Here is a 56,450-nt window from a genome sequence, read left to right on the forward strand (position 1 = left end):
CTCTACCTATATCGGCAACGATATGATCCAGCCCGGTATGCTGGCCGTTGTGGAACAGTACAACGCGGGAATTGAGTGGGTGCCGACCTCCATGACCGCCTATCTGGCCGGCGGCATGTTTTTACAGTGGCTGTTAGGCCCGCTGTCGGATCGTATTGGCCGCCGTCCGGTGATGCTGACGGGCGTGGTGTGGTTTATCGTCACCTGTCTCGCCACGCTGCTGGCGCAAAATATTGAACAATTTACCCTGCTGCGTTTCCTGCAGGGGGTGAGCCTGTGCTTTATCGGCGCCGTGGGGTATGCCGCCATTCAGGAGTCGTTTGAAGAGGCGGTGTGTATCAAAATTACCGCGCTAATGGCGAACGTGGCGCTGATCGCCCCGTTGCTCGGCCCGCTGGTGGGGGCCGCGTGGGTGCACGTTGCGCCATGGGAAGGGATGTTTGCGCTCTTTGCGGTTCTCGCCGCCATTTCATTCTTTGGCCTGCACCGTGCGATGCCGGAAACCGCCACCCGCATCGGCGAGAAACTTTCGCTCAAAGAGCTGGGCCGGGATTACAAAGAAGTCCTGAAGAATGGACGATTTGTCGCGGGGGCGCTGGCGACGGGGTTCGTCAGTCTACCGCTGCTGGCGTGGATTGCGCAGTCTCCGGTCATTATCATCAGCGGTGAAAAGCTCAGCAGCTACGAGTATGGCCTGCTGCAGGTGCCGATTTTCGGCGCGTTGATAATAGGTAACCTGGTGCTGGCACGTCTGACGTCACGCCGCACCGTGCGTTCGCTGATTATTATGGGCGGCTGGCCGATTGCTGCGGGGCTGATTATCGCTGCGGTCGCCACCGTGGTGTCATCACATGCGTATCTGTGGATGACCGCAGGGTTAAGCATTTATGCGTTCGGGATTGGTGTGGCCAATGCCGGGCTGGTACGCCTGACGCTGTTTGCCAGCGAGATGAGTAAAGGTACGGTGTCCGCGGCGATGGGGATGTTGCAGATGCTGATTTTTACCGTCGGTATCGAGGTGAGCAAGCATGCTTACGCGATGGGCGGCAACGGACTGTTCAGCCTGTTTAACCTCGCCAACGGTGTGCTATGGGTTGGACTGATGGTGGTGTTCCTGAAAGACAAACGCGTCGGAAACGCCCTGCAACCTTAACCTGTTTATTCCCTCTCCCCGTGGGAGAGGGTTAGGGTGAGGGCACCAGACCGCACGCGGTCAATTAAACGGTGCCTCCCCGTTCAACACCTTCTCAATCACGTTTAAAACCCCTTCCTCGTTATTATGCGGCGCTTCAAAACGCGCCACCGCTTTAATATGCTGTCGGGCATTCGCCATCGCAAAGCTGAACCCGGACTGGCGCAACATCTCCACGTCGTTGCCGCTGTCGCCGAAGGCCACCACTTCGCTATCGTCTATGCCCCAGCGTTTTTGCAGTATCCGCAGGCCGTTGGCTTTATGTACGCCTGGGATGATCAGGTCTATGCTGCCGTGCCCGGTCGTGACGGGCACCATGATGTCACACAGTTTTTCATGCAGCAGCGCCTGAATACGCGGGATTTCATTGTCAGACACGTTAAGCCCAAATTTGAAGAAAATATCGTTCAGGTTGTCGAAATCACTCACCATTTCGAGACGGTGATAGTACTTCGCTGCGATCTCCTTAAAGCCCTCGTCATAGCATTTCAGCGTATACGCGCTGCTTTTCCCGCAGGCAATAATCTCAATGCCCGGAACGTCGTTTAAGACACTCGCGACGGTCTCAAAATGGGTTTTCGACAGTTCACCGTTAAAGATATCTTCACCTTCGCTTACGACCCAGCCGCCATTTTCGGCGACAAATGCAATTTCATGCGCGATCTCCGGGAAAAAGGAGATCAGCTGGTAGTACTGGTTGCCGCTGGCGACGGCGAAGCGAATGCCTTGCGCCTTCATGCGCGCATACTGGGCCAGAAAACGCGGGCGATTATAGGTCTTGGCATCGCTCAGAAAAGTACCATCCATGTCGACGGCGATCAGTTTAACGCTCATATCCCTTCTCCAGTGTCGTTTGATTCGTTTCCGGCTTTGCCACCGCGCGCGCCACCAGCGCTGCGATGATGACCAGTCCTAACACCACCAGCATGGCGCTGCGCAGCCCGTAGTGCTCGCCGAGGAAACCGAGCAGCGGCGGCCCAACCAGGAAAGCGAGGTAGCCCGTGGTCGCCACCACGCTGACGCGCGTTGGGGCATCCGGGCCGGTATCGCTGGCGGCCGAAATGGTCAGCGGGAAGCCGAGTGATGCACCCAGCCCCCAGAGGATAACCGACACGCCGGCAATCCAGTCCACATCCACAAAGATGATCATAGCAATTCCCAGCCCTCCGAGCAGAGCACTGGCGCGAACCACCGCCACGCGGCTGTAGCGATCGATAAACCAGCCGCCGGTAAAGCGCCCTACGGTCATCCCCAGCGTAAACCCGGCGTAGATCAGCGAGCCGGAGGTCGGGCTAAAGCCGTGGCCGTCCACCATCAGCAGCGGCAGCCAGTCGTTGGCGGAACCTTCTGCGAAAGCCATTGCCAGCACCACCACGCCGATCAGCATCAGCTGAATATCGCGGTAGAAAGGTAGCCCTTTTTCCGCCGAATGTTGTTCATCCGAGGAGTTCTTACCTGTGCCGTCAGGGATTGCCCGGATGCCGGTCAAAATCGGAATGATACAAACCAGTGCTGCCAGCAGGATATGCAGATTCGCAGTGACGCCAAAGGCCGTCAGCGCCATCCCCACGCCCGCCCCGGCCAGCGTGCCAAGGCTGTAAAAGCCATGCATCATTGGCAGCACGGTTTTGTTCATCTCGCGCTCGACCGCCGCCCCTTCAACGTTTATCGCCACTTCCGCCGAGCCGAAGCTGCCGCCAAATATTGTCAGCCCCAGGGCAAACAGAACCGGTGAGGCAAACCATAGCGCAACGCTCAGTACCCCCATCCCGAACACGGCAAAGCACATGGTGGTGCGGATCACCGCTCGTGTACCAAAGCGCTTCACCAGCCACGCCGAGCAAAGAATGCCGCTCATAGAGCCTATCGACAGACCGAACAGCACAATACCCATCTCGGCAGTAGAAACGGACAAAATATCGCGAATGGCGGGAGTACGCGTGGCCCAGGAGGCCATCAGCAGGCCGGGAATGAAGAAGAACATAAACAGCGCCCACAGGCGTAGCTGCAGGGCTTTACGGGGAGAGGTCAGCGTCATTGGGGTAGCACCAGAAGTACAACAATAGCGACAACACTAGCAAGTTTGTGTACATTTGTACACAAACCACGTGAGGAATTTATGAGCAGACCACCGAACGATCCGCATCGACGGGAGAAGATCCTGAAGGCAACGCTCGATACTATTGCCGAGCACGGGATTCACGCCGTCACGCACCGTAAAATCGCCACCTGTGCGGGCGTGCCGCTGGGGTCGATGACCTACTATTTCGACGGTATGGAGCCGCTGCTGGAGGAAGCTTTCACGTGGTTTACCCGGCAGATGTCGCAACAGTACCGGGATTTCTTCGCGGGTGTCACCGGGCCCGAAATGGCGTGTGAATCCATTACCACGCTGATCCACAGCTCGCAGGTGACGACGCCGCACAACATGGCGCTGATGTATCAGCTCTACGCCTTTATGCACCGCAGCGCAGCGCTCAAAACGGTGATGCAGGACTGGATGAAGATGAGCCAGACCACGCTGGAGCAGTGGTTTGACCCGGTTACCACCCGTGCGCTGGATGCGTTTATTGAAGGGATGACGCTGCACTATGTCACCGACCGGACACCATTAACCCGGGAGGAGATCCGGGTTATGGTGGGCAGAATTGCGGGCGAGGGCGGCTGCTAGGTTGCGCCCGCGGTCATATTGACGGTAGTTCCCGTGATGGCGCTTGCCGCATCTGAGGCCAGAAACGTAATCGTGTCTGCTACCTGTGCCAGCGTGGGCAGGTGATGTGTCAGGGTACTTTGCGCGGCACCACCGAGAAACTGCTCGACCGTAATTCCCATCTCCTGCGCCTTAGCGGCGAAAATGGCACCGACATACGAACCTGCCTGCACCGCGTCGGCAATCGCGTGCGAACGCACGCACACGACGCGAATATTTTTAACGCCCAGTTCTGCGGCAAGCGCCCGGGTAAACGCTTCTGTTCCCGCGCAGCCAACGATATGCCCCAGGTGCCCGGAGATCGCCATATTCGCGGCGGGCGCGACGACGGTAATCAGGGTTCCGCCATGTTCGCCGCCCATGCGGGGTGAAACAGCTTTGGCGATGTTAAAGTACGCGGCCAGGAAGGGATCAAAACCCTGCCTGAATTCGCTAAGGGCTAATGCGTCAAGGCGTTTTCCCTGATCGTGCATAAAGCCCGTGGCGTTGACGACAATATCAATGTGGGCAAGCTCAGGAAGCCGCGCGGACTCATCCAGCGCATCGAAAATAAATGTGCTGGCAGACCCGCCTGCGGCACGAATGCTGTTGGCAACGTGTTCCAGCCTGGTAGAGGTGCGTGCAGCGAGGTGCACTTCAGCCCCCTCACGCGCCAGAGCATGTGCCACAGCGCTGCCGATGGCGCCACTGCCGCCGAAGATGACCGCGATTTTGTTTTTAAAGCCCATATCCGCATACCCTCACCAGACTTAACCCTCAAAAGTATGTGCCGGGTTTCGGCTGATGCAACTCAGCCGGTAGGTGGGGTATGCCGCATGCAAGCCTTACTGCGCCATTATCAATGGGTTACTTTTGTGAGATTTTTTTCCCGCTGGCATCAACGACGGCTTCGCCATCCTCTTTCGTAAATGCCCCTTTTTGCGCGTCAGGCAGGATGTCGAGGACGACTTCAGAAGGGCGACACAGGCGAGTGCCCAGCGGCGTCACGACGATCGGACGGTTAATCAGGATCGGGTATTGCAGCATGAAGTCGAGCAGCTGTTCGTCGGTGAATTTATCTTCGGCCAGGCCGAGCTGTTCATAGGGCTCCACGTTTTTACGCAGCAGATCCCGTACAGAAATCCCCATATCGGCAATCAGAGTGGTCAACTTCTCGCGGGACGGTGGGGTTTCCAGATAGAGGATAATCTCTGGCTCCGTGCCGCTGTTGCGGATCATCTCCAGCGTGTTGCGCGAGGTACCGCAGGTGGGGTTGTGGTAAATGGTGATGTGGGTCATATCAGTGGCTCATTACAGTGTGAAGGAGAGACGTAGCGCCAGCGCGGCGAGCGTCACAAACAGGACCGGCAGCGTCATAATGATGCCCGTCCGGAAATAGTAGCCCCAGGTAATCGTCATGTTTTTCTGCGCCAGTACATGAAGCCAGAGCAGTGTCGCCAGGCTGCCGATAGGTGTGATTTTCGGCCCCAGATCGCAACCAATCACGTTTGCGTAAATCATCGCGTCCTTAATCAATCCTGTTGCCGTACTGCCATCAATGGAGAGCGCGCCAATCAGCACCGTGGGCATATTGTTCATTATGGATGACAGGAACGCAGTGATGAACCCGGTTCCCAGCGTGGTGGCCCACAGCCCGTGACCGGCCAGGCTATTCAGTACGCCTGTGAGATAGTCCGTCAGCCCGGCATTGCGCAGGCCGTACACCACCAGATACATCCCCAGGGAGAAGATAACGATCTGCCACGGTGCGCCACGTAGCACTTTTCCGGTATTAATCGCATGTCCGCGTTTGGCGACGGCAAATAAAATCAGCGCGCCAACTGCGGCGATAGCACTGACCGGAATGCCGAGAGGTTCGAGCACAAAGAAGCCGACCAGAAGAAGGAGCAGGACGATCCAGCCCGTTCTGAACGTCGGGAGATCGGTAATAGCGCGTGCCGGCTCACGAAGCTTCGACAGGTCATATTTCGGCGGAATTTCCTTGCGAAAGAACAGATGCAGCATCACCAGCGTGGCGGCAATCGCGGCGATATCAACCGGGATCATCACCGAGGCATATTCGCTGAACCCCAGCGTGAAGAAATCGGCTGACACAATGTTGACCAGGTTAGAGACAATCAGCGGCAGGCTGGCGGTATCGGCGATAAACCCTGCCGCCATCACAAACGCCAGCGTCGCCTGCTTGCTGAACCCCAGCGCCAGCAGCATAGCAATCACGATAGGTGTCAGGATCAGCGCCGCACCGTCATTGGCAAACAGCGCCGCAACCGCCGCGCCCAGCAGCACGATATACGTAAAAAGTAATCTCCCCCGGCCATTCCCCCAGCGGGCGACGTGCAGCGCAGCCCATTCGAAAAAGCCAGACTCATCCAGCAGCAGGCTGATGATAATGACGGCGATAAACGTGGCCGTCGCATTCCAGACAATATTCCAGACCACCGGAATATCGCTGACGTGGATCACACCGCTGAGCAGCGCCAGCACGGCACCAATGGTCGCGCTCCAGCCGATACTCAGTCCCCTTGGCTGCCAGATAACCAGTACCAGCGTAAACAGAAAAATTGCCCCTGCCAGAAACATTGCTTACTCCATCATATCTGTTTTTGTGAATGTGTATTGATTAGCACGAACCTGGAAGTCTGTTTTTCAGCTTCTCACGCGTCTCTTCCCGAAGGCAGTTCCAGCTGTTGTCGATAATGGTTGCCGCCCATGCAGGCATGTGGGGAGATAAACGGTAATGGATCCATTTCCCTTCCCGGCGATCGATAACCAGCCCGGACTCGCGGAGCAGCGCCATATGGCGGGAGACTTTCGGCTGCGACTCGGTGGTCGCGGAGCAGAGATCGCAGACGCACAGCTCGCCCGCTTCGCGGAGCAGCATGATGATGGAGAGCCGTGTTTCATCGGAGAGGGTTTTGAAGAGTTGGAGAGGGTGGAGCATTCGGTCATCCTGAATGTCTTTTGTTATATTCATTAAATCATATATGTCTGTAGCTGGAGAGAGAAGAGGGAAAAGCAGAAAGGATAGAAAAAAATCCGGGGGGCTTGTAGAAGATCAAAATAGTCTTTATGGCTTGTCCGACCACCCCTAATAGTCATGGGAAAGAAACCGTTCCCTGGAACGGTTCCTTTTTATCTGCTCACTTTCCTCTTCTGTGCTCAGGCGCAACAGCGATCGTTCCAGGTGTCACGGTAGATTTTATGGTCCTCAATGCCATATCCAGTAAGCCAGCCCCAGTGTGACCAGGTAAAACAGGAGGATGAATCCCTGGCTAACCTCAGGGAAATAAACGTCAAGGGCATAGCCAAAAATGAACGTGAGGATGATGGGTATATAGGTCCAGAAGAAAAACTGGGCCTGAGATTTGAACCAGCGTCTTAGAAAGCCCATTAGTGCCTGCCCATGAGCTTCAGGATCGTGTCAGCAGCATCATAAGGGCTTTGACTGTCAGTCCATTGCTGGGTTAGTACGCCCGCTCGCATAAACGCAGGTTCCACCAGGAAATACATCATTTCCAGTTCTCGCAGGTACAACGCTTGATAGTAGGTGGGATGCATCACTTGCAAGCGGTGAGCACTGTCAGCTGTCTTTTGCACAATCCCATATATCCCCAACCCGCCAATAGCTGCGCCCGTTAATCCTGAAACGACATTTAACCCTGAAGGTGGTAGGGTCACATAGAGGCAAATAGTCGATGCGACGCCTGCAGAGAATGAATACGAGGTTAGCGTGCTAGTGGATATGTGAACGTTAGCGCGCATTAGAGCATGCTTTATCGCTGATAATTCTTTCGGTGAATAATTCTTAACCAGCTCCTCAACGTACGTGTTGATTAGGTCAAAGACGATGTTCCAGCGAGAAACGAGGTGGAATATGCCCTTTCGAAAGCGAGCGTCCTCCAAGTTTTGTCTGGTGCATACATCGTAATATTCATCAGTAAAGCAGGAAGTGTAGTACAGCAGGCGTTGGGCACCGGCCCCGATATTACTCAGGTGGCTCTTTACCTCTTCACCTACCGCGCGTACCGCCTGGTCCAGCTTCATGGCCAGTATTTTTTGGCTCTGAAGCTGGCGGATGATCTCTTCAGAATGGTACATGCCTACTGGCCTCGCGCTTAAGCTCAATTGAGCGATCTTTTGCTGCATTCCCTAAGACCGGCATTGCCGTTAATGGGCTTGAAAATCGCATCCCTATCCCCTCCATAGTAGGTTTCTTTCCGCTCCAGATTATTCTCGTAGCTTGTATGGAAGTTCTAAAAAGATCATGTTTATGAAAAACAAGGGATTTTTAGGATAATGACTTGATATTTTTTAACCTAAATATGATTTATCGGGAGTTTAAAGTGAGAATAGATGAGTTCAATTTAGAGTGACGCATTCCAAAACCCGGCCATTCGTCGCTGCGAACTGATGGTACGTATGCGTGGGTTTGAAGATATCGCCAATGAACAGGGCTGGCAGGCGAATTTTACACAATCACTGCGCCTTCACGTTATAACGCTGTACACAGTAAGGGCGGCTTTGTGTCTCAGTGGAACGGATTCAGCCCACGGGACACGCAGCGTTATTTATGCAACGTCTGGGCAAAAGTACGCGCAGCGATCTCCCGTGCCGGTTTTCATGTTTTTGGTTTTCGCGTGGTGGAGTCACACCATGACGGGACACCGCACTGGCACATGCTGCGGTTTATACGGCCGCATGACGTTGAGGCGGTGCGCGATATCCTTTGCTATCACGCCAGGATTGCCGATTCAGAAGAACTTCAAACCCCCAACGCGCCTATGGCGCGTTTTCATGTTGAGCCTATCGATCCCGCTAAAGGGTCATCCACGTTGATGGCCGGAGCCATTCAGCAGGTATGCACGGGTGATTACAGCCAGGCAGTCAATAACCGCGTGGCGGCCGTTCAGCAGCAGATAATCGCCCCGGTGGTGTGGATTGGTTCTGGCACCATCAACGTGGCACAGCTGACGCTGGACACGCTGGACACGCTGGACGTGGTGAAAGAGCTGGCAGAGCAAACGGCAAGCCACACGCACAGCAATACAGGAGCATCAAACAACGCGGGAGCCATCGGGAATACCGGAACGAAAGCGGAAACGCTTAACGGAAAATACCCCCCAGTTATTGGCCAGTAAAGCTACCCAGAACATAACGTAAGCGTTACATAGTGACCGTCTTGACATTGCAAGATTAGAAAATCTGTCAGGCCCTGGTTGCCAATCGGTACGAATAAAGCTTAACAGGCGCTTTTTTTTCGCCATTGACTCGACTGCCTGAGGCATACCATTGGCTTACCGGCAAACTGGAAGGAACAGGTTCATGAAACTAGCCTTAATTGGAAACTGTCAGTTAGAAGTTTTAGGTGATTTGATAAAAAATCATGCCGCTCTTCATGAAAATAAGTTTACTTACGTATACAATACTCCTATCTACAAGCTTGATGAAAAGAGAGACTTGGTAAATTTTTATCATGAAATTGAGCAGTGTGATGCGATTTTTATGCAGTACCATTCTGAAAGATGGAGAGGGTTTTCCACGGAAACGCTCCGTAAATATTTTGATCTGACTGTCTTGCCTACTCTGGAGTCCAGAGTTTCATGCTCCCAGCTAGGGTATTATGATTTACCTTTGCCCGACATGATGGTTTATGTAGATTACCGTTTTCTGCATCTTTATCTGAGCGGTAACGATGTCACCCATGCTGTCAAACGCTACCATCAGGCAGAGTTCTCTGAAAAGAAGCAACTGTCTATGCTTGAAAACGATGCCAAAAAATATAAAAATCTTTTCAAGCAGGGAAAAGTGTATTTTGATTATTCTAGTGATTATTTTCGCAGCCTGAGTGAAAATACGGGAAGTTATTCAACTATAAGTCATCCTAATAACGAAAATCTTGCGGTACTGCTCAGTGCCATATATCGTAAAACCTATAATATTACTGAAAAATTTTCTCTGCAGGGTAACGACATGTTACTCAACTACATCGCACCGACTCTGGGTTCAGGAGATACATCTTATTTTATGATGCGTCAAAGTGGCCTTACTCTTGCTGCTAAAATTAATTATGTTTTTTTTGAAAGCCAAGAAAAGAACGATCTCACACGTAATTTATTGAAATCAGCGTATTATCAATCCCTCAAAGATGGCTTCACTAATATATGACTCCATTCTCATTTATATCCTTAAGCTTCATATACAGACCGTATAGATGATTATGCAGATGCGAGGTCGGCTTTCCAGGGCAGCAGGTCGCTGACCTGGTTCACCGGCCAGTCCTGGATATGACGTATGACGTAACGCAGCCACGCCTCGGGTTCAACGCCCCAGCCAGATGTGCGAGCCAGCCGGAAAGTTAATCATGCCTCACCCTCCCTGAGTTGGCTGACCAGTACGTGCAGCAGCTCCGGCGTCAGTGGTCCCGTCAGGCTGAGGCTGCCGCCCGGCAGTATTAGCTTACAACTGATGACCGGTGGTTGGTCTGATGAAGCGGCCCCGTTGTGTCTGGATGGCGGCGGAAGCGGCTCCACAGTGACCGGAATAAGAGTGGCTCTGCTGGCAGGGTCCAGTAGTCCCTGGCGATGCAGGTTCCGCCAGTTAAACACCAGGTTATCGTTAACGCCATTTTCCCGCGCCAGCTCTGCCACGCAGGCCCCTGGCTGCAGACTCAGCTCCGCCATGCGGATTTTGAACTCCAGCGGCCAGTCCGGACGGCGTTTTTTGACTTCAGGTTGAAGGCGTAAAGCTCCTCTTCGAGGCGCTCAGGCGTGTAATCCTCCGGCAATGGCCAGTTGATACCCGTGCGGCGAAAACGTTTGAACATTTTATGCGTGGCGGAAGTGCTGATGTTCAGTTGCTCAGCGATTTCCCGGTAAGTCAGGGCGTCGTTAAACCGCAGGCTGAGTGCAGTAGTGATCCAGGGTCTACTGGTGTAAGGCGTGTTTCTGTCCACGGTAGTGTCCATGTTCGCGAAAGTGTCCGTGGTAGGAAACACGGCCAGAAATGGAAGACGGTGTGAACGAGACGCTTACGAACATAACCAGCGAAATGCGGTTTTTTTTTGCCCTCTGTACCATGCCGGGTTTCATGCCCGACTAATAAATTTTTCGTGGCTGCACCATACGCCACCAGTGGCATTCTGCCGCCTCCATCCTCTTAGGAGTCTCTACGCATCAACCGAAATAGATCGTGCCTACTGCGCGGCGCGGAGAGCGTCACAGCATGGCAAAAAAATTCTTTCGCAGACAAAAATCGCACTACACCGCACCCGCCTGCGGTTTTTGGATCATAAAAATTTTTCAGTTTTATTTTTCTACAAACCACCGCGCCGGGCAGTGCCAGCACTAGCGACTTTGCGGAAACCACAAACTGAAAAGATTGAAAGGAATTTCAGTGTTTTTCAATTTTATGGATCAAAAACGATCTAAGTGCTTTTTATAATTAATTGATAATATTGAGTAAATTTATTTTTATGTCAATGGACAGTTCCTAAGTCCAGTAATGTGGCTGTGACCTGCTCCCCGTTGATTAATACACCCCGATGTTAGTAATGTCTTCATAAGCCACATGAGGACATCCCCATGAAGAAGCGTTTTTCCGACGAACAGATCATCAGTATTCTTCGCGAAGCGGAAGCCGGAGTTTCTGCCCGTGAGCTCTGCCGTAAGCACGCCATTTCCGATGCCACTTTCTACACCTGGCGCAAGAAGTTTGGTGGCATGGAAGTTCCTGAGGTGAAGCGGCTTAAATCTCTTGAAGAGGAGAACGCCCGCCTCAAGAAGCTACTTGCCGAAGCCATGCTGGATAAGGAGGCACTTCAGGTGGCTCTGGGGCGAAAGTACTGACGACAGACCAGAAGCGGGAAGCCGTTGAGTTTATGTGTGATGCGACCGGTCTGTCGCAACGTCGTGCCTGCAGGCTTACAGGTTTGTCCCTGTCGACCTGCCGCTACGAGGCTCAGCGTCCGGCAGCTGATGCGCATTTATCAGGGCGCATCACTGAGCTGGCACTGGAGCGCAGGCGTTTTGGCTACCGCCGCATCTGGCAGCTGCTGCGTCGGGAGGGCCTTCACGTCAATCACAAGCGGGTATACCGTATTTACCACCTTAATGGACTGAGCGTAAAACGCAGACGACGCCGTAAAGGGCTGGCAACCGAACGGTTTCCGCTTCTGCGCCCGGATGCGCCGAACCTGACATGGTCGATGGATTTCGTTATGGACGCACTGGCCAACGGTCGGAGGATCAAGTGCCTGACCTGTGTGGATGATTTCACGAAGGAGTGTCTGACAATCACCGCTGCTTTCGGTATTTCAGGCGTTCAGGTCACGCGTATTCTGGACAGCATCGCGCTGTTTAGGGGCTATCCGGCGACAATAAGAACCGATCAGGGCCCGGAATTTGCCTGCCGCGCGCTCGATCAATGGGCCTTTGAGCATGGTGTGGAACTACGGCTTATCCAGCCAGGTAAGCCAGCCAACGCAGAACGGATTTATTGAGAGTTTTAACGGACGCTTTCGCGATGAGTGTCTGAATGAACACTGGTTCAGCGATATTCTTCATGCCCGGAAAACGATTAATGACTGGCGGCAGGATTATAACGAGTGCCGTCCCCATTCATCGCTGGATTACCAGACACCAGCTGAATTCGCAACGGACTGGCGAAACAGGAAATATGAAGAAAAACCAACCGACATTACTAACTGAAGGTTGTATCTAATCCTGGGGGCAGGTCAGCTGGAAAAGAAAAACCCGCAAAGCCAATGACAGAGCGGGTCAGAACCAGATGTAACTGGTCTTTTGTTTGGTGTAAACGAAGGGGCAATTCTTGGTCTTGAAGGCAACTCGGAAAATAGTGCTTACAACGACGTTTTTCCACCAGGGGAGAAAATAGAGCACGATATCTTTCCAACAATCTGGCAACCACCTGTAGTAACAAAGAGAATTGCAGCGCAATCTGCACAGTTTCTATATAGCGTCGTTAGTCATGATCGAATGGGAAGCTTAGCTCTAAGCAAGGAGAGTGGTGCGTTCATAGCATTTGGGATAACACCAAGAAAAAAAGACAATTTTTGAAAATGCTTGAGAAAACCTTTGATATTCGCTTACTAACACTTTTTCCAGATTTTGATGGCTTCAGTATGGCCAATAGTGCGAATTTTTCCCGATACAACAATGCTCGATACTAAATCAGGGATATACACTTGCGTTCTTTGCCGCCATTTTGTCGCCACTGACATCTAAGTATCACTCTAACCACCTGATTTCAAAGGTATCTTATTTTAGGCAACAAAAAACCCATCAACCTTGAACCAAAACGGCGGGGTTGATGGGCTCCACAAATTGGGGACATCAAAGAAAAGCAGTGGCACTAGTTATGACTGCCCCCTGATCAAAAAGTTCTGCGCATAACGAAAATTTTTTCTTTATGCGCAAACTTAGGAGTTATCCGAGTCCAGGCCAGATGATAATGATCAGCGTACCTGCCAGCGTCAGCAGTACGTTAGCGATAGCGTAAGTGCCCGCATAGCCCAGCGCCGGGATGTTGCTGCGCGCGGTGTCACTGATAATTTCCATGGCTGGCGCACAGGTACGGGCACCCATCATGGCTCCGAAGAGCAGGGCACGGTTCATGCGCAGCACGTAGGCACCGAACAGGAAACAGATGACAACCGGCACCAGGCTGACGATCAGCCCGGAAACCAACATTTGCCAGCCGACGGCACCCAGACTGTGGCCAATGCCGCTACCCGCGCTTAAGCCGACACCCGCCATAAAGACCATCAGGCCGAACTCTTTCACCATATTCAGCGCGCCCTGCGGAATGTAGCCGAAGGTCGGATGGTTCGCTCGCAGGAAGCCCAGCATGATCCCGGCGAACAGCAAACCGGCGGCGTTACCGATGCCGAAGCTAAAGTTGCTGAACTGGAAGGTGATCATCCCGATCATCAGGCCAACGATAAAGAAGGCGCAAAAGGCCAGCAGGTCGGTGACCTGGCTGTGAATGGAGATAAAGCCGATGCGGTCAGCAACGGTTTTCACGCGGCGGGCGTCGCCGCTGACCTGCAGAACATCACCTTTATTGAGTACGACGTTGTCGTCGATAGGCATCTCAATCTGGCTGCGGATCACGCGGTTGAGGAAGCAACCGTGGTCGGTCAGCTTCAGCTGCGCCAGACGACGGCCGACGGCGTTATGGTTTTTCACCACGATCTCTTCGGTGACGATACGCATGTCGAGCAGATCGCGGTCGAATACCTCTTTGCCGTTACGGAAGCTTGGGTCAAGACGGGCGTGAGCATCCGGGTAACCCACCAGCGCGATATCGTCGCCCATCTGCAGCACCGCATCGCCGTCCGGGTTCGCCAGAATGCCGTTACGTCGAATGCGTTCGATATAGCAACCGGTCTGGCGGTAAATGCCCAGCTCGCGCAGGTTTTTCCCGTCTGCCCATGCCACAAGTTCTGGCCCGACGCGGTAGGCACGGATCACCGGGAGATAGACTTTACGTTTGGAATCGGTATCCAGGCCGCGCTCGCGGGCGATTTGCTGGGCGCTGGTCTGTAGATCCTGGTGTTGCAGTTTCGGCAGGTAGCGCGCGCCCACAATCAGGCTCACAAGACCGATCAGATAAGTCAGGGCATAGCCCAGGCTCAGGTGGTCGAGGGCGGTAGAGAGTTGTGCTCCAGCCATGCCGGAATGGCGCAGGGTATCACCTGCACCGACAAGCACTGGCGTAGAGGTCATCGAACCTGCCAGCATACCGGCCGTTAACCCGATATCCCAGCCAAACAGTTTACCCAGCCCTAACGCGATCAGCAGTGCACTGCCGACCATGACCAGCGCCAGCATCAGATAATTTTTGCCGTCGCGGAAGAAAATTGAAAAAAAGTTGGGACCCGCTTCCACACCAACACAAAAAATAAACAGCATAAAACCTAAGTTGAGCGCGTCCGTGTTAATGCTGAAATGCTGCTGACCTAATATTAATGATACGACTAAAACGCCAATGGAATTACCAAGTTGAACCGACCCCAGGCGCAATTTACCCAGGCAAAGGCCCAGCGCGAGTACAACAAATAATAACAGGATGTAATTCCCATTTAACAAGTCTGCGACGTTTATATTCACGGAGGCTAACTTCTTGTTTACCAGTAAGTTGTTGAATGAAAGGGCTTTTTGGGCTACTGTTTTCTGGGTCAGGGAAAGGCGTTAACGCTCCCTGTTTCCTGCTTTATTCCCTAAAACATTAGCTGGCGTGTAGTTTAATCGTATTAGCTACTGACAGCTACTGATTATCGCATCACCCTGTGCGTGCTTTGGCAAGGATTGCCGCATTGCTTTATCTGACTGGGCGTCTACCCGACGAATGTGTATTTGATAGAGATAAGTCAGGAGGATTGTTTGAACATTAAACGAAACTGGGCGGGGGTGATCAGCTGCTTTTTGCTGTTCACGGTCGTGTGCATGTCGCTTGCTTTTAATGTGAAAGGGGCATTCAGGGCGTCGGGTCATCCGGAGCTGGGTTTACTCTTTTTCACTCTGCCGGGCGCGGCCGCCAGCTTTCTCTCCCGTAAAGGGGAGGTGGTGAAACCGCTATTGGGTGCAATGCTTGCAGCACCGCTGTGTCTGCTGCTGATGCGCTTGCTGTTTGTTCCCGTGAGAAGTTTCTGGCAGGAGCTGGCGTGGTTGCTGAGCGGTGTGTTCTGGTGCGCCCTTGGCGCGTTGTGCTATCTGTTTGTGCGCAGTCTGATACACCGGCGGCACACCAAATAAAAACGCCCTCAAGGTGAGGGCGTTCAGGTATTACTGCTCAGCAAACAGGCCAAGATGCTCTTTGGCATAAGCTTCAAAATCTGTGCAACCGCCGATGTGTTTCTGATCGAGGAAGATCTGCGGGACGGTTTCAACCGGCTTACCGACGGTTTTTTCCAGATCGGCTTTCGTGATGCCTTCCGCGTGAATATCAACGTAGCGGAAGTTGAAATCATCGCGCTCTGCGGTCAGTTTCTCAGCCAGCTCTTTCGCGCGCACACAGTAAGGGCACCCTGGACGACCAAAAATTACTGCAAACATTTCTCTCTCCTCAAAAAACAAGCCTGACGGCGAATGACACATATAGTGCCCGATAACCTGCCGCCATTAAAGAAGGTTTCGCCTGTCGCTTTGATACAGTCAGGCTATGTTTCGCCAATTACACTGTGACAATCATTGCCTATACTGGCTGCCATGCGAATTAAGCAAGACAAAGAGAGACAACATGACGCCAACCATAGACCTGCTCACATCCCACCGTTCCATTCGCCATTTTACCGATGAGCCGATTACCGAGGCGCAGCGCGAAGCCATTATTAACAGCGCAAGGGCGACCTCCAGCTCCAGCTTCCTGCAGTGCAGCTCTATTATCCGCATTACCGATCCGGCCATGCGGGAACAACTGGTCACGCTTACGGGCGGACAGAAGCATGTGGCCCAGGCGGCGGAGTTCTGGGTGTTCTGCGCCGACTTTAACCGTCACCTGCAGATCTGCCCTGAGGCCGAGCTGGGGCTGGCAGAACAGCTGCTGCTGGGCGTGGTGGATACCGCGCTGATGGCGCAAAACGCCTTTACGGCGGCGGAATCGCTGGGGTTAGGCGGTGTCTACATCGGCGGCCTGCGTAATAACATCGAAAGCGTCACCGAACTGCTGAAGCTGCCAAAATACGTTCTGCCGCTGTTTGGCCTGTGCCTCGGATGGCCAGCGGATAACCCGGATCTGAAGCCGCGTATTCCTGCCGCCATGCTGGTGCATGAAAATCACTATCAACCTGTCGATCAGGATGTCCTGGCGCAATACGATGAAGAACTGGCGAACTACTATATGACGCGCGGCAGCAATAACCGCCGCGATACCTGGAGTGACCATATTCGTCGCACCATCATTAAAGAAAACCGCCCGTTTATTCTCGATTATCTGCATAAACAGGGCTGGGCGACGCGATAGTCCATTCCTCCTGCGCCTGCCTGCGTATATGATATGCAGGCTTTTTCCATGTCTTTAGAGAGGTGCAGGGTGAAAATTGCCATTTTGTCCCGGGATGGAACGCTCTATTCATGTAAACGTCTGCGAGAAGCGGCGGCGAAACGCGGACATCAGGTTGAGATCCTCGACCCAATGTCCTGCTATATGAACATTGATCCGGCCGCCTCGTCGATTCACTACAAAGGCCGCAAGCTGCCGCATTTTGATGCGGTGATCCCCCGCATCGGCTCCCAGATAACCTATTACGGCACCGCCGCGCTGCGCCAGTTTGAAATGCTGGGCAGCTATCCGCTCAATGAATCCGTCGCCATTTCCCGCGCCCGCGATAAGCTGCGCTCGTTACAGCTGCTCGCCCGGCAGGGGATCGATCTCCCCGTTACGGGGATTGCCCACTCACCGGACGACACCAGCGATCTCATCGATATGGTGGGCGGCGCACCTTTGGTGATCAAGCTGGTGGAAGGCACGCAGGGCATTGGTGTGGTGCTGGCGGAAACACGCCAGGCGGCAGAAAGCGTCATTGATGCTTTCCGGGGGCTGAATGCCCACATCCTGGTGCAGGAGTACATCGAAGAGGCCAAAGGGCGCGACATTCGTTGCTTCGTGGTGGGGAACGAGGTGGTGGCGGCCATAGAGCGCCAGGCAAAAGAGGGCGACTTCCGCTCCAACCTGCACCGTGGCGGCGTTGCGCGGGTGGCGGCTATCAGCGAGCGCGAGCGGGAAATTGCGGTGAAAGCCGCGCAAACGCTGGGGCTGGACGTGGCAGGCGTAGACCTTCTGCGGGCAACGCGTGGGCCGCTGGTCATGGAGGTGAATGCCTCGCCGGGGCTGGAAGGCGTGGAAAAAACCACAGGGGTCGATATTGCGGGTAAAATGATCGCATGGATCGAGCGTCATGCGACGCCCGGCTACTGTCTGAAAACGGGCGGTTAAATGGAATTGAACCCACTTTTTGCGTAATCTATGCGAAGTTTTTATTAAAGAGGCTGCACAGCGATGGATTTACAGGTCGTTCCAACACTGGATACGTTACGTCAATGGCTTGATGATGCCGGAATTACGTTCTTCGAATGCGATTCCTGCCAGGCGCTGCATCTGCCTCATATGCAGAATTTCGATGGTATTTTTGATGCCAAAATCGATCTCATTAACGACGTGATTCTTTTCTCTGCGCTGGGTGAAGTGAAGCCGTCTGCGCTGCTGGCGCTGGCCTCCGACCTGTCGGCCATCAATGCCAGTTCTTTGACCGTGAAGGCATTTCTCGATATACAGGATGATAATCTGCCAAAACTGGTCGTTTGCCAGTCTTTATTCTCCGGTGCCGGGCTGTCGTTCAAACAGTTCTCATGGTTTATGCGCTTGAGTGAAGAGCAAATTTCCATGGTAATGATGGAAGCCAATGCACATCATCTGCTGTATAGCGCGGAAGATGATGCAGAGAATAATGATGCATCTCCCAATTTTCTTCACTAAGCCTGTCTGACTTTTGCGCAGTCGCTGCCATAGCGGCTGCAGAAGACCATTTTTTCTGCTGCTTTTAACCTTTCTTTAAAGAATTATTCACCTCCCGGAAGGCTGTTTCGGCTTATCACGTAGACATAACCTGCATAAAAAATTGATAAAAGGCGTTTTTTCGTCTGGGCTATAGCCGGGGACACGGGCTACAGTTATTCTTGCGATGCTTAAAAAAGCGAGCGGATACTGCCGGGTAAAGAGGTTTCTTTTTATTTCGCGCAGAGCGACAAACTATGCATGATTATTGCATATCTTCAGATTGCACAGTTTTAGTTCGTTTGTTAACGAGCTTTCAGAAGGAATAAAGATATGATCGCCTTGAATAAAAAATGGTTATCGGGTCTGGTTGCGGGTGCTCTGATGGCCGTCTCTGCCGGCACGCTCGCTGCGGAACAAAAAACGCTGCACGTTTACAACTGGTCTGATTATATTGCGCCGGACACGGTCGCCAATTTTGAAAAAGAGACCGGCATTAAAGTGGTCTACGACGTTTTCGATTCCAACGAAGTGCTGGAAGGAAAATTGATGGCGGGCAGTACCGGGTTTGATCTCGTGGTGCCTTCCGCAAGCTTCCTGGAGCGACAACTTACCGCAGGCGTTTTCCAGCCGCTGGATAAGAGCAAGTTACCAAACTGGAAAAACCTTGACCCGGACGTGCTTAAGCTGGTTGCGAAGCACGACCCTGATAATAAATACGCCATGCCTTATCTGTGGGCGACTACCGGTATCGGCTACAACGTCGATAAAGTCAAAGCGGTGCTGGGGCCGGACGTCAAGCTGGACAGCTGGGACGTGGTGCTGAAGCCGGAAAACCTTGAGAAGCTGAAAAGCTGCGGCGTCTCCTTCCTCGATGCGCCGGAAGAGATTTTCGCCACCGTGCTGAACTATCTGGGCAAAGATCCGAACAGCAACAAGGCTGACGACTACACCGGCCCGGCGACCGATCTGCTGCTGAAGCTGCGTCCAAACATTCGCTACTTCCACTCGTCCCAGTACATCAACGACCTGGCAAACGGCGACATCTGCGTCGCGATTGGCTGGGCGGGCGATGTGTGGCAGGCGGCGAACCGCGCGAAAGAAGCGAAAAACGGCGTGAACGTTTCCTATTTCATTCCGAAAGAAGGGGCGCTGGCGTTCTTTGACGTCTTCGCGATGCCTGCCGATGCGAAAAACAAAGATGAAGCCTATCAGTTCCTCAATTACCTGATGCGTCCTGACGTCATCGCCCATATCAGTGACCACGTCTACTACGCGAACGGTAACAAGGCTTCCGTGCCGCTGGTCAGTGAAGAGATCCGCAATAACCCGGCTATCTATCCGCCTGCGGATGTGTTCGCCAAGCTGTTCACCCTGAAAGTTCAGGATCCAAAAATTGACCGCGTACGTACCCGTGCGTGGACCAAGGTGAAAAGCGGTAAGTAATTACCCGTGAGTTGTAGGCCGGGCAAGCGCAGCGCCCCCGGCAACAGGCGCACCGTTATGGTGCGCCTGCACCATGATTTGATTTCTGCCGGAGAGCACCCCGTGAATGACGCGATCCCCCGCCCGCAGGCGAAAGTCCGTAAAGCGCTGACCCCGCTTCTTGAAATTCGTAACCTCACCAAATCTTTCGATGGCCAGCATGCCGTGGACGACGTCAATTTGACGATCTACAAAGGTGAAATTTTTGCCCTCCTGGGAGCATCAGGCTGCGGTAAGTCGACCCTGCTGCGTATGCTGGCCGGTTTTGAACAGCCCACTGCCGGGCAGATTGTGCTGGATGGCGTGGATCTCTCCAGCGTGCCGCCGTATCAGCGCCCGATTAACATGATGTTCCAGTCCTACGCGCTGTTTCCGCACATGACGGTGGAGCAGAACATCGCCTTTGGTCTGAAGCAGGACAAACTGCCGAAAGCCGAAATTACCGCGCGTGTGGCCGAGATGCTGAGCCTGGTTCACATGCAGGAGTTCGCGAAGCGTAAACCGCACCAGCTCTCTGGCGGTCAGCGTCAGCGTGTCGCCCTGGCCCGCAGTCTGGCAAAACGTCCAAAACTGTTGCTGCTCGACGAGCCGATGGGGGCGCTGGATAAAAAACTGCGCGACCGTATGCAGCTCGAAGTGGTGGATATCCTCGAACGTGTGGGGGTGACCTGCGTGATGGTGACTCACGACCAGGAAGAGGCAATGACCATGGCCGGGCGTATCGCCATCATGAACCGTGGGAAGTTCGTGCAGATTGGCGAACCGGAAGAGATTTATGAGCATCCGACCACCCGCTACAGCGCGGAGTTCATTGGCTCGGTCAACGTCTTCGAAGGGCTGCTGAAAGACCGCCAGGAAGATGGCCTTGTCATTGAATCACCGGGGCTGCAACATCCGCTTAAGGTCGATCCGGATAACTCGGTGGTGGATAACGTGCCGGTCTACGTCGCGCTGCGCCCGGAGAAAATCATGCTCTGTGAGGATCCCCCTGCCGATGGCTATAACTTTGCCGTCGGTGAAGTGGTGCATATTGCCTACCTGGGCGATCTTTCCATCTACCATGTGCGTCTGAAAAGCGGACAGATGCTCAGCGCTCAGTTGCAGAACGAACATCGCTATCGCAAGGGGCAGCCGACCTGGGGTGACGAAGTGCGCCTGTGCTGGGATGCTGACAGTTGCGTTGTGCTGACGGTATAAGGAGCGGCTCATGAGTACACTAGAACCTCCAGCCCGCGCAGAAAAAACGGGTGGTTTTGCGAACTGGCTGGCGCGCATGCAGATGAACCACGGCCGCAAGCTGGTGATCGCCATGCCATACGTGTGGCTGATCCTGCTGTTCCTGCTGCCGTTCCTGATTGTTTTCAAGATAAGCCTCGCAGAAATGGCGCGGGCGATCCCGCCTTATACCAACCTGCTGGACTGGGCCGACGGACAGCTCACGCTGACGCTTAATCTCGGCAACTTCCTGCAGCTGACGGACGATCCGCTCTATTTCGAAGCGTATTTACAGTCGTTACAGGTGGCGGCGATTTCGACGATCTGCTGTCTGGTGATGGGCTACCCGCTGGCCTGGGCCGTGGCGCACAGTAAGCCGTCGACGCGTAACATTTTGCTGTTGCTGGTGATCCTGCCGTCGTGGACCTCGTTCCTGATCCGCGTTTACGCCTGGATGGGGATCCTGAAAAACAACGGTGTACTGAATAACTTCCTGATGTGGCTCGGAGTTATCGATCAGCCGCTGACGATCCTGCACACCAACCTCGCGGTCTACATCGGCATTGTTTACGCCTATCTGCCGTTTATGGTGCTGCCGATTTATACGGCGCTGACGCGTATTGATTACTCGCTGGTGGAAGCGTCGCTTGATCTCGGTGCGCGCCCGTTGAAGACCTTCTTCAGTGTGATCGTCCCGCTGACCAAAGGCGGGATTATTGCCGGGTCGATGCTGGTCTTTATTCCGGCGGTGGGGGAGTTTGTGATCCCGGAACTGCTCGGCGGGCCGGACAGCATCATGATTGGTCGCGTGCTGTGGCAAGAGTTCTTTAATAACCGCGACTGGCCAGTGGCGTCCGCGGTGGCAATTGTGATGTTACTCCTGCTGATCGTGCCGATCATGTGGTTCCACAAGCATCAGCAGAAACAGATGGGAGACCACGGATGAACAACTTACCGGTAGTGCGCTCCCCGTGGCGAATTGCGATCCTGGTGATTGGCTTTACCTTCCTGTACGCACCCATGTTGATGCTGGTGATCTACTCGTTCAACAGCTCCAAACTGGTGACGGTCTGGGCTGGCTGGTCGACGCGCTGGTATAGCGAGTTGTTCCACGATGATGCGATGATGAGCGCGGTGGGGCTGAGCCTGACGATTGCTGCGCTGGCCGCAACCATGGCGTCGGTGCTGGGGACCATCGCTGCACTGGTGATGGTCCGCTTCGGGCGTTTTCGCGGTTCGAACGGCTTTGCTTTTATGATCACCGCCCCGCTGGTTATGCCGGACGTGATCACCGGTCTGGCGTTGCTGCTGCTGTTCGTGGCGCTGGCGCATGCCATCGGCTGGCCGGCGGATCGCGGGATGCTCACCATCTGGCTGGCACACGTCACTTTCTGTACCGCATACGTGGCGGTGGTGATCTCCTCGCGTCTGCGCGAGCTGGATCGCTCCATTGAAGAGGCGGCGATGGATCTTGGTGCGACGCCGCTGAAGGTCTTTTTCATCATCACCCTGCCGATGATTATGCCAGCGGTGATCTCGGGCTGGCTGCTGGCGTTTACCCTGTCGCTCGACGATCTGGTTATCGCCAGCTTTGTTTCTGGCCCGGGGGCGACGACGCTGCCGATGCTGGTCTTCTCCAGCGTGCGCATGGGGGTGAACCCGGAAATCAACGCCCTGGCCTCGATTATTCTTGGCGTGGTCGGAATTGTCGGATTTATCGCCTGGTATTTGATGGCGCGCGCGGAAAAACAGCGTGTGCGTGATATCCAGCGTGCAAGACGCGGCTGAAGGATTTAAAATTTCCAGTGATGTGCCGCGTACGACGCGGCACTGTTTTTCAGGGAAGTAAAACATTGGGATTATTAAAGAAATCACGTCTTACGCACGCTCGTCCAAACGTTACTGCGCTGGTTCAGGTGGCGGCGCTCGCCATTATTATGATCCGCTGCCTGGATGTGCTGATGATTCTCAACACCCTGGGCGCGCGCGGCATTGGTGAATTTATTCACCGCAGCGTGCAGACGTGGAATCTGACGCTGGTCTTTCTGAGCAGCCTGGTGCTGGTGTTTATCGAGATCTACTGTGCCTTTTCGCTGGTGAAAGGGCGCAACTGGGCGCGCTGGGTCTATCTTCTGACGCAAATTACCGCCGCCAGCTATCTGTGGGCCGCCTCGCTGGGATATGGCTACCCGGAGCTGTTCAGCATTGCCGGTGAATCCAAACGCGAAATCCTGCGCGCGCTGTTTATGCAAAAACTGCCGGACATACTGGTTCTGTTCCTGCTGTTTGTTCCGGCTTCCAGTCGGCGGTTCTTCCGCCTGCAATAATGTGTATAATCGCAGCCCTCGTGATTTTTAAGGTTTTCATATGCAGTGCGCACTCTATGACACCGGTCGCTGCCGCTCCTGTCAGTGGATAGAACAGCCGGTCTCTCAACAACTCACCGCCAAAATGGCCGACCTGCAACAGCTGCTGGCAGCACACGCGGTGGGCGAGTGGTGCGCACCCATCAGCGGCCCGGAGCAGGGCTTTCGCAACAAAGCCAAAATGGTGGTCAGCGGCAGCGTAGAAAAACCGCTGTTGGGGATGCTGCACCGCGACGGCACGCCGGAAGATTTAACTGACTGCCCGCTTTACCCCGCCTCATTTGAGCCCGTCTTTGCGGCACTCAAACCGTTTATTGCGCGGGCCGGGTTAACGCCTTACAACGTCGCCCGCAAGCGCGGCGAGCTGAAATACCTTCTGCTGACGGAAAGCCAGATTGACGGCGGCATGATGCTGCGTTTCGTGCTGCGTTCCGAAACCAAGCTGGAACAGCTTCGCGCGGCGCTGCCGTGGTTGCAGGAACAGCTTGTGCAGCTTAAGGTCATTACGGCAAATATTCAGCCGGTGCATATGGCGATCATGGAAGGGGAAAAAGAGGTCTTCTTCACCGAACAGCACGCGCTGGCGGAGAATTTCAACGGTGTGCCGCTGTGGATCCGCCCGCAAAGCTTCTTCCAGACCAACCCGACTGTCGCCAGTGCGCTGTACGCCACCGCGCGCGACTGGGTTCGGGCGTTAAACATCCATCATATGTGGGATCTGTTCTGCGGCGTGGGGGGATTTGGCCTGCACTGCGCCACGCCTGAGATGCAGCTTACCGGGATTGAGATCTCTGCTGAGGCGATTGCCTGCGCCAGACAGTCCGCCGCTGAGCTGGGGTTAACGAATCTGCACTTCCAGGCGCTGGACTCTACGCAGTTCGCGACCGGGCAGGGTAATGTGCCAGAGCTGGTACTGGTAAACCCGCCGCGCCGTGGCATCGGACAAGCGCTATGCGACTACCTGAACCAGATGGCACCGGATTACATCGTCTATTCAAGCTGCAACGCGCAGACGATGGCGAAAGATATTGCGCATTTGCCGGGTTACCGCATTGAGCGCGTTCAGCTTTTCGATATGTTCCCGCACACTGCGCACTATGAAGTGTTGACGCTACTCGTTAAACAATAAGCAAAGCAGCCGGAGGGAGGTTGCCTCCGGCTGCGATGAGACTTACTGGCTCATGGCGTCTTTTTTACCCATCTCATCCTTTTTCATGTTGTCCATTTTGCCCATTTTGTCTTTCCCCATGTGATCCTTCTTCATGGCGTCTTTGCACATGTCGCCCTTACACATTTTATCGTGTGGCTGGGACATGTTGTCTTTTGCCATCGTTTCTTTGCTCATGGAGTCTGCCGCCTGCACATTTGCCATAAACAGAGCTGAAAGCACGGTTGCTGCAATGATCATTTTTTTCATGGTATTCCTCGTCGTTTACGTTGTTGTATTAACTGCCACCAAACCAGTTGTAACCCTGGTCTTCCCAGTAACCGCCGGGGAAGCGATTGGTGATTTCAATGACCTGAATATGCTTTGGGTTTTTGTATCCCAGCTTGGTCGGAATTCGGAGTTTCATGGGATAACCGTACTCAGGAGGGAGGATTTGGTTATCCCAGGTCAGGGCGAGCAGCGTTTGCGGGTGCAACGCGGTCGCCATATCAATGCTGGTGTAGTAATCATCCGCACAGCGGAAGCTGATGTATTTGGCGCGGGTGTCGGCACCGATCGCCTGCAGAAAATGGCGGAAGGGGATACCACCCCAGCGGCCAATGGCGCTCCATCCTTCCACGCAAATATGGCGCGTGATCTGGTTTACCTGCTGCATACGATACAACTCAGGCAGGGACCAGCTGCGGGTGTCTCGCACCAGGCCGCGAATGGCGAGTTGATAATCCCGGCCGTCGACCTGCGGAATTTGGTCGCGATCGTAAAAGGCGTTAAACGGGAAAGGCCGGGTGATGTCGCTTTCGGTATATTCAGGTGCCAGATGACGGTCGCTGAACAGGAAACCCTGGACACGATCGTTAAAGCGCGACATTCGTGAAAGTGCAGTTTCAACACTGGCGTTGTCGCTCAGGTCACAGCCTGTAAGCAGCATAATCCCGCCTAACGTCAGCCCCTGTTTAAGAAAGTGACGTCGCTGTGCGTTTACGGATTTTTCGGCGTCCTTGACCAGATATTCCGCGTCGCGGGAAGAGAGAAAGGTTGGTTTTTTCATGAGATACCCTTAGCGACCGCGCAGCATTGCCAGTAATGTTTTAGGAACGAGCAGCACCATAATCAGGTGGATCACGACAAACACGACAATGAAGGACATACAAAAGAAATGGATGTAACGTGCGGTGTCATAGCCTCCCAACAGTTCACGTAAAAGCGGAAACTGAACGGATTTCCAGATAACCAGCCCGGAAAGCACAAGCATTACGCCGGTTAATATGGCCAGCAAGTAGGCCAGTTTTTGCACCATGTTGTAGTGGTTGAGATCGGCATGCTGCAGTTTTCCCCGCAGGGCCAGCGCCATATCCTTGAGTAACCCCTTAACAGACAAAGGGAAAAAGGTGCGAGCAAAGCGCCCGGTGACAATACCTAACGTGCAGTAGATCAGGCCGTTAATACCTAAAACCCACATCATGGCGAAGTGCCACTGCAGCGCGCCGCCCAGCCAGCCTCCCAGCGTGAAAGAGGACGGAAAAGTGAATGGGAACAACGGCGAGGCGTTATAAATTCGCCATCCGCTGAATACCATGCCAGCCATGGCGAGGGCATTAATCCAGTGACACACCCTGACCCAAAGGGGATGAATAACAGCTGTTGGCAGAGACATGGTGACCTCGTTATTCCATTGCGTGGTCAAATCCTAAGATAAATTCGGTCACCACATCCTCACGGAAGTTTAAATAAAATGTGATAACTCCGGCGGGCGTTATTAGGTAAGCTCAACTGTAATGAAACGGCGTGGATGTGGGTCATGAGTAACGCAAAGAAAATATTGCTGGTGGAGGACGATAGCGATATCGCCGCCTTCCTGAGCCTGAACTTAAAAGATGAAGGTTTTGAGATTGTGCACGAAGCCGATGGCGAACGTGCGCTGCTCCAACTGGAAAAACAGCACTGGGATGCCGTGATCCTCGATCTGATGCTGCCTGGCGTGGACGGGCTGGAGATCTGTCGCCGTATCCGCCAGATGACCCGCTATCTGCCCGTCATTATCATCAGCGCTCGCACCAGCGAGACGCACCGGGTACTGGGTCTTGAGATGGGGGCTGACGATTATCTGCCTAAACCGTTCTCCGTTCTGGAGCTGATTGCTCGCGTCAAGGCGCTCTTTCGACGTCAGGAAGCGATGGGGCAAAATCTTCGTCTGGAGGCGGGCATTATTCGCTGTCACGGCATGGAAATTGACCCCCTGGCACGAGAGGTTCGCCTGCGGGGGGAAACCATCGACTTGACCCCGCGTGAGTTTGATTTGCTCTACTGGTTTGCCCGTCATCCGGGCGAGGTGTTCTCCCGTTTATCGTTGCTGGATCATGTCTGGGGCTACCAGCATGAAGGGTACGAGCACACGGTAAATACGCACATTAACCGTCTGCGCGTCAAAATTGAAAAAGATGCTGCAGAGCCAGATATCATCCTGACGGTGTGGGGGAAAGGGTACAAATTTGCCGTCGAAAAAGCGGAGCCCCACGCATGATAAGCCACTTAACCTTGAGCCAGCGCCTGTCACTTCTTTTTAGCGCCACGCTTGTTTTATGCATGTTTGTGGCATGTGGCGTGCAGCTTTATAGCAGTAAGCAGTACGGCGATGCCATGGTGCAACGTCTGTCAGCGGGGTTGGCGCAGCAGATAGTGAACAGTGAACCGCTTCTGGATAACCAGGGTAAAGCAAACACTGAGAATCTCAAATCGCTGTTCGATCGTCTGATGACGCTTAATCCCAGCGTTGAACTCTATGTGGTGTCGCCTCAGGGACATATTGTGGCAGATGCGGCCCCGATCGGGCACATGAAGCGTCAAACGATCGACCTTACCCCGTTAAACAACTATTTATCCGGGGCTGCTTTCCCTGTGTATGGCGATGATCCACGAAGTCTGGATCAACGTAAGGTGTTCAGCGTGGCGCCGATCCTCCTGAACGGCAATCTGCACTCCTACTTGTATATTATTCTCCAGGGCGAAGACCTGAATGCACTGGCGAACACCGCGTGGCACAAGGCCCTGACCGACGCTATCATAGGATCGCTTTTACTGGCATTACTCTTTGGCGCGCTGGCCTGGTGGTTGGTCAAAAAATGGGTTACCCGTCCAGTGGAACAGTTAACCAGCGAGGTAAATGACCTTGAGCAGGACAGCATCAGCGCCATAAAAAGTCTGGCCGCCCGGCCGGTCAATCTGGCTCCTGAAAACGAAGTTGAACTGCTTCGTAACACGTTTATCGAATTATCGCGCAAGATTGCCTCACAATGGGATCAACTGGCTGACGGTGACCGCCAGCGCAGGGAGTTTATCGCCAATATCTCTCACGATCTTCGCACGCCGCTGACTTCGCTGCTGGGGTATCTCGAAACCCTCTCGCTTAAGTCCGCCACGTTGAGTGCCGAGGAGCAGAATCAATACCTGGCTATCGCACTGCGTCAGGGACAGAAAGTGCGCCATCTCTCTCAACAGCTGTTTGAACTGGCGCGCCTTGAGCATGGGGGGATTAAACCGCAGCGCGAACGTTTTGCCATGGCTGAATTGATTTCAGATGTGGCGCAAAAATTCGAGCTGACCACACAGACAAGGCAGTTGCGAATGCATATAGACGTCCCTGGCCCGCTGCCGCTGGTGTATGCCGATGTGTCGATGATTGAGCGGGTGGTCACGAATTTGCTGGATAATGCCGTTCGCCATACCCCGGCAGGAGGCGAGATTTTGCTTAAGGTCTGGCAGGAGAATGGGCTTCTGCAGGTTGAGGTGGCGGACAGTGGCTCAGGTATCGAGCGTGCATTGCGTGACGATCTGTTTCAGCGTCCTTCTGCGTTAAACCCGCAGGCATCGCGGGAGAATCGCGGCGGATTAGGCTTGCTGATTGTGAAGCGAATGCTGGAGCTGCATGGGGGAGGGATCAGGCTGATGGATTCGGTGAGCGGGGCACGTTTCCGGTTCTTTGTGCCGTTGTAAGAAATTGCCGGGTAAGGCGAAACCATCACCCGGCAACAATACTTACTGCGGGAACCACTGATCGCTGATTTTCTGATAGGTGCCGTCCGCTTTAATTGCTTTCAGGGCGCCGTTCAGTTTTTCCAGCAACGCTTTGTTATCCGGACGTACTGCAATGCCCAGACCGGTACCGAAGTACTGTGGATCGGTCACTTTCTCGGTTGCGGTACCCAGCTGCGGGTTAGTTTTCAGCCACTCGTTCACCACGGCAGTGTCACCAAACACGCCATCAATACGGCCATTTTTCAGGTCGATAATCGCGTTCTGGTAGCTGTCGTAGGCCACGGTTTTCACTTCAGGATGTTTGTCCTGCAGGTATTTCTGGTGCGTGGTGCCGTTTTCCATCCCAATGCGTTTGCCTTTCAGCTCGTCAAAGGATTTATAAGCACCTTTCTTCGCAATCACCACCGCCGAGTTGGCGTAGTACGGGTCGGTGAACGCGACCTGCTTGCTGCGTTCAGGCGTGATGTCCATCCCGGAGATCACCGCGTCGTATTTTTTGAACTTCAGCGACGGGATCAGGCTGTCAAAAGCATGGTTAGTAAAGGTGCAGTCGGCCTGCATTTGTTTGCACAGCGCTTTTGCCAGATCGATATCGAAACCGACGATCTGGTTGCTGGCATCCAGCGATTCAAACGGCGGATAGGTGGCGGACACGCCGAAATTGATTTTATCCGCAGCGGATGCGCCAGCGGCGAAGGTTGCGAGTAATGCGGCCAGAACTAACTTTTTCATTGTAATGCTCCCGTCTGTCTTATTTATGCGCCGTGTCTGCGGCCTGGATGTACAATGCCAGTTAATGAATTTGTATGCAATAAAAATGATTAAATATCATTTCTGTTGTAAAAAAAAGCGGATAACCCATCAGGTTACCCGCTCCATGAATACCGTTTTATGCATTCGCGTGGTTAATTTCTGCGCTCAAATGCCAGCGCTTTACGCTCAATCAGACGCATCATCAGCGTCAACAGACCGTTAACCACCAGATACACCACGCCTGCGGCACCAAATACCATCACGTCATAAGTGCGTCCGTACAACAACTGTCCATGACCCATCACTTCCATCAGGGTGATGGTGTAGGCCAGAGAGGTACTCTTGAACACCAGCACCACTTCGTTGGAGTAGGAGGAGAGCGCGCGCTTAAAGGCGTACGGCAGCAAAATCGCCAGCGTGTCTTTCTTGCTCATGCCCAGCGCCCCGCACGACTGCCATTGCCCTTCAGGAATAGCGCGGATAGCCCCGTAGAACAGTTGGGTGGTGTAGGCAGCACTGTTCAGCGAAAGAGCAATCAGGGCACACAGCCACGGCTCAGAGAGCAGGTGCCAGATAACCGGATAGTTCTGCAGCGACGGGAACTGGCCGGGCCCGTAGTAAATCAGGAAGATCTGCACCAGCAGCGGCGTACCGGTAAACAGGGTGATGTAGCCGCGCACAATCCACACCAGCACCGGCGTTTTCAGCGTCAGGATGATGGTGAAGATAAGGGCCAGGATCAGCGCCACGATGATGGACGCCACGGTCAGCGTCAGGCTGGTGTGCAGCCCTTTCATCAACTCGGGAAAATATTCAAGCATCAGCCTGGTCTCCGTTCAAAGCGCGTCGCACGCAGGTCAATACGCTTGAGGATGTACTGACTGAGCAACGTAATCACCAGGTAGATAGCTGCCGCCACAATGTACCAGGTAAACGGCTCCTGAGTACGGGTGGCGATGCTTTTGGTTTGCAACATCAAATCATTTACGCTTATCAGGCTCACCAGAGCGGTATCTTTCAGCAGCACCAGCCACTGGTTACCGAGCCCCGGAAGGGCATGACGCCACATTTGCGGCATCACCAGACGGAAGAAGATGGCTGACTTCGACAAGCCTAACGCCTGACCGGATTCCCATTGCCCCTGCGGTACCGCTTTCAGCGCACCGCGCAGCGTTTGCGACGCGTAGGCGGAGTAGAGCAGAGAGAGGGCAATGACGCCGCACAGGAACGGGCTAACGTCAAAATTCTCAATTTGCATCTGCACCGGGATCTGCGCAACGCCAAGATTAATGGTGAAGCCGTCCGACAGCATTAACAGCAGCTGTGAGGAACCGAAATAGATAAAGAGGACCACCAGGATTTCCGGTAGTCCACGCAGCACGGTGACCAACGCGGAGCCTGCCCAGGCGACGGGGAACCATTTTGCTGATTCCCACACCGCGAAGAACATCGCCAGCACAAGGCCGATAATCAGTGCGCAAACGGCAAGGCCGACGGTCATCCCGGCGGCGCTTGCTAAAGGAAAAATTTCATTCATCAGGAATTACTTCTGGAACCATTTTTTGTAGATGGTTTCGTAGGTGCCGTCTTTCTTCACTTTTTCCAGCGCAGCGTTAAATTTCTGCTGCAGCTCAGTGTTGCCCTGACGAACGGCAATCCCCAGACCGGTGCCGAAGTAATCCTTATCGGTCACTTTGTCGCCCACTGGTGCCAGCTTGTCGTTGGCTTTCAGCCACTCGGTCACGACAGCGGTATCACCGAAGACGCCGTCAATACGGCCATTCTGCAGATCCAGCTTCGCGTTCTGGTAGCTGTCATACGGAACAGTGGTGATTTCCGGATGTTTATCCATGATGAATTTCTGGTGCGTGGTGCCGTTCTGTACACCGACTTTCTTGCCTTTCAGCTGATCAACAGAGGTGAACTTCCCTTTCTGACCAATGAACAGGGCGGAGTTGTCGTAGTAAGGGGTGGTAAACAGCACCTGTTTTTCACGCTCAGGGGTGATGTCCATACCGGCCATGACGGCGTCGATACGGCGGAACTTCAGGCTTGGGATCAGGCTGTCGAACGCCTGGTTGCTGAAGGTACAGGTTGCGTCGATCTCTTTACACAGGGCGTTTGCCAGATCCACATCGAAGCCCACAATCTTGTTGCTGGCATCCATGGACTCAAACGGAGGGTAGGAGGCTTCCGTGGCGAAACGAATGGTCTGGGCTGCGGTAGCGGAAAGGGTAACGCCAGCAAGCAGCACGGCAAGTAATACTTTTTTCATTATATTTCCCCTGACACAATCAATGAGATAAATAGTTTTTGAAGGCATCGGTTTGCGGGTTAGAGAAACAGCTCGCATCACCTTGCTCAACGATATAACCGTTTTCCATGTACACCACGCGGCTGGCGGTTTTGCGCGCCACTTCCACTTCGTGGGTTACGATGACCTGAGTAATATTGGTTTCCGCCAGCTCACGAATGATGCTGACGATCTGGGCGGTGATTTCCGGGTCCAGCGCCGCCGTCGGCTCATCAAACAGCAGTACCGCAGGCTCCATCATCAGCGCACGAGCAATCGCCACACGCTGTTGTTGCCCACCAGAAAGGTGCAGCGGATAGCGGTCGCTGTATGGCTTAAGACGCAGACGCTCCAGCAGTTTTTCGGCACGCGCAATCGCCTGATCTTTGCTTAACCCCAGCACACGGCACGGGGCTTCAATCAGGTTTTGCAGCACGGTCAGATGCGGCCAGAGATTGTATTGCTGGAAGACCATGCCGACGTTTTGACGCAGCTCGCGAATCGCTTTATCTGACGGGGTCTTCGCGAAATCAAAATGGTTACCGGCGATTGCCAGCGTACCTGAACGTGGCATTTCAAGCAGATTAAGGACACGCAGAAGGGAGCTTTTACCTGCACCGCTTGGGCCAAGCAAAACCAGCGTTTCGCCTTCCGGGCAGTTCAGCGTGATGTCAAACAGCGCCTGGTGTGCGCCGTAGAAGCAGTTAATGCCGTTTAGTTTAATACTCATCGGGGCAGTCTTTACTCATCCAGGCAATCTATAGCAATTGAGGCCGCAGATAGTACCGTTGACAGAATAGTTATGCAATATTTCTGCGTTAAAAGTTAAATATAACCCGTATTTCCTCTTAAACATAGCACAAAATAGCGAACGGCAAGGTCGGCGAGTATAAATGTCGGCATTCCGAATGAAATGCCGCACATTTTTCGGGGGTTACAATTTTGTATCGGATGGTTTAACGGTTTTCAATCGACTGACGCAGCGTGCCTGCCGGGGCATGAACGCTGCCGCCGACGTAGCGTACGTCGTCCACCGCCCAGCATTGACCCTCACGGATCATCAGCACTTCATCCTGCCAGGTCTGAGTACCCTGAGTCAGCTTCACGCGCAGCGGAATGTTTCGCGCATCCGTGTTCGGAATAGTTGACGCGCTGGCCACTTCGGCGCTGTCAGGCAGCGTGGCGCGGCTGGAGAACGGATCGGATTTCAACAGCGCGTTGTGCTGCGGATCGCGGGTGGCGTCGTTCAGCAATTTTGCCAGCCCATCGCTCAGATACGGGCGCAGGCCGGTGAGATCGTTGCTGCGGTGCTGAATGCGATAATCATAGAACTGCTGCGCCACGGTGTCCGGGCCGCCATCAATACAGGGGCCGCTGCGGGTACCGATATCCTTAAAGGCTGGCGTGACCGTGGTGGTACAGGCGCTGAGCACCAGCGCGCAGGGCACGAAAAGTGTTAAAGCAGAATAGCGCATGTTGATTTCCTTATTTATTAACTATCCTTTCAATCATAGCGTAACGAACCGATAATGCTGTGCCTAAGGCATTGAACGCTAAAGAAGGAGATAAAATATGCAGTTTTCAACAACGCCAACCCTGGAAGGGCAGACCATTACCGAGTACTGCGGTGTGGTCACCGGTGAAGCGATTCTCGGTGCCAACATCTTCCGTGACTTTTTTGCCGGCATCCGCGATATCGTAGGTGGACGCTCTGGCGCATACGAAAAAGAGCTGCGCAAAGCGCGCGAGATCGCCTTTAAAGAGCTCGGCGAGCAGGCGGAAGCCCTCGGCGCGGATGCGGTCGTGGGGATTGATATCGACTACGAAACGGTCGGGAAAGATGCCAGCATGCTGATGGTGAGCGTAAGCGGTACGGCGGTGAAAACTCTTCGATGACGCGTTCGCTTACGGCGCTCCTGCTGGCGCTGTTGCTGGCAGGGTGCTCCGCTGAAAAAGGGATTATTGATAAAGGTGCCTACGAGCTGGATACCCGGCATCAGGCGCAGGCGGCTTACCCGCGCATCAAGGTGCTGGTGATCCACTACACCGCGGATGATTTTGACAGCTCGCTCGCCACGCTAACGGATAAAAACGTCAGCTCTCACTATTTGATCCCTGCAAAGCCACCGGCACCGGAAGGAAAACCGCGCATCTGGCAACTGGTGCCCGAGAGCGAGCTGGCCTGGCATGCAGGCATTAGCTTCTGGCGGGGTACTAACCGTATCAATGATACATCTGTCGGCATTGAGCTGGAAAACCGTGGCTGGCAAAAGAGGTCTGGCGTTAAGCACTTTACTCCTTTTGAACCTGCGCAGATCGCGGCGCTGGTGCCGCTCGCCAAAGACATTATTGCCCGCTACAACATCAGACCTGAAAATGTCGTGGCCCATTCGGATATCGCGCCGCAGCGTAAAGATGACCCCGGTCCGTTGTTTCCGTGGCGGCAACTGGCTCAGCAAGGCATCGGCGCATGGCCCGATCCCGCACGTGTTGCGTTCTATATGAACGGGCGTCCGCGCTATCAACAGGTGGATACTCCCGCGTTACTCGATCTCCTTGCGCGTTATGGCTATGAAGTACCGGCAGACAGTACGCCGGCGCAGCAAAAACGCATCATCATGGTCTTCCAGATGCATTTCCGACCCGATCTGTGGAACGGAGTCGCGGATATCGAAACGATGGCCATTGCAGAAGCACTTTTAGAGAAATACGGGCAGGGGTAATCCTTCGGATTGCCCCCGAATGCGCCTGTTTATGCTGAATTGCTTGAGATTAATCTTAAGTACAAACTTAATTCATTTTTAGTTAATTGACTTAAAATTATCCGGATTTAAGATAGACACATAGCTTGCTAAGTAATGCAGCAAATAAATATAACGTACTCGCCCTTTATTTTCTCCTTGAGAATATCATCAGGAAAATATTAAAAGGTTAAGGTTTTATACCTTAGTCTTACTTTTTAAATTTCACATCTTAAATCGGGTATAATAATGTTAAGCATCTATGCGAAAAAATTACGTCCGCAGCATGAAATGGACACCATTATTTCTGCTACATCAGGTTTTGAAGAAAGAACCTTAAAGAAATGGCAAAAAATATCGACCTCTGATTCACAGTATATTCATATTATCGTCAGCGGCGAAGTTGAGTTCCGCCGTGAATCCGACGAACTGTGTATGTTCACTGTGACGGGCCAGTGCATTTTTGGTCTCTCTGCCATGTACTACAACGCAACGCACATGTATGGCCTCGTTCGTGCCAATACCGTGGTGCGCTCAATTAAAAAAGAGGTTTTCGCCCAGCTAATGACTGAAAACAACTTATGGCCGGAACTGACTAAAGTCCTCTCCTGGTACATTTGTATGCTGAGCAAACGAGACGATGTGTTGGTTGCCCGCAGTGCCTATTCAGTCGTACGCGAATTCCTGTACGAAATTAATGAACTGATTATTCATCATCAACGTGATATTAATGTCTATGATTATATTCAGGAGTACACCAATCTGGCGCGTAGTACCATCATTAAAATTCTCTCCGACCTGAAAAAAGGTCAGTATATTGTCGTGGAAAAGGGGCGTCTCCTTAATATTGCAACATTGCCCGAGAAATATTAATTATTCCAGCCGTTCGCCTTTCTGACTCAAAGGCGATCGGGTATCTGCTTTATGTAATACACCAGACTGTGAATTCTCCTGCGTTTCGTCAACTGGCGGCGCGGGAATTTTTCCGTGCGAGTAATCCTGTTCTTGTTCTTTTAACGCCTGCTTAAACAACTCGGTTAACGATGAATTATTTGTGTCTGTGCTGGCGGGCGAAACATCGTGAGCTTCAGTTCCGGGTAACGTATCCCGCGACGTATCGTGCGGTTCCGTACCCTGAGGAGCCTGCTGCCAGTCGGCATCATCGCTGTTAATGGGAAGATCCTGCATGGCAGGAATATCATGGTGTACTGGCGCAGGTTTCGGCTCCGGATGCGGGAACGGCTTACTCACATACACATAGTGCATATCTGAAATCTGCGTCTCGGGTTTTACGACGCTGACTTTTTTTGCCAGTTCCGGTGCGGGATGACGCAGGTTCCAGTAGGTATGCGTGTACAGTCCCGCCATCAGCATGGCACACAGACTCACCATCCATACGACGGTGTTGGTGAATATTGTTCTCAGGTGGGGGAAACGATACGAAAACCACACCGCCTCCCCGGTTGTGTAGCTGCGCTGAGCCGCAAGACAGATGGTAGACATCAGGAACGCCCCTCCTGCGTTTGAGTGGTCTGAATCAATACGCTCGGCGTGGTATTGGTTACGCGCATTAACTGCATCAACGTCTCTTCCCCGGGAATACCATCCACATGCAGATGCATTTTTTGCTGGAACTCGCGGGTGCGTTTCATCATTTCCGCCGTCCAGGTTTGAGAGTGGGTTTCCGGTTGGGCAAGGGCCTGGCTCAACTGCTGGTCAAGCCAGGTCATATCTTTACTGTCGCTGGCGGCGCCGATCGCGTCTTTACCTTCCGGTGTCAGGCTGTGCAGTTGGGTGTAGTTTCCGGTCGCGTGTTGCTTAAACCAGTTGCGGCTCACCTGCCAGGTGCGGTTGTTCATCAGCAGGTCGATTGAGGTCTCTCCGACGCGGGCGACCACGGCATAATTGAGGTGGTTACCCGTTTTCAGTTCACTGATCCACGGATAGCCCTCCTGTGCCAGCGCCTCCAGTGAGGCATTTCCCTGTTTACACATCAGGTTCACCTTCGCGGCGTTTTGACACAGAGCATCGTCCGCCGAGGCGTCATAACCCCACATCAGGTAGAGCTGATGCATGGCATCTGACGGGGTGATCATTTCGTTATCGATAACCGGCACGACAGGCGTCTGAACTTTTGGTGTCTGATGCTGCCAGCTCACCGGAACCGGCAGTTGAACCGGAAGGCGTGCCGTCATCGCTGAGCTGAAATACCAGCCGCAGGCAGCGAACAGCACAGACGCGAATAATCCCACGGTAGCCAGGTACTTACCGCATTTTTTCCCTGGCAGGACTTCTCCCGCGGCCAGGCGTAAATGACGTGGGCTGACCTGGCTTGCACGCTCGGTCCAGGCGGCAAGCATCGCGAGGTGCGCCAGTTCATTCAGCTTGCTGATATTCCCTTTGGTCAGGGCATGCATTTTACGCACGCGGGCCGGGGTTAACGGTGAGTTCTCGCATCCCTGTTCGTCACACTGCGCCTGCACGTAGTTGAGATATTCCCGGCAGGTGAGGGAGCGCAACGTGTGATGGGTGTGCGTATATTCCCGCAACACAGATTGCTGCATCAGGACAGCTTCCTGAGCTGCTGCGCCCATCAGCACGATGGAAAGAGCAAACTCCAGCTCCTGGGCGCGCGTGAGCAACAGAGCCAGCACCTCCCGGCAGGTGTCTTTCATGGCTTCGGTGTGGGTGAGCACCAGCACTTTCGACCTGGTTTTACCGCCTTGCCACTGGTGCAACACCGCATCCACCGCCTGAACCCTGTTCTTGTTCTCTTTCGTTCCCGGGTTGAGCTTATACAGCAGGCTACTGGCACTCAGTTTTGGGAACGCGTTGATGGCAAGAACATTAGGGTTAGCAGATTTCAGGGCATCGCTGAACTGGCCCAGCAGCGGGAGATCGTCAGAAAAGAGCCCCGTAATTCCCGCCAGCTGGGTTTTCTCTTTCAGCAGGTTGAAAACGTCCTGATGATAAGGCACCAGAAAATCCCCGGATAAACGAGTGATCTTCCGAAAGGGCGGATTTTTAAAATTAAAGTGGCTCTGATACATAACGACTTACCGTCTCTGATTGAATAGCAACAGGACGAGAAAGTAAAGCAACGCCACCGAGGGGGCAATTTATACACAGGGTAAAAATATCCTGCTGTCGATACCTAACATCTGAAATTTATACGGTCAATATGTTTTTTCATGAAAGTTAGCGGCAAAGCCAGTGGTCGTATTTATCGCGAGGTATTACGCTTTCCACACATATTAGTGCAGCGTGATGCTGCTTATTTTCGCTTTGCTAAAGGCCAGATGAAAAATGAGGTTCTCATATCTGTCTCGGTGGATAACGCCTTGCATTATGTTTGTGCTGTTAATTTTTTGCGGCCAGCAAGGGTATCGGACGTTTAAAGATTATAAAAAAGTGACGAATAAGTTGGTTAATTCTGATGTGCAGCCAGCGAAAAATCCTCGTGAAGAAAAGACATTCACACTTTTCGCCGCTGCTGTACGTCAGGATAACTTACCTGCGGCAGTCAAAGCCCCTCTGGCTGCGGAAATTGAAGGCATCGTACGCAGTGATGATACCTGGCTTTCCTTCGCCGTCATCAAAACACCCGGTGGTCAAAAGAGTTACCGCGAAGGTGAGCCACTGGCCGGATTTAACGATGCCTATATTCAGGAAATTAACAAAGATAATGTGGTGGTTAATTACGAAGGTGCTACGCAGGTACTGGTTTTAAATAAACCTGATTATTTTAAGGGCGGCGTTGACAACGGCCCGGTAACCCAATCGACGAAAGATGCAGGTGCGGACAATGTGCATCTGGATGATTATCTGGTGTTAAAACCAATAATCGAAAAGGGGCAGCTGGAAGGCTATAACATTAATCCAAAGGATGCTTCCACCTTCTACAGCCATTCAGGGTTGAAAAAAGGGGATGTGGCAGTAGAAGTGAACTCAGTCGATATGACCGATCAAGCAAAGGCAAAAAGTATTATTGCCAGTTGGTCGAAAATGAAAGAAGCGGAGGTCGTCGTCAGACGTCACGCTCACCTTGAAAATATTCGGGTTAATGTTCTAAACAATTAACAAGTGTACAGACATGAAGAAATTTCCCTGGGCGTGCGTGGCGCTGACCGCATTGTCGTTATATTCGAGTTCGCTGCTTGCAGCCAACTTTAGCGCGAGCTTTAAAAATACCGATATCCGCGAGTTTATTGATACGGTTGGCCGCAATCTTAATAAAACCATTCTCGTCGACCCGTCCGTTCAGGGCACGGTGTCGGTCAGAACCTACAACGTGCTGACGGAAGATGAGTATTACCAGTTCTTTCTGAGCGTGCTGGATTTGTACGGGCTGTCGGTGATCCCGATGGACAACGGTATGGTCAAAGTGGTGCGCTCAAGCGTAGCCCGCACCGCCGGCGCACCGCTGGCAGACAGCAAAAATCCGGGCAAGGGTGATGAGATCATCACTCGCGTCGTGCGCATGGAAAATGTGCCAGTACGTGAACTGGCTCCGCTGCTGCGTCAGCTCAACGATGCCACCGGCATCGGGAACGTGGTCCATTTCGAGCCCTCCAACGTGCTGCTGTTAACCGGTAAAGCCTCAGTGGTGAACCGTCTGGTGGATCTGGTTCAGCGCGTGGATAAAGACGGGGTTCAGCGTCGTGAGATTGTGCCGCTGCGCTTTGCGTCCGCGAAGGAGCTCTCAGACATGTTGAACAACCTCAACAACGAAGAGCAGAAAGGGCAAAACGCGCCGCAACTGGCTACCAAAGTGGTGGCGGATGACGAAACGAATAGTCTGGTGATCAGCGGTTCTGAAGATGCGCGGATGCGTACCCGTTCCCTCATTTATCAACTGGATCGCGAGCAGAACAACGAGGGCAACACCCGAGTCTTCTATCTCAAGTATGCCAGTGCCACGAAAGTGGTTCCGGTGCTTACCGGTATTGGCGAACAGCTGAAAGATAAAGCGGGCACGCCTAAGGCGAAAACCGCTACTGCGACAAGCGATCTGAATATTACCGCTGATGAAGCAACCAACTCGCTGGTGATCACCGCGCAGCCTAACGTGATGAACTCTCTGGAGAAGGTGATCGACAAGCTCGACATCCGCCGTCCGCAGGTACTGGTAGAAGCGATCATTGCTGAGGTGCAGGACGGTAACGGACTGGACCTCGGCGTGCAGTGGACCAGTAAACACGGTGGTGTGCAGTTCGGCTCTACCGGGCTGCCCATCAGCCAGGTGAAAAATGGCGTGATGAAAGGGGCGAGTTTCACCGGCCTGGCGACAGGATTCTTTAACGGTGATTTCGGGGCCCTGATGACCGCCCTCTCAACCGATGGCAAAAATGACATTCTTTCGACCCCAAGCGTGGTCACGCTGGATAACAAAGAAGCGTCGTTCAACGTGGGTCAGGATGTGCCGGTGCTTTCCGGTTCGCAGACCACCAGTGGTGACAACGTCTTTAACTCTGTTGAGCGTAAGACGGTCGGTACCAAGCTGAAGATTGTGCCGCAAATCAACGACGGGGACATGATCCATCTGAAGATCGAGCAGGAAGTGTCCAGCGTCGACAACAGTGCAACGGAAGACGCCAGCCTCGGCCCAACCTTCAACACCCGTACCATCAACAACGAAGTGATGGTGCACAGTGGGCAGACGGTGGTGCTTGGCGGACTGATGGAAAACGTCACCAAACAGTCGGTTTCCAAAGTGCCGCTGCTCGGCGATATCCCGCTGGTCGGTCAGCTGTTCCGTTACACCTCGCAGGATACGTCCAAACGCAACCTGATGGTATTCATCCATACCACCGTCCTGCGTGACGACGATAACTACAGTGCGGCGTCGAAAGAGAAATATGACCAAATCCGCGCTCGCCAGCAGCAGCGCGTGGAAGAGAAAAAGCTCGGTATCGTTGAGCCAACCGATAATGCGGTGTTGCCTGCATTGCCCTCTGCCTCCCGCAACCCGTTTAAAGAGTAAGGGAGGCATAACGTGGACGAGCTGGGTAAAACTCTGTGTAGCAGCAGCTACGCGAAAGATAATGGCGTTTTATTTTACAACAATGATGTCTATATCCGTGATGACACCCCGGCTTTTGCTCTGCTGGAGGTACACCGGGTGCTGGGGCGCGCGTTCGTTCCGGTAACCCTGACGTCTGACGCCTTCGATGAGATGCTGGCTAAAATCTGGCAGCAGAGCAGCGGCGTGTCTCAGCAACTGGTGGACGATATGGATGCGGATATCGATCTGATGGCGTTAACCGAGGAGATCCCGGATAACGAAGATCTGCTCGATAACGACGAAAACTCCCCGGTGATCCGCCTGATCAACGCCATTCTCGGCGAGGCGGTCAAGGACGGTGCGTCAGATATTCATATCGAAACTTTTGAGCGCACGCTGAGTATTCGCTTCCGCGTCGACGGCGTACTACGCCCGGTGTTGCAACCCGTGCGTAAACTCGCGCCGCTGCTGGTGTCGCGTATTAAAGTCATGTCAAAACTCGACATCGCCGAGAAGCGCCTGCCGCAGGATGGCCGTATCTCCCTGCGCATTGGTCGTAAGGCGATTGACGTGCGTGTGTCGACCATTCCATCTCAGTATGGCGAGCGCGTGGTGATGCGTCTGCTCGATAAAAGCAATCTCAAGCCCGACATCAACAAGCTGGGGCTGATTGATGAAGAGCTGGAGAAGTTAAAAGGGCTGATTGACCGTCCGCACGGCATTATCCTGGTCACCGGGCCAACGGGTTCCGGTAAAAGTACCACCCTGTACGCCATTCTGTCGGCGCTGAACGGCCATGAACGCAATATTCTGACCGTTGAAGATCCGATTGAATACGAGCTGGAAGGGGTGGGGCAGACGCAGGTTAACCCGCGCGTGGACATGACCTTTGCCCGCGGACTGCGCGCAATTCTGCGTCAGGACCCGGACGTGGTGATGATTGGGGAAATTCGTGATGGTGAGACCGCGCAAATTGCGGTGCAGGCGTCGCTGACCGGTCACCTGGTCATGTCTACGCTGCACACCAACAGTGCCGCAGGGGCGTTTACCCGTCTGCGGGATATGGGGCTGGAGTCCTTTTTAATCGGTTCATCGTTACTCGGTGTCATTGCCCAGCGTTTGGTGCGTCGGTTGTGTTCTCACTGCCGAACCACCAGTCCGCTGGATGACAATGAAAAGGCGCTGTTCAGCTTTATGGCGACGCCACCCAAAACGATTTATCGCGCGGTAGGGTGCGAGCACTGCCGCCAGAGCGGCTATCAGGGCCGGGCCGGTATTCATGAATTCCTGGTGGTGGACAGCACTATGCGCCGCGCGATTCATGAAGATAAAGATGAAATGTCCATCGAGACACAGCTCTTTAAGCAGGCCTACAGCCTGCGTGAAAACGGGCTGTTGAAAGTGATCGGCGGCGTAACGTCTCTTGAAGAGGTGATGCGGGTGACCGCCGAGCGTGGAGGGGATGCGTAATGGCCTTCTACGCCTGGACGGCAACGGATGTCGCGGGCAAAACCGTGCGTGGCGCGTTGCAGGCCGAAGGGCAGAAGCAGGTTCGCCAGATGTTGCGCGAGCAAAAGCTGATGCCCGTCAGCATTACCGAGACCCGTGAAGCAGCGTCAGCCGGAAAAACGAAAACGGGGACAAAGCTCTCCACCCCGGTGCTGTCGATGTTTACCCGCCAGCTCTCCACGCTGGTCAACGCCGCGCTGCCGCTGGAGAGCGCGCTGAAAGCAATCTCGAAGCAGACGGAAGACAAAAAGCTGGCGGCGATGGTGGTGGAGATCCGCGAGAAGGTGGTGGAAGGGCATACGCTCTTTGACGCCTTCAGCCAGTTTCCGCGCACCTTCGACAAACTCTACTGCACGCTGGTGATGGCTGGTGAAAAGACCGGCCACCTGGGCGATGTGCTGGAGAAACTGGCCGAGTACAACGAGCAGCGCCAGAAGATGAAAAGCAAGCTGACGCAGGCGATGGTCTACCCCATCACCCTGACGGTGGTGGCCATCGCGGTCATCAGCATTCTGCTGGTGGCGGTGGTGCCGCAGGTGATTGAACAGTTCACCCACATGAAGCAGCAACTGCCGATCACCACCCGGACGCTGATTGCGGTGAGTGATTTCCTGCAGGCCTACGGCATCTACATTGTCGGCGTGCTGGGCGGTGGATTCGTCAGCTTTAAGGCCTGGCTCAGACATACCAAAAACCGTTTCAAATGGAACCACTGGCTGGTCAACGGATCGCCAGTTAAAAAGCTGGTGTGCGCCATTAACAGCGCCCGTTATATCCGTACCTTAAGTATTCTTCAGGCCAGCAGCGTGCCGTTACTGGAAGGGATGTATATCGCGATGGACGGCATTGAAAACCTCTATGCCCGGCAGGTGCTGGAGCAGGCAGCAGATACCGTGCGCCAGGGGGCGTCGCTGTATGCCGCGCTGGAACAGGCGAAATTATTCCCGCCGACCATGCTGTATATGATTGCCTCCGGCGAAGAGAGCGGCGAATTGGGCAATTTAATGGATCGCGCGGCGGAAAACCAGGAATCAGCATTACAGCATCGAATTACGTTAACGCTGTCGGTATTTGAACCGGCACTGGGGTGATGCTGCCAACTTACTGATTTAGTGTATGATGGTGTTTTTGAGGTGCTCCAGTGGCTTCTGTTTCTATCAGCTGTCCCTCCTGTTCAGCTACTGACGGGGTGGTGCGTAACGGCAAAAGCACTGCCGGACATCAGCGCTATCTCTGCTCTCACTGCCGTAAAAGGGGTTTGAGAGCCAATGGAACGAAAACGTACGCTAAGAAGTTAATTCATTGTTTAAATTGAAATTTAGTTCTCTCAGTTCCCCCTTCAAAATATCCTCCGGTAGCGTAAACGTATAATGCCCCAGCATATTGATATGCCCGTGCATCAGTGGGGACAACCGGGCGATATCTTCAACCCCGGTTTCTTCTCCATTACTGCGTATCCAGCTCAGGGCTTCCTGCATATAAAGTGTGTTCCACAGTACCACTGCGTTAGTGACCAGGCCCAGTGCCCCCAGCTGATCTTCCTGACCTTCACGATAGCGCTTTCTGATCTCACCGCGCTGCCCGTAGCAGATCGCCCTCGCCACAGCATGGCGGCCTTCCCCCCGGTTTAGCTGCGTCAGGATCCGCCGACGATAATCCTCATCATCAATATAATTAAGAAGGTACAGCGTCTTGTTGACGCGCCCCACTTCCATGATCGCCTGTGCCAGCCCTGATGGGCGCGAGCTTTTCAGCAAAGAGCGAATGAGTTCTGAAGCATGAATGGTGCCCAGTTTCAGCGAACCGGCGGTTCGCATCATCTCATCCCACTGATCCTCGGCTTTCGACAGATCGGCACAACCACGTGCCAGTTCGTCCAGTGCACCGTAATTTGCCGATTTATCCACTCGCCAGAATACCGCTTCACCGGCATCGGCAAGCCGGGGAAAACTGGTATCCCAGCAGCCAGAAGAGGCCAAAAATAATGTCGCTGGTACCGGCTGTGTCTGTCATGATCTCAACCGGATTCAGCCCTGTCTGCTGCTCCAGAAGGCCTTCCAGCACAAAAATGGAATCTCGTAATGTGCCGGGGACAACGATGCCGTGGAATCCAGAGTACTGATCAGAGACGAAGTTGTACCAGGTGATGCCACGTCCGGAACCAAAATATTTTCTGTTAGGTCCTGAATTGACGGTTTTCACCGGCGTGACAAAGCGCATGCCGTCAGCTGAAGCCACTTCGCCACCACCCCAGCGGCCAGCAAGCTCCAGTGTGGACTGAAAATCAACCAGGCGGGCATTGGCGCTGACCAGCGTTTCTGCCCGGAGGTAATTCTGTTTTACCCAGCTAAGCCGGTGGCGCGTCAGCGCCGGTATATTGTGCTTTATCAGCGGTTCCAGCCCGATATTGCAGGCCTCTGCCATCAGGACCGCGCACAGGCTGATGTGCAGATCCTGTGCCCGGGCCCCGGATTCACTGACATGCGTAAACTCACGTGTAAATCCCGTTCTGGCATCTATTTCAAGCAACAGTTCCGTCAAATCTACTGGCGGGAGTAGCAGCCTTACCCGACTGTTGAGACGATGCAACGATGTTGGCTCCTCCAGTTTCTCCAGGCTGCTGATAGTCAGGGAAGGATGTTTACCGTCATGGCAAATATGAACCTCCGCATTTCCTTCAAAGCGGGATGCGACGGTTTTCCAGGTTTCATCTAGCTGGACCGCCAGCTGTTGCACGCCTTTATGTCCATCAGTGGGATGTCCCAGCGCCCGGCAAACGGGGACCCGCTGAGCCTGCCATTCTTCCCCCTGCAACAGCTTCTCGCGGGGATTTCCCCAGCGATCGCTGTTTTCGAGCCAGATGTCCCTTCGACGTAGTGCATCCTGAAGGCGCTCCAGCAGACAAAGCGAGTAACCGGCACGCTGTATCCGGCCCTCCGCATGGCACTGTTGCAAAGTTAGCGATGAGGCAGCCTTTTGTCTTATTCAAAGGCCTTACATTTCAAAAACTCTGCTTACCAGGCGCATTTCGCCCAGGGGATCACCATAATAAAATGCTGAGGCCTGGCCTTTGCGTAGTGCACGCATCACCTCAATACCTTTGATGGTGGCGTAAGCCGTCTTCATGGATTTAAATCCCAGCGTGGCGCCGATTATCCGTTTCAGTTTGCCATGATCGCATTCAATCACGTTGTTCCGGTACTTAATCTGTCGGTGTTCAACGTCAGACGGGCACCGGCCTTCGCGTTTGAGCAGAGCAAGCGCGGGACCATAGGCGGGCGCTTTATCCGTGTTGATGAATCGCGGGATCTGCCACTTCTTCACGTTGTTGAGGATTTTACCCAGAAACCGGTATGCAGCTTTGCTGTTACGACGGGAGGAGAGATAAAAATCGACAGTGCGGCCCCGGCTGTCGACGGCCCGGTACAGATACGCCCAGCGGCCATTGACCTTCACGTAGGTTTCATCCATGTGCCACGGGCAAAGATCGGAAGGGTTACGCCAGTACCAGCGCAGCCGTTTTTCCATTTCAGGCGCATAACGCTGAACCCAGCGGTAAATCGTGGAGTGATCGACATTCACTCCGCGTTCAGCCAGCATCTCCTGCAGCTCACGGTAACTGATGCCGTATTTGCAGTACCAGCGTACGGCCCACAGAATGATGTCACGCTGAAAATGCCGGCCTTTGAATGGGTTCATGTGCAGCTCCATCAGCAAAAGGGGATGATAAGTTTATCACCACCGACTATTTGCAACAGTGCCGGATGGTCGTGACAGCGACGCCATCTGCCGCAAAGAGCTGGCAACCATGTTTGCTCACTTCGCTCAGGAGACTGGCGGCCATGAAAGCTGGCGTCCGGAAGCCGAATGGCGTCAGGCGCTGGTTCACGTACGTGAAATGGGCTGGAGCGAAGGGCAGAAGGGGGGCTATAACGGCGAATGTAACCCGGACGTCTGGCAGGGTCAGACCTGGCCGTGCGGTAAAGATAAAGACGGCGATTTCCTGAGCTACTTCGGTCGCGGCGCGAAACAGTTGTCTTACAACTACAACTATGGCCCGTTCTCTGAAGCGATGTACGGTGACGTGCGTACGCTGCTCGATAAACCCGAGCTGGTGGCGGATACCTGGCTGAACCTGGCGAGTGCGATCTTCTTCTTCGCCTATCCGCAGCCACCAAAACCCAGCATGCTGCAGGTTATTGACGGCACATGGCAGCCGAACGATCACGATAAAGCCAACGGTCTGGTACCGGGCTTCGGCGTGACCACCCAGATCATCAACGGCGGCGTAGAATGCGGCGGCCCGACTGAAATTGCCCAGTCGCAAAACCGTATCAAGTACTACAAAGAGTTCGCGAACTACCTGAAGGTTCCGGTTCCTGCGAATGAAGTGCTGGGCTGCGCCAACATGAAGCAGTTCGATGAAGGTGGTGCAGGCGCGCTGAAGATTTACTGGGAGCAGGACTGGGGATGGAGCGCGGATACACCAAGCGGTCAGACGTACTCTTGCCAGCTGGTGGGCTACCAGACGCCATATAGCGCGTTCAAAGAGGGCGACTACAGCAAATGCGTACAGCACTTCTTTAACGTGAATATCGTTAACGATGACGGCTCAACAACCACGCCGGATGAAACCCCGGTAGCACCAGCGCCATCGGAAGAGGAAACCCCGGCTCCGGCGCCCGTTCCGGATGAAACGCCTGCAGAACCGACGGCTGTCAATCACGCACCGGTCGCGCATATTGCCGGCCCAATCGGTGCGGTTGACGCAGGTGCACAGGTTTCTCTGAGCGCCGAAGGTTCGACAGATGCTGATGGTAACAAACTGACTTATACCTGGCGCTCTCAGGATGGTCAGACTGTGACGGGTCAGGATAAAGCGGTTGTGACCTTCAGAGCCCCAGAAGCGGCGACGGCGCAGCAGGTTGAAATTAGCCTCACGGTTAGCGACGGTGAACTGAGCAGCACAACCTCTTATCTGCTGAACGTGAAGGCGAAAGCGATTCCGTCTCAGGACGAAGGGACATCCGGCTCTTACGCCGCGTGGAGTGCGAACAGTAAGTACAAAGCAGGTGATATCGTGAACAACCACGGTAAACTCTTCCAGTGCAAACCGTTCCCGTACAGCGGCTGGTGTAACACGGCTCCGGCGTACTATGAACCCGGCGCAGGTCTGGCATGGTCTGACGCCTGGACGGCGCTGTAAAAGCAAACGGCAACCGAAAGGTTGCCGTTTTCGTGTTTGCACTGTGCTGTTGTAGGCCCGGTAAGGCGAAGCCGCCACCGGGCAAAAAGGCTAGCGATGAAGCTTCCCGTGGTCCCGCAACCACGCCGCCGTGCGCACAATCCCTTCATCCAGCGTCACGATCGGTTTATACCCCAGCTCGTTCTCTGCGCGGGTAATATCCAGCGTGAAATCAAAGTTGAGCTTGGATACCCCATAGTGCGTCAGCGCGGGTTCTTTGGCCGATTTACTGCCAAAACGCTCCATGCTGCGGGCGATCATGTCCAGCATCGGGTAGGGCACGGAACGGATACGGCAGTTGATCTGCAGTTCATCAATCAGCCGTTGCACAATGCTGCGTAACGAACACGGCTCGCCGTTGGTGATGTTGTAGGCACGGCCGGAAATCAGCTTATCGCAGTCCGGCTGACTAGCCAGCCACATGGCGTGAACCGCATTTTCATAGTAGGTCATATCCACCAGCGCATCGCCGCCGCGCGGCAACAGCACGCTGCCGTAGTGATGCATCATCTGCGCCAGACGCGGAATAAACACCTTGTCGTGCGGCCCGAACAGGCTCTGCGGACGCAGTACCGTAAAACGGGTATGCGGGTTTGACTGCGCCAGCAGGTCAATTACCTCTTCGCTGGCCGCCTTGCTGCGGGCAAACTCACAGGCAAAACGTGCGGGGCGGAAATCTTCCTGCACGTCACGATGGTGGTGATAATCGAAATAGAGCGATGGGGAGGAGATATGGATAAAGTTACGCACGCCCCAGGCAACGGCCCATTCGCCCAGACGGCGGGTTGCCCGCACGTTAGCGAGGTCAAAGGCTTCCTGGGTTCCCCACGGAGAGGTGAAACTGGAGCAGTGCCACAGCGTGTCGATACCGGCGAGCATCACTTTCGCCTGAGAGGAGACCAGCTCCGTCAGGTCAGCATGGACAAACTCTGCGCCCATTTTTTGCAGCAGTTTTCCCATCGCTTCGTTGCGACCGGTAGCCCTGACGCTGATGCCTTTGTTGCGCAGAAATTCGACCGCATTTCGGCCTAAGCCGCTGGTCGCCCCGGTAACCAGTACCTTCATATCAATCCACTGTGTTGAAAAAGAATTTCGTGCGCATTCTTTCGTGAATTACGGCGGGTTGCAATGGGAAAGGTGAAAGAAAGAGAGTTTTATTTAGAACTTTTCCGTCTTTTGTTCTGCCAGTTGCGCAATCCGCTTCGCCATTCCCCGGAAGATAAACAGATGGGCGGGGATCATGAACAACCAGTAGAACAGACCCGGCATCCCGTGCGGATGCCACCAGGCGCGGACATCCAGTTCGCGATGGTCGCCTTTGTCTTTCAGCGTAAAGCAGAGTCGACCCAGCCCCGGAGCTTTCATACCGAACAGCAGTGCCAGCTGCTTTTCCGGCTCGACGATGATGACCTTCCAGCTGTCGACCGCATCGCCCACTTCAAGGTAAGGACGAGCAGGGCGGCCTTTTGCCAGCCTGTGTCCCACCAGCAGATCCATTGCTCCACGCGTTTGCCAGAGAATATTGCCGAAGAAATAACGTTCTTTGCCGCCAATCTGGTTCACCACGTCCCACAGCGCCGCCAGGCTTGCCTGCGTTTTTACCGTGCAGCCGGCCTGTTTGGGATAATAACCATACTCCGGTCGCCAGCGGGCAAACGCCTGAGCGTCGTAACCCCAGTCGCTGGAGTTCACCAGTTGCTCTTCTTCTTTCAGCGTATTGCGCACGGCATCATCAAAGCGGATCAGGTTCTGGGGAATGAGTGCCCGCAGCTCGCGATCGTCCGCCAGTAAATCATGTTTGAGTCCCTGGATCAGCGCTTTGGCGGTCGTCGGCGGCACAGAGGTAATCACATTCAAAAACCACACCGAAATCCAGCGGGTTGGAAAGGGGATGGGGATCAGCCAGCGTTTACGGCCGCTGACGCGCATGAAATGTTCAAACTGCTCCTGATAACTCAGCACTTCCGGGCCTGCCGCCTCCAGCACGCGGTGTTGCTCCGCCGGGTGGTCCAGCAGCGCCACCAGATAATGCAGTAAATTTTCCAGCGCAATCGGCGTGGTGCGCGAACGGACCCAGCGCGGCGGCGTGAGTACCGGCAGGTTGTAGACCATATCGCGCATCACTTCGAAGGCGGCGGAGCCCGCGCCGACGATAATTCCGGCGCGCAGTTCGGTAACAGGGATAGTGGCGCCGCGCAGGGTTTCCGCCGTCAGCTGGCGGGCACGCAGATGATCGGATTGCTCATGTTCGGGCGCCTGGAGCGAGCTTAAAAAAATGACCTGCTTCACCGGCGTTTGCAGCAGGGCATCGCGGACGTTCATCGCCACCTGACGCTCGTGGGCGATAAAATCTCCGCCTTCACCCATGCTGTGCACCAGGTAGTAAAGCGTGTCGACCCCTTCCAGCAGCGCGGGAAGTTCCTTCGGCCAGTTGAGGTCAACATTATGGCAGGTGACGCCAGGCAAACTGAGTTTTTGCAGACGTTCGGTGTTGCGTGCCGCGGCCAGCACCTGATGCCCCTGCTGGCTTAATACAGTGGTGAGATGCTGACCGATATACCCGCTGGCGCCGAGCACCAGAATGCGTTGCGGCACTTGAGGCTCCTTATCGCTGTAAAAACGCCTGCCAGTGTTTCACCACCTCTGACAGCTGTTCGCGGCTCACGTCGAGATGCATGACCAGACGCACGACAGGTGAGGCGTTGATCAGCACGCCACGGGATTTCATAAATTCACCCAGTACGGCAGCGTGTTCGTCACCCACGCGAACGAACAGCATGTTGGTGTCGTGGCGCATCACGTCGGCGCCAATCTCGCGCAGCTGCGCCGCCATCCACGCGGCGTTGTCGTGATCGTCCTTCAGGCGCGCCACGTTGTTTTTCAGGGCATACAGCCCGGCCGCCGCCAGAATACCCGCCTGACGCATGCCGCCGCCGGTCATTTTGCGCCAGCGGTTGGCACGCTTGATGTAGTCCGCATTGCCCACCAGCAGGGAACCCACGGGCGTACCCAACCCTTTAGAGAGGCAAATGGTGAACGAATCGCAATATTGCGCGATCTCTTTTAGCTCGCAACCGTACGCCACCACGGCGTTAAAGATGCGTGCGCCATCCACGTGCAGGCCAAGTTTGCGCTCGCGAGTGAATTCCCACGCTGCTTTCAGGTACTCGCGAGGCAAAACTTTACCGTTATGGGTGTTTTCGAGGCTGAGCAGTTTTGTGCGAGCAAAGTGAATATCGTCAGCTTTGATTTTCGCCGCGACTTTATCGAGCGGCAGGGTGCCGTCCGGCGCGGCGTCAATCGGCTGTGGCTGAATGCTGCCGAGCACGGCTGCACCGCCTGCTTCATACAGATAGTTATGCGCGCCCTGGCCCACGATGTACTCTTCGCCGCGCTCGCAGTGGCTGAGCAGCGCCACCAGGTTGGCCTGCGTACCGGTGGGCAGGAACAGAGCGGCCTCTTTCCCGCTGAGTTCTGCGGCATAGCGCTGCAGCTCGTTAACCGTCGGATCGTCACCATAGACGTCGTCCCCGACCGGAGCGGCCATCATCTCTTCAAGCATGGCGCGGCTCGGACGGGTTACGGTATCACTGCGTAAATCAATCATGGCATGTCCTTATATTTAAAAGGCGATGCCAGATGTTTTACCTGAGCCAGTTCGTTTTTGCCAGTTCGATCACCTCATCGCCGCGGCCGCTGATGATGGCGCGCAGCATGTAGAGGCTAAAGCCTTTGGCTTGTTCCAGTTTGATTTGCGGTGGGATCGCCAGCTCTTCTTTGGCGACCACCACGTCCACCAGTACCGGGCCGTCAATGGAAAAGGCGCGCTGCAGGGCTTCATCCACCTCTGACGCTTTTTCCACGCGAATACCGGTGATGCCGCAGGCCTCGGCGATACGCGCGAAGTTAGTGTCGTGCAGCTCGGTGCCGTCCGTGAGGTAGCCGCCGGCCTTCATCTCCATCGCCACGAAGCCCAGCACGCTATTGTTGAAAACCACGATTTTAAGCGGGAGCTTCATCTGCACCACCGACAGGAAATCGCCCATCAGCATGCTGAACCCGCCATCGCCGCACATCGCCACGACCTGGCGTTCCGGAGCGGTGGCTTTCGCCCCTAGCGCCTGCGGCATGGCGTTGGCCATCGATCCGTGGTTGAACGAGCCGAGCAGGCGACGTTTCCCGTTCATTTTCAGATAGCGCGCTGCCCAGACGGTTGGGGTACCCACGTCGCAGGTAAAGATGGCGTCGTCGTCAGCAAAATGGCTGATCTGCTGCGCCAGATACTGCGGATGGATGGCTTTGTCGCTCGGTTTGGCGAGGTCGTCCAGCCCCTTGCGTGCATCGCGATAGTCGCTCAACGCCTTATCGAGGAACTTGCGGTCCGTTTTTTCTTCCAGCAGCGGCAGCAGGGCGGCAAGGGTGGATTTAATATCGCCCACCAGCGCCATATCGACCTTGCTGTGCGCGCCGATACTGGCGGGGTTGATATCAATCTGAATGATTTTAGCGTCCGTCGGGTAGAACGGACGATAAGGGAATTGCGTGCCGAGCAAAATGAGTGTGTCGGCATTCATCATCGTATGGAAACCGCTGGAAAAGCCGATTAAGCCGGTCATACCCACATCATAGGGGTTATCGTACTCAATATGCTCTTTGCCGCGCAGGGCGTGGACGATCGGCGCTTTGAGCTTACCGGCGAACTCAAGTAATTCTTTATGTGCGCCTGCACTGCCGCTGCCGCACATCAGGGCAATATTGCTGGAATAGCGCAGCAGTTGCGCCAGTTTTTTCAGCTCTTCTTCGGCTGGCGTCACCACTGGCTGTGGCGCATGATACCAGTGGCTGCTAGCGGTTTCTGGTGCGGCCTTGAGCGCGACGTCGCCAGGTAACACGACCACGGAAACACCCCGATTCAGCACAGCTTTGCGCATGGCAATCGCCAGGACCTGAGGGATCTGCTCGGGTGTCGAAACGAGCTCGCAATAGTGGCTACATTCACGGAACAGCTCCTGCGGATGCGTCTCCTGAAAATAGCCGCTGCCGATTTCTGTCGACGGAATATGAGCGGCAATCGCCAGCACCGGCACGTGGTTACGGTGGCAATCAAACAGACCGTTGATTAAATGCAGGTTTCCCGGCCCACACGATCCGGCGCAGACGGCCAGTTCCCCCGTGAGCTGGGCTTCGGCACCGGCGGCAAAGGCGGCGACCTCCTCATGACGGGTCGGCATCCATTCAATGGTTTTCATCTTGTTGAGACTGTCGCTCAGTCCGTTAAGTGAATCGCCGGTGACACCCCAGATGCGTTTTACGCCTGCTTGTTCCAGGGTTTTCGCTATGTATGCAGCCACGGTTTGTTTCATGGTTGTCCGTCTCCTTTTTGTGATATCGCTTACAAGCTTAGAAGAAAGTCTCCGTATTGCCCGCCGCATCCCCCCAATTAAAAGGTGCTGTTCACGCGCAATTATTCGGCATAATCTGGTGATACCTCAGTGAAAACAGGAATCATTTCAAATGGTTAAATCATTGTTAATTGCTGTTAATGAAAAGCTATCGTGCGACGATCTTGGCAAACTCTTGTTACGACTTGCCGTGGGTGGGCTAATGCTGTTTCACGGCTTGCATAAGTTGTTTGGTGGTGTGGGATTCATCAGCGGCATGCTGGTGGAAAAAGGGTTGCCGGGGTTTATCGCCTATGGCGTTTTGATTGGCGAAGTCGTGGCACCGATCCTGATTATCATTGGGCTCTTTACGCGCCCGGCCGCGCTGGTGCTGGCATTTACGATGATTGTGGCGTGGCTGATGGTGGGAATGGGGGAAACGCTCGCGCTCGATAAGGTAGGCGCATGGGCAATTGAAAGCCTGGTGTACTTCTTTATCGGCTCGCTGGCGGTGGCGTGTCTAGGGGCAGGGCGGTTTGCGGTAGGGAAAGGTCCTGCGTGGCGGTGAGGATAACAAAAGCCCGGTGGCGCTAGCGCTTACCGGGCCTGTGATCGAACGTTTACCGTTTATGCCAGAACCAAATCACCCTGCGGATGACACGAGCAGGCCAACACATAACCTTCTGCAATTTCCGCGTCGGACAGCGTCATAGTACTGGTGACGCTGTACTCCCCGGAGACCACTTTCGTTTTACAGCAGCCGCACACGCCTGCACGACAGGCTGCCACTACGGGGATCTTATTGCTTTCCAGCGCCTCCAGCAGCGTAGTGCCCACACGGCCAAAGAAAGTCTGTGCTGGTTGCAGTTTGCTGAATTTAATCCCGCTGGTAGCCGCTTCTGCCACGGGGGTAAAGAACTGCTCTTTGAAGAAGCGGGTCACGCCGAGCGCTTTCACTTCTTCTTCCACGATAGCCATGTACGGCGCTGGGCCGCAGGTCATTACGGTACGATTTGCGATATCAGGCACGCTTTGCAGCAGCTCGCGGCTCAGACGACCGGGCACAAAACCATGGGTTGCGTTATGTTCCGCCACCAGCGTCACCGGATAATCACGCCACTCCTCGGCACAAATCACATCGTCCGGGGAACGGACGCTGAAGATCGCCTGCACGTCGGCCTGCGGGCGGTTCTTCGCCAGCCAGCGACGCATCGACATAATCGGCGTCACGCCACAGCCCGCTGCCAGCAGCAGGAATTTATCGTCTGTTTTGTCGTCACAGGTGAAATCACCCTGCGCGTCAGACAGCCAGATGTAATCCCCGCGCTTCACGTCACGCGTCAGCCACTGGGAGCCCGCGCCGTCGTCAATGCGGCGGACGGTGAGCGTAATGTATTCGCTCACGCCCGGCGTTGAGGATAGGGTATAGGCGCGCAGGGTGTCCGCCGAATTGCGAACGCTGACCAGCGCATACTGCCCTGCACGGTACGGATAGTAGTCATGGCACAGCAGTGACAGTGTCCATACATCCGGCGTCTCCTGATGGATGTGATGAACCTGCATCCGCCACGGACATTGTGAGGTTGGCATGGTCATGAATAACTCCTTACGCGCTCAGCAGCTGCTTCATATCGTCTTCAACGTTGGTCACGGAACGCAGGCCGAATTTCTCGTTCAGCACGGTCAGCAGGTCCGGCGTCAGGAAGCCAGGCGCGGTCGGGCCGGTCACGATGTTGGTTACGCCCAGAGATAGCAGGGTCAGCAGGATGACAATCGCTTTCTGCTCAAACCATGACAGCACCAGCGACAGCGGCAGATCGTTCACGCTGCAGCCTAGTTTCTCCGCCAGAGTGACCGCCAGGATGATCGCAGAGTAGGCATCATTACACTGTCCGGCATCCACCAGGCGCGGCAGACCTTCGATGTTACCGAAGTCCAGTTTGTTGAAGCGGTATTTACCGCAGGCCAGCGTCAGGATCAGACAGTCTTCCGGTACGCGGGTGGCGAAATCGGTGAAGTAGTTACGCTCGCCGCGCGCGCCGTCACAGCCGCCGACGAGGAAGATATGGCGCAGTTTTTCACGGCTGACGAGATCGATCAGTGTATCTGCAGCCCCGAGCAGTGTTTCACGGCCAAAACCGACGGTAATCAGGTGCGGAATTTCACTGTACGGGAAGCCCGCCATCTGCTGCGCTTGCTTGATGACCGGACCGAAGTCATCGCCCTCAAGGTGGCTTACACCCGGCCAGCCGACGATGCTGCGGGTCCAGATGCGGTCGTCATACGCGCCCACGGTTGGGTCGATGATGCAGTTAGAGGTCATCACGATTGGGCCCGGGAAACGGGCAAACTCAACCTGCTGGTTCTGCCAGCCGCTGCCGTAGTTACCGATCAGATGTTTGAATTTACGCAGCTCTGGATACCCGTGAGCCGGCAGCATTTCACCGTGGGTATAAACGTTAACGCCCGTACCTTCGGTTTGCTTCAGCAGGTTGTAGAGATCTTTCAGGTCATGACCGGAAATCAGGATGCATTTGCCTTCGGTTGCTTTGACATTGACCTGGGTGGGCGTTGGGTGGCCGTAGGTGCTGGTTTCACCGGCGTCCAGAATGCTCATCACTTTGAAGTTCATCTGGCCGATTTCCATTGAGCACTCAAGCAGCGCGTTCATATCTGCAGGCCAGGTGCCGAGCCACGCCATGATGTTGTGGTACTGGGCGTAGATGTCGTTGTCGTATTGACCGAGCACATGCGCGTGCTCCATATAGGCCGCGGCGCCTTTCAGACCGTACAGGCACAGCAGACGCAAGCCAAGGATATTCTCGCCAATGGCCGTTTTGTCTTTGTTTGGGGTGAACTCTGCCGCCTGACGCTGCAACTCGCCCAGATCGTCGCTCACCAGCTGAAGTTCTGACATCGGATTTTCCACGCGGGCGTTAGCGTCCGCCTTCAGACACTGCGCTTTCAGCGCTTCACGAAGGGCAATGGCTTCGCGGGCGTAGCCGACAATGCGCGGAGAGTCGAAGTTAACGTTGGTTAGCGTGGAGAAGAAGGCGCGCGGTGCGAAGCTGTCGACGTAGTGGTCGATGATGCCATATTCACGCGCTTTGCACGCCCATGCGGAAAGGCCTTGCAGGGCCGCAATCAGCAGGTCCTGCAGGTCAGATGTTTCTGCGGTTTTGCCGCACATACCCTGTGCGTAAGAGCAGCCATTGCCTGCCGGGGTACGGATGGTTTGTTCACATTGCACACAAAACATAATCACACCTGTTAAAGTTATATTTAATATACATGTTTAAGGTTATGCCTGTGCCAGAACGGTGAAAAGGGCTTTTTGCTACAAAATAAAGGGAGATTGATTTAGCGCAATTTTGGCGGCAGGAACCCTACCGCCAAAGAAGTATCAGGCCGAGAAGACTGCCATCAGAACCGGAACCAGCAGGCTTAAAATAAAGCCGTGCACGATGGCGGCGGGCACCATCTCCAGTCCGCCAGAGCGTTGTAATACCGGCAGGGTAAAGTCCATTGAAGTCGCGCCGCACAGACCCAGCGCCGTAGAGCGACTTCGGCGCACCAGACCCGGGATCAGCATAATGGCAATTAACTCCCGTGCCAGGTCGTTAAAGAAGGCGGCGCTACCAATCACCGGGCCGAACGATTCGGTCAGCAGAATCCCGGAGAGGGAATACCAACCGAAACCTGAGGCCATCGCGAGGCCTGTTTTCAGCTGCAGGTCGAGAATAAAAGCGTTAATCACGCCCGCCACCATGGAGCTGGCGACAACAATGACCGCGACCATCATTCCCCGACGGTTCAGAACAATTTGCCTAAGCGTCATGCCATTA

The 56,450-nt window shown here is 54.2% G+C and carries 52 protein-coding genes and 7 pseudogenes (2 of these 59 only partly in view); 27 read left to right on the forward strand and 32 right to left on the reverse strand.

The features are described 5' to 3' along the window. A protein-coding gene (locus ACLHV9_RS07660; RefSeq protein WP_108090525.1) for an MFS transporter crosses the window boundary here: on the forward strand, positions 1 to 1,153 show its 3' portion. 80 nt of this gene lie to the left of the window's left edge; only the last 1,153 of its 1,233 coding nucleotides appear in the window; the start codon falls outside the window, past its left edge; its stop codon occupies positions 1,151 to 1,153. Positions 1,154 to 1,213: 60 nt separating this feature from the next. Here ACLHV9_RS07660 and ACLHV9_RS07665 read toward each other — a convergent pair whose 3' ends face one another. After that, a complete protein-coding gene (locus tag ACLHV9_RS07665) occupies positions 1,214 to 2,026 on the reverse strand; it encodes a Cof-type HAD-IIB family hydrolase (protein WP_108090524.1) in 813 nt (270 codons plus the stop codon). Next, positions 2,016 to 3,230: an MFS transporter gene (locus tag ACLHV9_RS07670; protein WP_028019328.1), complete on the reverse strand. Its 1,215-nt coding sequence runs from the start codon at positions 3,228 to 3,230 to the stop codon at positions 2,016 to 2,018. The genes ACLHV9_RS07665 and ACLHV9_RS07670 overlap by 11 nt, the downstream gene beginning before the upstream one ends. 81 nt (positions 3,231 to 3,311) lie before the next feature. On the opposite strand from ACLHV9_RS07670, the gene ACLHV9_RS07675 reads away from it, so the two are divergent. After that, entirely contained in the window at positions 3,312 to 3,863 is a 552-nt protein-coding gene (locus tag ACLHV9_RS07675; RefSeq protein WP_028019327.1) for a TetR/AcrR family transcriptional regulator, read from the forward strand. Here the strand turns inward: ACLHV9_RS07675 and ACLHV9_RS07680 are convergent. The 5 genes from ACLHV9_RS07680 to ACLHV9_RS07700 all read right to left on the reverse strand — a co-directional run bounded on the left by ACLHV9_RS07680 (position 3,860) and on the right by ACLHV9_RS07700 (position 8,048). Next, a complete protein-coding gene (locus ACLHV9_RS07680; protein ID WP_108090523.1) occupies positions 3,860 to 4,630 on the reverse strand; it encodes an SDR family NAD(P)-dependent oxidoreductase in 771 nt (256 codons plus the stop codon). The genes ACLHV9_RS07675 and ACLHV9_RS07680 overlap by 4 nt on opposite strands. A 118-nt stretch (positions 4,631 to 4,748) precedes the next feature. Then, positions 4,749 to 5,180 carry a glutaredoxin-dependent arsenate reductase gene (gene arsC / locus ACLHV9_RS07685; RefSeq protein ID WP_108090522.1) on the reverse strand — a complete coding sequence of 144 codons (432 nt, stop codon included), beginning with the start codon at positions 5,178 to 5,180 and terminating at the stop codon, positions 4,749 to 4,751. A 12-nt stretch (positions 5,181 to 5,192) separates the two neighbouring features. After that, complete coding sequence (locus tag ACLHV9_RS07690) at positions 5,193 to 6,482, reverse strand: arsenic transporter (protein ID WP_108090521.1); 1,290 nt, start codon at positions 6,480 to 6,482, stop codon at positions 5,193 to 5,195. A 40-nt stretch (positions 6,483 to 6,522) separates the two neighbouring features. After that, positions 6,523 to 6,843, reverse strand: coding sequence for a metalloregulator ArsR/SmtB family transcription factor (locus ACLHV9_RS07695; RefSeq protein ID WP_108090520.1), 321 nt, complete (start codon positions 6,841 to 6,843; stop codon positions 6,523 to 6,525). Positions 6,844 to 7,292: 449 nt separating this feature from the next. Further along, positions 7,293 to 8,048, reverse strand: coding sequence for a hypothetical protein (locus ACLHV9_RS07700; protein ID WP_229255563.1), 756 nt, complete (start codon positions 8,046 to 8,048; stop codon positions 7,293 to 7,295). A 237-nt stretch (positions 8,049 to 8,285) separates the two neighbouring features. Between ACLHV9_RS07700 and ACLHV9_RS07705 the strand changes: the two are divergent. Both ACLHV9_RS07705 and ACLHV9_RS07710 read left to right on the forward strand, forming a co-directional pair. Then, positions 8,286 to 8,734: pseudogene (locus tag ACLHV9_RS07705) on the forward strand (replication endonuclease); the annotation flags it as partial. Between the two features lie 490 nt (positions 8,735 to 9,224). Further along, complete coding sequence (locus ACLHV9_RS07710) at positions 9,225 to 10,067, forward strand: WcbI family polysaccharide biosynthesis putative acetyltransferase (protein WP_028019319.1); 843 nt, start codon at positions 9,225 to 9,227, stop codon at positions 10,065 to 10,067. Positions 10,068 to 10,117: 50 nt separating this feature from the next. Here ACLHV9_RS07710 and ACLHV9_RS07715 read toward each other — a convergent pair. The 3 genes and pseudogenes from ACLHV9_RS07715 to ACLHV9_RS07725 all read right to left on the reverse strand — a co-directional run. Continuing rightward, a pseudogene (locus ACLHV9_RS07715) lies at positions 10,118 to 10,225 on the reverse strand (transposase domain-containing protein); the annotation flags it as partial. A gap of 36 nt (positions 10,226 to 10,261) precedes the next feature. Further along, the gene (locus ACLHV9_RS07720) at positions 10,262 to 10,582 is read right to left on the reverse strand and encodes a transposase (RefSeq protein ID WP_028019318.1); all 321 of its coding nucleotides are present in this window, start codon (positions 10,580 to 10,582) and stop codon (positions 10,262 to 10,264) included. After that, positions 10,570 to 10,854, reverse strand: coding sequence for a winged helix-turn-helix transcriptional regulator (locus tag ACLHV9_RS07725; protein ID WP_161788406.1), 285 nt, complete (start codon positions 10,852 to 10,854; stop codon positions 10,570 to 10,572). The genes ACLHV9_RS07720 and ACLHV9_RS07725 overlap by 13 nt, the downstream gene beginning before the upstream one ends. A 628-nt stretch (positions 10,855 to 11,482) precedes the next feature. Here ACLHV9_RS07725 and ACLHV9_RS07730 point away from each other — a divergent pair. Continuing rightward, a pseudogene (locus ACLHV9_RS07730) lies at positions 11,483 to 12,607 on the forward strand (IS3 family transposase). A gap of 738 nt (positions 12,608 to 13,345) precedes the next feature. Here ACLHV9_RS07730 and ACLHV9_RS07735 read toward each other — a convergent pair. Continuing rightward, entirely contained in the window at positions 13,346 to 15,031 is a 1,686-nt protein-coding gene (locus ACLHV9_RS07735) for an aspartate:alanine antiporter (protein WP_028019315.1), read from the reverse strand. A gap of 273 nt (positions 15,032 to 15,304) precedes the next feature. Between ACLHV9_RS07735 and ACLHV9_RS07740 the strand changes: the two genes are divergently transcribed. After that, positions 15,305 to 15,676 (forward strand): inner membrane protein YbjM, encoded by a 372-nt coding sequence (locus tag ACLHV9_RS07740; RefSeq protein WP_028019314.1) that lies wholly within the window; start codon positions 15,305 to 15,307, stop codon positions 15,674 to 15,676. Positions 15,677 to 15,706: 30 nt separating this feature from the next. Here ACLHV9_RS07740 and ACLHV9_RS07745 read toward each other — a convergent pair whose 3' ends face one another. Then, positions 15,707 to 15,976, reverse strand: coding sequence for a GrxA family glutaredoxin (locus ACLHV9_RS07745; protein WP_014883149.1), 270 nt, complete (start codon positions 15,974 to 15,976; stop codon positions 15,707 to 15,709). Positions 15,977 to 16,160: 184 nt separating this feature from the next. On the opposite strand from ACLHV9_RS07745, the gene nfsA reads away from it, so the two are divergent. The 9 genes from nfsA to rlmC all read left to right on the forward strand — a co-directional run bounded on the left by nfsA (position 16,161) and on the right by rlmC (position 24,608). After that, positions 16,161 to 16,883 (forward strand): nitroreductase NfsA, encoded by a 723-nt coding sequence (gene nfsA / locus ACLHV9_RS07750; protein WP_108090380.1) that lies wholly within the window; start codon positions 16,161 to 16,163, stop codon positions 16,881 to 16,883. Positions 16,884 to 16,952: 69 nt separating this feature from the next. Then, a complete protein-coding gene (rimK, locus tag ACLHV9_RS07755; protein ID WP_108090379.1) occupies positions 16,953 to 17,855 on the forward strand; it encodes a 30S ribosomal protein S6--L-glutamate ligase in 903 nt (300 codons plus the stop codon). A 63-nt stretch (positions 17,856 to 17,918) separates the two neighbouring features. Next, the gene (locus ACLHV9_RS07760; protein WP_407220363.1) at positions 17,919 to 18,395 is read left to right on the forward strand and encodes a YbjN domain-containing protein; all 477 of its coding nucleotides are present in this window, start codon (positions 17,919 to 17,921) and stop codon (positions 18,393 to 18,395) included. Positions 18,396 to 18,746: 351 nt separating this feature from the next. Next, complete coding sequence (gene potF / locus ACLHV9_RS07765) at positions 18,747 to 19,859, forward strand: spermidine/putrescine ABC transporter substrate-binding protein PotF (RefSeq protein WP_028019311.1); 1,113 nt, start codon at positions 18,747 to 18,749, stop codon at positions 19,857 to 19,859. A 102-nt stretch (positions 19,860 to 19,961) separates the two neighbouring features. Beyond that, entirely contained in the window at positions 19,962 to 21,095 is a 1,134-nt protein-coding gene (gene potG / locus ACLHV9_RS07770; RefSeq protein ID WP_050482952.1) for a putrescine ABC transporter ATP-binding subunit PotG, read from the forward strand. A 10-nt stretch (positions 21,096 to 21,105) separates the two neighbouring features. Then, positions 21,106 to 22,059 carry a putrescine ABC transporter permease PotH gene (gene potH, locus ACLHV9_RS07775; RefSeq protein ID WP_028019309.1) on the forward strand — a complete coding sequence of 318 codons (954 nt, stop codon included), beginning with the start codon at positions 21,106 to 21,108 and terminating at the stop codon, positions 22,057 to 22,059. Further along, positions 22,056 to 22,901, forward strand: coding sequence for a putrescine ABC transporter permease PotI (potI, locus tag ACLHV9_RS07780; protein ID WP_023310934.1), 846 nt, complete (start codon positions 22,056 to 22,058; stop codon positions 22,899 to 22,901). The genes potH and potI overlap by 4 nt, the downstream gene beginning before the upstream one ends. Positions 22,902 to 22,921: 20 nt before the next feature. Beyond that, positions 22,922 to 23,440, forward strand: coding sequence for a YbjO family protein (locus ACLHV9_RS07785; RefSeq protein WP_407221173.1), 519 nt, complete (start codon positions 22,922 to 22,924; stop codon positions 23,438 to 23,440). A 40-nt stretch (positions 23,441 to 23,480) separates the two neighbouring features. After that, positions 23,481 to 24,608 carry a 23S rRNA (uracil(747)-C(5))-methyltransferase RlmC gene (gene rlmC / locus ACLHV9_RS07790; RefSeq protein ID WP_108090378.1) on the forward strand — a complete coding sequence of 376 codons (1,128 nt, stop codon included), beginning with the start codon at positions 23,481 to 23,483 and terminating at the stop codon, positions 24,606 to 24,608. A 42-nt stretch (positions 24,609 to 24,650) separates the two neighbouring features. Here the strand turns inward: rlmC and ACLHV9_RS07795 are convergent, their stop codons facing one another. From ACLHV9_RS07795 to ACLHV9_RS07805, 3 genes are read right to left on the reverse strand one after another with little or no spacing between them, the layout of a single operon-like run. Next, complete coding sequence (locus tag ACLHV9_RS07795; RefSeq protein ID WP_028019306.1) at positions 24,651 to 24,896, reverse strand: pentapeptide MXKDX repeat protein; 246 nt, start codon at positions 24,894 to 24,896, stop codon at positions 24,651 to 24,653. Positions 24,897 to 24,924: 28 nt separating this feature from the next. Then, entirely contained in the window at positions 24,925 to 25,695 is a 771-nt protein-coding gene (locus ACLHV9_RS07800; protein WP_028019305.1) for a molybdopterin-dependent oxidoreductase, read from the reverse strand. A gap of 9 nt (positions 25,696 to 25,704) precedes the next feature. Then, positions 25,705 to 26,301: a cytochrome b/b6 domain-containing protein gene (locus ACLHV9_RS07805; RefSeq protein ID WP_108090377.1), complete on the reverse strand. Its 597-nt coding sequence runs from the start codon at positions 26,299 to 26,301 to the stop codon at positions 25,705 to 25,707. A 144-nt stretch (positions 26,302 to 26,445) separates the two neighbouring features. Here ACLHV9_RS07805 and ACLHV9_RS07810 point away from each other — a divergent pair, with 144 nt between their 5' ends. Then, positions 26,446 to 27,168: a response regulator transcription factor gene (locus ACLHV9_RS07810; protein WP_028019303.1), complete on the forward strand. Its 723-nt coding sequence runs from the start codon at positions 26,446 to 26,448 to the stop codon at positions 27,166 to 27,168. Next, complete coding sequence (locus tag ACLHV9_RS07815; RefSeq protein ID WP_028019302.1) at positions 27,165 to 28,637, forward strand: ATP-binding protein; 1,473 nt, start codon at positions 27,165 to 27,167, stop codon at positions 28,635 to 28,637. The genes ACLHV9_RS07810 and ACLHV9_RS07815 overlap by 4 nt, the downstream gene beginning before the upstream one ends. A gap of 42 nt (positions 28,638 to 28,679) precedes the next feature. Here ACLHV9_RS07815 and artJ read toward each other — a convergent pair whose 3' ends face one another. The 6 genes from artJ to ACLHV9_RS07845 all read right to left on the reverse strand — a co-directional run bounded on the left by artJ (position 28,680) and on the right by ACLHV9_RS07845 (position 33,200). Then, complete coding sequence (artJ, locus tag ACLHV9_RS07820) at positions 28,680 to 29,411, reverse strand: arginine ABC transporter substrate-binding protein ArtJ (protein WP_028019301.1); 732 nt, start codon at positions 29,409 to 29,411, stop codon at positions 28,680 to 28,682. Between the two features lie 173 nt (positions 29,412 to 29,584). Continuing rightward, positions 29,585 to 30,253 (reverse strand): arginine ABC transporter permease ArtM, encoded by a 669-nt coding sequence (artM, locus tag ACLHV9_RS07825; RefSeq protein WP_028019300.1) that lies wholly within the window; start codon positions 30,251 to 30,253, stop codon positions 29,585 to 29,587. Next, a complete protein-coding gene (gene artQ, locus ACLHV9_RS07830) occupies positions 30,253 to 30,969 on the reverse strand; it encodes an arginine ABC transporter permease ArtQ (protein WP_028019299.1) in 717 nt (238 codons plus the stop codon). The genes artM and artQ overlap by 1 nt, the downstream gene beginning before the upstream one ends. A gap of 6 nt (positions 30,970 to 30,975) precedes the next feature. Beyond that, complete coding sequence (artI, locus tag ACLHV9_RS07835) at positions 30,976 to 31,707, reverse strand: arginine ABC transporter substrate-binding protein ArtI (RefSeq protein ID WP_028019298.1); 732 nt, start codon at positions 31,705 to 31,707, stop codon at positions 30,976 to 30,978. A gap of 19 nt (positions 31,708 to 31,726) precedes the next feature. Continuing rightward, on the reverse strand, positions 31,727 to 32,455 hold the full coding sequence (gene artP / locus ACLHV9_RS07840; protein WP_028019297.1) for an arginine ABC transporter ATP-binding protein ArtP: 729 nt from the start codon (positions 32,453 to 32,455) through the stop codon (positions 31,727 to 31,729). Between the two features lie 226 nt (positions 32,456 to 32,681). Beyond that, complete coding sequence (locus tag ACLHV9_RS07845; protein ID WP_028019296.1) at positions 32,682 to 33,200, reverse strand: lipoprotein; 519 nt, start codon at positions 33,198 to 33,200, stop codon at positions 32,682 to 32,684. A gap of 97 nt (positions 33,201 to 33,297) precedes the next feature. Here ACLHV9_RS07845 and ACLHV9_RS07850 point away from each other — a divergent pair, with 97 nt between their 5' ends. The 3 genes from ACLHV9_RS07850 to ACLHV9_RS07860 all read left to right on the forward strand — a co-directional run bounded on the left by ACLHV9_RS07850 (position 33,298) and on the right by ACLHV9_RS07860 (position 35,339). Next, entirely contained in the window at positions 33,298 to 33,621 is a 324-nt protein-coding gene (locus ACLHV9_RS07850; protein ID WP_023310944.1) for a heavy metal-binding domain-containing protein, read from the forward strand. Beyond that, positions 33,618 to 34,448: an N-acetylmuramoyl-L-alanine amidase gene (locus tag ACLHV9_RS07855; protein WP_028019295.1), complete on the forward strand. Its 831-nt coding sequence runs from the start codon at positions 33,618 to 33,620 to the stop codon at positions 34,446 to 34,448. Before ACLHV9_RS07850 ends, ACLHV9_RS07855 begins: the two co-directional genes overlap by 4 nt. Before the next feature lie 267 nt (positions 34,449 to 34,715). Beyond that, a complete protein-coding gene (locus ACLHV9_RS07860; RefSeq protein WP_108090374.1) occupies positions 34,716 to 35,339 on the forward strand; it encodes a helix-turn-helix domain-containing protein in 624 nt (207 codons plus the stop codon). On the opposite strand, the gene ACLHV9_RS07865 is transcribed toward ACLHV9_RS07860, so the two are convergent. Together ACLHV9_RS07865 and ACLHV9_RS07870 are read right to left on the reverse strand one after the other, a co-directional pair. Continuing rightward, entirely contained in the window at positions 35,340 to 35,969 is a 630-nt protein-coding gene (locus tag ACLHV9_RS07865) for a hypothetical protein (protein WP_108090373.1), read from the reverse strand. After that, positions 35,969 to 37,516, reverse strand: coding sequence for an ExeA family protein (locus ACLHV9_RS07870; RefSeq protein ID WP_108090372.1), 1,548 nt, complete (start codon positions 37,514 to 37,516; stop codon positions 35,969 to 35,971). The genes ACLHV9_RS07865 and ACLHV9_RS07870 overlap by 1 nt, the downstream gene beginning before the upstream one ends. 298 nt (positions 37,517 to 37,814) lie before the next feature. Here ACLHV9_RS07870 and gspC point away from each other — a divergent pair, with 298 nt between their 5' ends. The 5 genes and pseudogenes from gspC to ACLHV9_RS07895 form a co-directional block, all read left to right on the forward strand. Then, positions 37,815 to 38,546 (forward strand): type II secretion system protein GspC, encoded by a 732-nt coding sequence (gene gspC / locus ACLHV9_RS07875; protein ID WP_108090371.1) that lies wholly within the window; start codon positions 37,815 to 37,817, stop codon positions 38,544 to 38,546. A 13-nt stretch (positions 38,547 to 38,559) separates the two neighbouring features. Then, positions 38,560 to 40,449 carry a type II secretion system secretin GspD gene (gspD, locus tag ACLHV9_RS07880; RefSeq protein WP_407220364.1) on the forward strand — a complete coding sequence of 630 codons (1,890 nt, stop codon included), beginning with the start codon at positions 38,560 to 38,562 and terminating at the stop codon, positions 40,447 to 40,449. 12 nt (positions 40,450 to 40,461) lie between these two features. Next, a complete protein-coding gene (gene gspE, locus ACLHV9_RS07885; protein ID WP_407220365.1) occupies positions 40,462 to 41,940 on the forward strand; it encodes a type II secretion system ATPase GspE in 1,479 nt (492 codons plus the stop codon). Beyond that, positions 41,940 to 43,064 (forward strand): annotated as a pseudogene (gene gspF, locus ACLHV9_RS07890) (type II secretion system inner membrane protein GspF); the annotation flags it as partial. The gene gspE and the pseudogene gspF, both read left to right, overlap by 1 nt. 56 nt (positions 43,065 to 43,120) lie before the next feature. After that, positions 43,121 to 43,231: pseudogene (locus tag ACLHV9_RS07895) on the forward strand (IS1 family transposase); the annotation flags it as partial. A 34-nt stretch (positions 43,232 to 43,265) separates the two neighbouring features. Here the strand turns inward: ACLHV9_RS07895 and ACLHV9_RS07900 are convergent. Together ACLHV9_RS07900 and ACLHV9_RS07905 are read right to left on the reverse strand one after the other, a co-directional pair. Then, positions 43,266 to 44,919, reverse strand: a pseudogene (locus ACLHV9_RS07900) (Tn3 family transposase); the annotation flags it as partial. A 54-nt stretch (positions 44,920 to 44,973) separates the two neighbouring features. After that, on the reverse strand, positions 44,974 to 45,678 hold the full coding sequence (locus ACLHV9_RS07905; RefSeq protein WP_016162063.1) for an IS6-like element IS26 family transposase: 705 nt from the start codon (positions 45,676 to 45,678) through the stop codon (positions 44,974 to 44,976). Positions 45,679 to 45,724: 46 nt separating this feature from the next. Between ACLHV9_RS07905 and ACLHV9_RS07910 the strand changes: the two are divergent. Further along, positions 45,725 to 47,185, forward strand: a pseudogene (locus tag ACLHV9_RS07910) (glycoside hydrolase family 19 protein); the annotation flags it as partial. Positions 47,186 to 47,275: 90 nt separating this feature from the next. Here ACLHV9_RS07910 and ACLHV9_RS07915 read toward each other — a convergent pair. From ACLHV9_RS07915 to poxB, 4 genes are all read right to left on the reverse strand, one after another. Next, on the reverse strand, positions 47,276 to 48,289 hold the full coding sequence (locus ACLHV9_RS07915; protein WP_028019276.1) for an NAD-dependent epimerase/dehydratase family protein: 1,014 nt from the start codon (positions 48,287 to 48,289) through the stop codon (positions 47,276 to 47,278). 93 nt (positions 48,290 to 48,382) lie between these two features. Next, the gene (locus ACLHV9_RS07920) at positions 48,383 to 49,819 is read right to left on the reverse strand and encodes an SDR family oxidoreductase (protein ID WP_049005449.1); all 1,437 of its coding nucleotides are present in this window, start codon (positions 49,817 to 49,819) and stop codon (positions 48,383 to 48,385) included. A 10-nt stretch (positions 49,820 to 49,829) separates the two neighbouring features. Beyond that, positions 49,830 to 50,831: a low-specificity L-threonine aldolase gene (gene ltaE / locus ACLHV9_RS07925; protein WP_108090363.1), complete on the reverse strand. Its 1,002-nt coding sequence runs from the start codon at positions 50,829 to 50,831 to the stop codon at positions 49,830 to 49,832. A 37-nt stretch (positions 50,832 to 50,868) separates the two neighbouring features. After that, entirely contained in the window at positions 50,869 to 52,587 is a 1,719-nt protein-coding gene (poxB, locus tag ACLHV9_RS07930; protein ID WP_407220366.1) for a ubiquinone-dependent pyruvate dehydrogenase, read from the reverse strand. Between the two features lie 151 nt (positions 52,588 to 52,738). On the opposite strand from poxB, the gene ACLHV9_RS07935 reads away from it, so the two are divergent. Then, complete coding sequence (locus ACLHV9_RS07935; protein ID WP_028019272.1) at positions 52,739 to 53,173, forward strand: DoxX family protein; 435 nt, start codon at positions 52,739 to 52,741, stop codon at positions 53,171 to 53,173. A 59-nt stretch (positions 53,174 to 53,232) separates the two neighbouring features. On the opposite strand, the gene hcr is transcribed toward ACLHV9_RS07935, so the two are convergent. From hcr to ACLHV9_RS07950, 3 genes are all read right to left on the reverse strand, one after another. Beyond that, positions 53,233 to 54,201 (reverse strand): NADH oxidoreductase, encoded by a 969-nt coding sequence (gene hcr, locus ACLHV9_RS07940; RefSeq protein ID WP_108090361.1) that lies wholly within the window; start codon positions 54,199 to 54,201, stop codon positions 53,233 to 53,235. 10 nt (positions 54,202 to 54,211) lie between these two features. Further along, positions 54,212 to 55,864 carry a hydroxylamine reductase gene (gene hcp, locus ACLHV9_RS07945; protein ID WP_108090360.1) on the reverse strand — a complete coding sequence of 551 codons (1,653 nt, stop codon included), beginning with the start codon at positions 55,862 to 55,864 and terminating at the stop codon, positions 54,212 to 54,214. Positions 55,865 to 56,008: 144 nt separating this feature from the next. After that, positions 56,009 to 56,450, reverse strand: partial view of a lysine exporter LysO family protein gene (locus ACLHV9_RS07950; RefSeq protein WP_407220367.1) — the 3' end only. The gene runs 458 nt beyond the window's last position; only the last 442 of its 900 coding nucleotides appear in the window; its start codon lies beyond the right edge, outside the window — the gene reads right to left on this strand; it ends in the stop codon at positions 56,009 to 56,011.

This window comes from Enterobacter sp. CPE_E890, assembly GCF_046521475.1.
Taxonomy (GTDB): domain Bacteria; phylum Pseudomonadota; class Gammaproteobacteria; order Enterobacterales; family Enterobacteriaceae; genus Enterobacter; species Enterobacter adelaidei.

Bases quoted from the DNA above. Each gene is read 5' to 3' on its own strand.
- ACLHV9_RS07915 (WP_028019276.1), bottom strand. From the start codon at position 48,289: ATGAAGGTACTGGTTACCGGGGCGACCAGCGGCTTAGGCCGAAATGCG.
- arsC (WP_108090522.1), bottom strand. From the start codon at position 5,180: ATGACCCACATCACCATTTACCACAACCCCACCTGCGGTACCTCGCGC.
- artI (WP_028019298.1), bottom strand. From the start codon at position 31,707: ATGAAAAAAGTATTACTTGCCGTGCTGCTTGCTGGCGTTACCCTTTCC.
- ACLHV9_RS07870 (WP_108090372.1), bottom strand. From the start codon at position 37,516: ATGTATCAGAGCCACTTTAATTTTAAAAATCCGCCCTTTCGGAAGATC.
- ACLHV9_RS07845 (WP_028019296.1), bottom strand. From the start codon at position 33,200: ATGCGCTATTCTGCTTTAACACTTTTCGTGCCCTGCGCGCTGGTGCTC.
- artQ (WP_028019299.1), bottom strand. From the start codon at position 30,969: ATGAATGAAATTTTTCCTTTAGCAAGCGCCGCCGGGATGACCGTCGGC.
- potI (WP_023310934.1), top strand. From the start codon at position 22,056: ATGAACAACTTACCGGTAGTGCGCTCCCCGTGGCGAATTGCGATCCTG.
- ACLHV9_RS07865 (WP_108090373.1), bottom strand. From the start codon at position 35,969: ATGTCTACCATCTGTCTTGCGGCTCAGCGCAGCTACACAACCGGGGAG.
- ACLHV9_RS07815 (WP_028019302.1), top strand. From the start codon at position 27,165: ATGATAAGCCACTTAACCTTGAGCCAGCGCCTGTCACTTCTTTTTAGC.
- ACLHV9_RS07700 (WP_229255563.1), bottom strand. From the start codon at position 8,048: ATGCAGCAAAAGATCGCTCAATTGAGCTTAAGCGCGAGGCCAGTAGGC.
- ACLHV9_RS07695 (WP_108090520.1), bottom strand. From the start codon at position 6,843: ATGCTCCACCCTCTCCAACTCTTCAAAACCCTCTCCGATGAAACACGG.
- ACLHV9_RS07810 (WP_028019303.1), top strand. From the start codon at position 26,446: ATGAGTAACGCAAAGAAAATATTGCTGGTGGAGGACGATAGCGATATC.
- hcr (WP_108090361.1), bottom strand. From the start codon at position 54,201: ATGACCATGCCAACCTCACAATGTCCGTGGCGGATGCAGGTTCATCAC.
- ACLHV9_RS07800 (WP_028019305.1), bottom strand. From the start codon at position 25,695: ATGAAAAAACCAACCTTTCTCTCTTCCCGCGACGCGGAATATCTGGTC.
- artM (WP_028019300.1), bottom strand. From the start codon at position 30,253: ATGCTTGAATATTTTCCCGAGTTGATGAAAGGGCTGCACACCAGCCTG.
- ACLHV9_RS07795 (WP_028019306.1), bottom strand. From the start codon at position 24,896: ATGAAAAAAATGATCATTGCAGCAACCGTGCTTTCAGCTCTGTTTATG.
- gspC (WP_108090371.1), top strand. From the start codon at position 37,815: ATGTTTGTGCTGTTAATTTTTTGCGGCCAGCAAGGGTATCGGACGTTT.
- ACLHV9_RS07680 (WP_108090523.1), bottom strand. From the start codon at position 4,630: ATGGGCTTTAAAAACAAAATCGCGGTCATCTTCGGCGGCAGTGGCGCC.
- potH (WP_028019309.1), top strand. From the start codon at position 21,106: ATGAGTACACTAGAACCTCCAGCCCGCGCAGAAAAAACGGGTGGTTTT.
- artP (WP_028019297.1), bottom strand. From the start codon at position 32,455: ATGAGTATTAAACTAAACGGCATTAACTGCTTCTACGGCGCACACCAG.
- potF (WP_028019311.1), top strand. From the start codon at position 18,747: ATGATCGCCTTGAATAAAAAATGGTTATCGGGTCTGGTTGCGGGTGCT.
- gspD (WP_407220364.1), top strand. From the start codon at position 38,560: ATGAAGAAATTTCCCTGGGCGTGCGTGGCGCTGACCGCATTGTCGTTA.
- ACLHV9_RS07805 (WP_108090377.1), bottom strand. From the start codon at position 26,301: ATGTCTCTGCCAACAGCTGTTATTCATCCCCTTTGGGTCAGGGTGTGT.
- nfsA (WP_108090380.1), top strand. From the start codon at position 16,161: ATGACGCCAACCATAGACCTGCTCACATCCCACCGTTCCATTCGCCAT.
- ACLHV9_RS07860 (WP_108090374.1), top strand. From the start codon at position 34,716: ATGTTAAGCATCTATGCGAAAAAATTACGTCCGCAGCATGAAATGGAC.
- ACLHV9_RS07935 (WP_028019272.1), top strand. From the start codon at position 52,739: ATGGTTAAATCATTGTTAATTGCTGTTAATGAAAAGCTATCGTGCGAC.
- hcp (WP_108090360.1), bottom strand. From the start codon at position 55,864: ATGTTTTGTGTGCAATGTGAACAAACCATCCGTACCCCGGCAGGCAAT.
- ACLHV9_RS07690 (WP_108090521.1), bottom strand. From the start codon at position 6,482: ATGTTTCTGGCAGGGGCAATTTTTCTGTTTACGCTGGTACTGGTTATC.
- poxB (WP_407220366.1), bottom strand. From the start codon at position 52,587: ATGAAACAAACCGTGGCTGCATACATAGCGAAAACCCTGGAACAAGCA.
- ACLHV9_RS07905 (WP_016162063.1), bottom strand. From the start codon at position 45,678: ATGAACCCATTCAAAGGCCGGCATTTTCAGCGTGACATCATTCTGTGG.
- ACLHV9_RS07720 (WP_028019318.1), bottom strand. From the start codon at position 10,582: ATGGCGGAGCTGAGTCTGCAGCCAGGGGCCTGCGTGGCAGAGCTGGCG.
- ACLHV9_RS07665 (WP_108090524.1), bottom strand. From the start codon at position 2,026: ATGAGCGTTAAACTGATCGCCGTCGACATGGATGGTACTTTTCTGAGC.
- rlmC (WP_108090378.1), top strand. From the start codon at position 23,481: ATGCAGTGCGCACTCTATGACACCGGTCGCTGCCGCTCCTGTCAGTGG.
- ACLHV9_RS07760 (WP_407220363.1), top strand. From the start codon at position 17,919: ATGGATTTACAGGTCGTTCCAACACTGGATACGTTACGTCAATGGCTT.
- ACLHV9_RS07855 (WP_028019295.1), top strand. From the start codon at position 33,618: ATGACGCGTTCGCTTACGGCGCTCCTGCTGGCGCTGTTGCTGGCAGGG.
- artJ (WP_028019301.1), bottom strand. From the start codon at position 29,411: ATGAAAAAGTTAGTTCTGGCCGCATTACTCGCAACCTTCGCCGCTGGC.
- ACLHV9_RS07675 (WP_028019327.1), top strand. From the start codon at position 3,312: ATGAGCAGACCACCGAACGATCCGCATCGACGGGAGAAGATCCTGAAG.
- ACLHV9_RS07710 (WP_028019319.1), top strand. From the start codon at position 9,225: ATGAAACTAGCCTTAATTGGAAACTGTCAGTTAGAAGTTTTAGGTGAT.
- ACLHV9_RS07850 (WP_023310944.1), top strand. From the start codon at position 33,298: ATGCAGTTTTCAACAACGCCAACCCTGGAAGGGCAGACCATTACCGAG.
- ACLHV9_RS07745 (WP_014883149.1), bottom strand. From the start codon at position 15,976: ATGTTTGCAGTAATTTTTGGTCGTCCAGGGTGCCCTTACTGTGTGCGC.
- ltaE (WP_108090363.1), bottom strand. From the start codon at position 50,831: ATGATTGATTTACGCAGTGATACCGTAACCCGTCCGAGCCGCGCCATG.
- ACLHV9_RS07785 (WP_407221173.1), top strand. From the start codon at position 22,922: ATGTGCCGCGTACGACGCGGCACTGTTTTTCAGGGAAGTAAAACATTG.
- ACLHV9_RS07670 (WP_028019328.1), bottom strand. From the start codon at position 3,230: ATGACGCTGACCTCTCCCCGTAAAGCCCTGCAGCTACGCCTGTGGGCG.